Consider the following 55221-nt stretch of genomic DNA (forward strand, 5'->3'; position numbering starts at 1 on the left):
TCGACAACGCCGGCCGGGTGGCCGTCATCCACAACGGCATCATCGAGAACTTCGCCCCACTGCGGCTCGAACTGGAGGAGCGCGGCTGCAAGTTCTCCTCCGAGACCGACACCGAGGTCGCCGCCCACCTGCTCGGCGAGGCGCTCAAGGACAACGGCGACGGCGACCTGGCCGCCGCGATGCGCTCGGTCTGCCGCCGCCTGGAGGGCGCCTTCACCCTGGTCGCGATGTCCGTGGACGACCCCGACCTCGTGGTGGCCGCCCGCCGCAACTCCCCCCTCGTGGTGGGTCGCGGCAACGGCGAGAACTTCCTCGCCAGCGACGTCGCCGCGTTCATCGCGCACACCCGCGACGCCATCGAACTCGGCCAGGACCAGGTCGTGGAGCTGCGCCGCGACTCGGTCTCGGTCACCGACTACGACGGCGCGCCCGCCCCCGTGCGCGAGTACCACGTGGACTGGGACGCCTCCGCCGCGGAGAAGGGCGGCTACGACTACTTCATGCTCAAGGAGATCGTCGAGCAGCCCCGCGCGGTGGCCGACACCCTCCTCGGGCGGGTCGGCGTGGACGGCACCCTGACCCTGGACGAGATGCGGCTGGCCCCCCAGGAGCTGCGCGAGATCTCCAAGATCATCATCATCGCGTGCGGCACCTCGTACCACGCGGGCCTGATCGCCAAGTACGCGATCGAGCACTGGTGCCGCATCCCCTGCGAGGTCGAGGTCGCCAGCGAGTTCCGCTACCGCGACCCGATCCTGGACCGCCAGACCCTGGTCATCGCCATCTCCCAGTCCGGCGAGAGCATGGACACCCTGATGGCGGTGCGCTACGCCCGCGAGCAGCACTCCCGCGTGCTGGCCATCTGCAACGTCAACGGCTCGACGATCCCGCGCGAGGCCGACGGCGTGCTGTACACGCACGCCGGACCCGAGGTCGGCGTGGCCGCCACCAAGACCTTCCTGACCCAGCTGGTCGCCTGCTACCTGGTGGGCCTGTACCTCGCCCAGGTGCGCGGCACGAAGTTCGGCGACGAGATCAACGCGGTCATCGAGCAGCTGTCCCGGATGCCCGAGCAGATCGAGAAGGTCCTGGGCACCGTGCAGCCGGTGCGGGAGCTGGCCCACTCTCTCTCGGACGCCAGGACCGTGCTGTTCCTCGGACGGCACGTGGGCTACCCGGTGGCGATGGAGGGCGCGCTCAAGCTCAAGGAGCTCGCCTACATGCACGCCGAGGCGTTCGCCGCGGGCGAGCTCAAGCACGGCTCCATCGCCCTCATCGAGGACGGCCTGCCGGTGGTCGTCGTGGTCCCCTCCCGCGAGGGCCGCGGCGTGCTGCACGACAAGATCGTCTCCAACATCCAGGAGATCCGGGCCCGGGGCGCGTACACCATCGTGATCGCCGAGGAGGGCGACGAGAGCGTGCGACCGTACTCGGACGTGCTGATCGAGATCCCGGCCGTGCCCACCCTGCTCCAGCCGATCGTTGCCACCGTGCCGATGCAGGTGTTCGCCAGCGAGCTGGCCCTGGCCAAGGGCAACGACGTGGACCAGCCGCGCAACCTCGCCAAGAGCGTGACGGTGGAGTAGGCCTTCTCCGATCGCCTGATGAGGGGGCGCCCTTCCGACCGGAAGGGCGCCCCCTCATCACCGACTGGCGAGTGTCGCGCTGATACCACCGGTCAGCAGGGAGAGGTCCGTGTCGTCCCGGTCCCCATCGTCGAACGAGTGGAAGCCGAGACGTCTCCACCAGCTGCGAGCACGTTCGTTCAGCGCGGTCCCACCGCTCGACAGGCAGCGTGCGAGTCGAGGTTGACGGCGGTCACAAGGACACGTTCGACGAGAACAGTACCGATCCCGAGCCCAGCGGACCGCCGGTCCACCGCGAGGCGTCCCACGAGCATCGCCGGGACCGGGTCGGGCGCGTTCTCCGTCAGCGCGACCGGAGCCCGGCTGTGGTCGATTCCGGTCATCGAAAGCGTCGCACAGCCCGCCACCTGGTTCTCCGCGTTGGCGATCACCCATGTGGCGGCGGTGTTCCCTCGCCGGTTCTGACCCGAGTAGCGATGCGGCCAGTCATCCAGCGCTGGCTCGCCACAACTGAAACCGCCCCGAACATGGATCCTGGGATCCAGGAGAACGGGGCGGCGCAACTCGTCAGTCGAGCCAGTCGGACTTTCCAGGGCGGCGCAGGGCATCGGCGAGGCGGTCGTTCAGCCGGGCGGGACGCTGCGATGCTTCGGCGAACGCCTCCGGCGCGGCAGAGGAAAGCCTGACGAACCGGCGGTCCGCGATCACTTCCTCCGCGCGCGTCCCGACCGACCGGAGTACGAATCCAGAGACGCTGAGGTGATCGGCGCGGGCGGCCTCTTCAAGCATCCGCTTGCCCCCGGCGTCCACACGGATTCGCGGACGCTCTTTCATCAGAGCGCTCATGTACTTCGCAAGGGCATCCCGTCTTTATCGCGTCAGGCCTGTGAGAGCTCCGCTTTGACCACCTCGGCGAGGTGGTCGGCGATCCGCCGGGCCTCTCCCTCGGAGGCGGCCTCGACCATGACCCGGACCATCGGCTCGGTCCCGCTGGGGCGCAGCAGCACCCGGCCCGAACCGCCGAGTTCGGCCTCGGCCGCGGCGACGGCCGCGGCGAGCCCGGCGGACTCCCCGGCCCGGTTCTTGTCCACACCCCGCACGTTCACCAGCACCTGCGGCATCCGGTTCATGACCTTGGCCAGTTCGGCCAGCGCCACGCCCCGACGGCTCACCGCCGCCAGCAGGTGCAGACCGGTCAGCAGACCGTCACCGGTGCTGGCGTGCTCCAGCAGGATGACGTGCCCCGACTGCTCGCCGCCGAGCGAGTACGACCCGGCCCGCATCGCCTCCAGGACGTAGCGGTCGCCCACCGGCGTCTCGACCAGCGCGACCCCGGCCTCCTGCATGGCGAGCCGCAGGCCCAGGTTCGACATCACCGTGACCACGAGGGTGTCGTCGGCGAGCCTGCCCGACTCGTGCAGCTCCAGCGCCAGGACCGCCATGATCTGGTCGCCGTCGACGACGGAGCCGTCCGCGGCCACCGCCAGGCAGCGGTCGGCGTCCCCGTCGTGCGCGATGCCGGCGTCGGCGCCGTGCTCGCGCACGGCCTCGCGCAGCGCGTCCAGGTACGTGGAGCCGCAGCCCTCGTTGATGTTGAGGCCGTCGGGCGCGTCGCCGATCGCGATGACCTGGGCCCCGGCACGGCGCAGCGCCTCGGGCGCGACCCGGGTCGCGGCGCCGTTGGCGCAGTCCACGACCACCTTGAGGCCGTCCAGCCGCTGGGGAAGGGAGCCGACCACGTGCGCGATGTAGCGTTCGGCCCCGTCGGAGGCGTCACTCACCCGGCCCACGTCCGCGCCGGTCGCGCCGACGACGGGGCTGCCCAGGCCCTTCTCGATCTCGTCCTCGACCGCGTCGGGCAGCTTGTGCCCGCCCCGCGCGAAGAACTTGACGCCGTTGTCGGGGGCCGGGTTGTGGCTGGCCGAGAGCATGACACCGAAGTCCGCGTCCAGCTCGCCGGTCAGGAACGCCACCGCCGGGGTGGGCAGCACACCGAGCCGGACCACGTCCACGCCCGCGCTGGCCAGTCCCGCGACGACCGCGGCCTCCAGGAACTCGCCCGACGCCCGCGGGTCCCGGCCGACGACGGCGAGCGGGCGTCCCGCGGAGGAGTCCTTCTTCGCCAGGACCCTGGCCGCCGAGATCGCGAGTTCCAGTGCCAGTCCGGCGGTGAGGTCACGTCCAGCGACCCCGCGGACCCCGTCAGTGCCAAAGAGCCGAGCCACGAGCCAATCGCCCCGTTTCGTCCAGGTAACGGCGCTGTAGCGACGCCATGAGAATAAGTATGGGAGCAGGAAACGCCTGTACCGGTCGCATCCGGAGAACAACTATGGCCCGCACTGGCCACCCGTCCAGGTGAACGAGCGGCCGGCGGGCCATAGGGCAGAACCAAGGGCTGCTTACCGCTTGGAGTACTGCGGAGCCTTGCGGGCCTTCTTGAGACCGGCCTTCTTGCGCTCGACCTCGCGGTCGTCGCGGGTGAGGTAACCGGCCTTCTTCAGCGGCGGGCGGTTGTGCTCCGGGTCCAGACCCGCGAGCGCGCGGGCGAGGCCGTGGCGCAGCGCGCCGGCCTGGCCGCTGGGGCCGCCGCCGTTCAGGCGGGCGAAGACGTCGTACGCCTCTTCGAAGCCAAGCGTGACCAGGGGCTCCTTGATGAGCTGCTGGTGCACCTTGTCCGGGAAGTAGACCTCGAGCGGCTTGCCGTTGACCTTCCACTCGCCCGAACCCGGGGTGATGCGGACACGCGCGATGGCGGTCTTGCGCCGACCGGTGCCGGCGCCGGGGCCCGAAGCCGTCGGAACGTACGCTCCGCCGGCCTCCTCGGTGCTCTCGGTGGTGTACTCGGCCGGGAACTCCTCGGAGTTCTCGTCGAATTCCTGAACGTCTTCGATGCCGGTGGGCTCGACCACGATTCTCCTCGTACTTCCTGTAAGTCTCGCGAACGCCTACGCGGGCTGCTCGATCTTGGTGATTTCGAACGGAACCGGCTGCTGGGCCTGGTGCGGGTGCTCCGGCCCGGCGTACACCTTGAGCTTCTTGGCCATGTCCCGACCAAGGGAGTTCTTCGGCAGCATGCCCTTGATGGCCTTCTCCACGGCTCGCTCGGGGTTCTTCGCCAGCAGCTCACCGTAGGTGACGGAACGCAGACCACCGGGGTAGCCGGAGTGGCGGTAGGCCCGCTTCTGCTCCAGCTTCTTACCGGTCAGCGCCACCTTCTCGGCGTTCACGACGATCACGAAGTCACCGGTGTCGATGTGGGGCGCGAAGTACGGCTTGTGCTTGCCGCGGAGCAGCACGGCGACGTGGCTGGCCAGCCGGCCGAGCACGACATCGGACGCGTCGATGACGTGCCACTGACGCTGGACATCGCTGGGCTTGGGGCTGAATGTGCGCACGATCGTATTGCCTTCTCAGTCGGCGGTATCCATCTCCGCGAACGGAGATGGGGAACTCGTATTACTGGACCGAAGCGCTCCGTTGTTCCAGGAGTTCTTCCGGTGGTTTGAGTGCGCAGACGGTGATGCGTGATCGGCGCCCAACGAAGCGAAGTGGGAACCCACGGCAACTCAACGCACAACGACAGAGAATCGTAACCGGCGAACAGACCACAAGTCAAAACGGCCCATGAACGTACTGCTCGGCGCCATGGGCCAGGCACTTGATCGTGGATCATGTCGCGGTAGGCGATTACTCCAATCTCATTATGCCTTGTTCGGTGAGTGCTTTGGCACCACCACCGGACGCGAGCCGCCGGGAACCGCTCCGCCACCGTACTTCCTTCATACGAGGTCAGGGGTTCGACCGGCGCGGCACGCGGGAACGAGCCGCCGGGCACCCCGGCGCGAAACGCACCCAATAGGATGACCCAGGCGCTATTGTCGCGAAGGCGAGCATAGCGCGCGCCCGCGGCGGAGCGGTCACACCGGAGTGTCCATCGACACCCCCGTGGCCCGGACGGCGCGGTGTTTCCGACAGAGACAACCCACCCAGGCGACCGGTTCCCGGAACCGGGCGCGCACCCGGGCGCTCCCCGCCACCGCTCCACACCGCGGACCCCTCGGGGAACCCTCCCAAGGGTCCGGGCCCTCTTCCGGCCTCTCCCGATCCACGAGTTCGCGAACGGCCCAGGCCGCGCGAGAACACAGAATTCGCGACGCAGCACGCGGCAGGGTGAGGCCTGTGGCAACGGCTTCGACCTCCCCGCCCAAGGACAGCCTCCGGAGTTCTCCCATCGCACCCCATCCGAACGAGCCCTCTGACGGCCGCGACGTCCCCCAGGACCGGCCGCAGTACCCTCCCGCGCCCTTGAACCAGGGCCAGGACGAGACCGCGCAGGCTCCGCGGTCGGCACCCGCTCCAGCTCCCGGCGCCCCCTGGGGCGGCCCCCTCCAACCGGGACAGCACTCCCCGCAGGGGCCGCCGCTCTCGGGACCGCAGCAACCGGTCGCCGGACAGCCCGTCCCCCCGCAGCCGCCCGCGCCCTCGGGGCCTCCGCAGCCGCCCGCCTGGCACGGACAGCAGCCCCTGCCGCCCCAGGGACTGCCTCCCGCGCCGTCAGGCCCCCCCCAGCCTCCGGCGTGGAACTCCCCCACCGGCGCGCAGCCGCCCCACGGCCCGCAGTCCGGACCGCAGCCCCCCGCCTGGCACGGACAGCAGCCCCCCACCGGCCAACCCCGCCCCCCGCAGAGCCTGCCCCCCGGTCCCCCCCAGCCCCCAGGACAACCCCTCCAGGGCCGCATCGTGCCGCCCGGCGGGCCCGCGCCGGGCGCGGACGACGCGACCCAGTTCGTGCCCCCCGTGCCCGACGACGCGGCCACCCAGGCCATCCCGCCGGTGCGCGAGGAGCCCGTGGGTGCCACCCAGGCCATCCCGCCGGTGTACGACGACATGTTCGGCGGGCGGCCGATGTTCCGCGACGAGGTCCCGCCCCAGCGCGCCGACTCGGACAGCACCGCCGAGATCGACCTGTCCGGGTACGACGAATACGACCGCGGCCAGCGCCCCGGCCGCGGTGGAGGCGGGGGGAACCGCAGCGGGGGAAGCCGTGGCCGGGGCGGCCGCGACTCCCGGATCCTGCTCATGGGGGCCGGGTTCGCCGCGCTGCTCGTCCTGGGCGGAGGCGGCGCGTTCCTGCTCGCCACCGGCGGGGGTCCGGACTCGGGCTCGGGCGAGTACGACGTCTCCCTGGTCTCCGACGAGTCGACCGACCCCGACACGCTCAAGACCGGCGAGATCTTCGCGCTCGAGACCATCGAGGCCGGCGGCGAGACCTTCACCCTCCTGCAGACCGACGACACCGAGAAGTGCGAGACCACCGCGCACGGCGACTACGGCCAGGTGCTCACCGAGAACGACTGTCGCCAGGTGGTGCGCGCGACCTACGTGAACGAGGACAAGACGCACGCCGTCACCATCGGCGTGGCGGCCATGGCGGACTCGGTCGGCGCCCAGGCCGCCACGGAGAGCCAGGACCTGGAGAACACGCAGTGGTTCGCCGGACTCCCCGGCCAGGACGGCAGCGGCGCCGAGCGCCTCGGCATCGCAGGCGGACACGCCTCGGGTGCCACCTGGGGCCGGTACATGGTCTTCTCCCTCGCCGCCACCACCGACGGCCGGACCCCCTCGGGCGACCGGCCCGAGCTGGCGGAGATCAGCGAGCTCTTCATCGACGTGGCGCTGGCCCCGCTGGGGGAACGCGCGGAGATCTGATCTCGGCCGCTCCGAACGGACGCCCCCGGAACCTGACAGGTTCCGGGGGCGTCCGCGATTCGACCGCACCGGACGGACCGGTGGGGCTCAGCTGGAGGCGCTCGCCGGCAGGGTGCGGAACCTCCGGGTCGCGGCGGCGCGGGCTGCCATCTCCTCCGCGGGCGGATAGCGGACCTCTTCGAGGGTGAGGCCGTGCGGCGGGACCACGTGCACGGAGGAGTCCCGCACCGCGGCGGCCAGGACCACACCGGGCCAGTCCACTTCCCGGCGGCCGTCCCCGACCGCGAGCAGCGCCCCCACGAGGGCGCGGACCATGTTGTGGCAGAACGCGTCGGCCTGCACGGTGCCCGCGCAGACGTGCCGGTTCTCTCGGACCCACTCCACGCGCTGGAGCTCGCGGATGGTGGAGGCCCCCTCCCGCCTGCGGCAGTAGGCCGCGAAGTCGTGCTCGCCGAGCAACCGCGCAGCGGCCTCGTTCATCCGGTCCACGTCGAGCGGGCGCCGGTGCCACAGGACGTCGCGGCGGCGCAGCGGGTCGACTCCGCCCGGCGCGTCGCTCACCCGGTAGACGTAGCGCCGGAACAGCGGCGAGAAGCGGGCGTCGAAGCCCTCCGGCGCCGGCCCCACCGCGTTCACCCGGACGTCGGGGGGCAGCACGCCCGCCAGGCGGCGCAGCAGCCGCTCGCCCTCGGCCTCCCACAGCTCCGGCGGGACGTCCAGGTGGGCGACCTGCCCTCGGCCGTGGACCCCGGCGTCGGTACGGCCCGCGACCGTCAGCCGGGGCGACTCCAGGCGCAGCACCCGGGCCAGCGCCGACTGGAGCTCGCCCTGCACGGTCCGCCTGGCGGGCTGCTCGGCCCAGCCGGAGAAGTCGGTGCCGTCGTAGGAGATGTCCAGCCGCAGCCGGACCAGGGGCTCTTCGCTCAACTTCTCCTCGTCTCCGTCAGGGCGCGTCGCAAAGGCGCTTCCGGAACACGCCCTATGCCGAGTGCCCGGCCCCTTCTCAGGGACCGGGCACTCGGGTTGAGGAACGCCGTCCTACTTCTCCTCGGCCTGGGCTTCGCCCTCGGCCTGCGAGGTCTCGTCCGCCTGAGCGGTCTGCTCGGAGGTGGCGCCCTCGGCGGGCTGGTCGTCGGCCTCGGCCTCGGGGGCCTCGGTCTTCGCGGCGGCCGGAGCGGTCCGGGCCGCGGGCGCGGCCAGCGCCTCGACGAGTTCGATCACGGCCATGGGCGCGTTGTCGCCCTTGCGCGGACCGACCTTGGTGATGCGGGTGTAGCCACCGGTGCGGTTCTCGAACCTCGGGCCGATCTCGGTGAAGAGCTCGTGCACGACGGCCTTGTCCGCGATCTTGGCCAGGACCTGGCGGCGGGCGTGCAGGTCGCCGCGCTTGCCGAGGGTGATCAGCTTCTCGGCGTACGGACGCAGGCGCTTGGCCTTGGCCTCCGTGGTCTTGATACGACCGTGCTGGAACAGCGAGGTCGCCAGGTTCGCCAGCATGAGCCGCTCATGCGCCGGGCCGGCGCCCAGGCGAGGCCCCTTCGTTGGCGTGGGCATGTGTCGTTCTCCTAGTGTGCGATCGGTTCGGCCTCGACGAGACCCGCCGACCGAGGTCTGTGGGCTAGTACTGCTCGGTCTCGACGTAGGACTGGTCGTCCTCGTCGGAACCGTAGGAGTCGGCCGCGCTGCTGGGGTCGAACCCAGGCGGGGAGTCCTTCAGCGAGAGCCCCATGTCGATCAGCTTCTGCTTGACCTCTTCGATGGACTTCGCGCCGAAGTTCCTTATGTCCAAGAGGTCCTGCTCAGAGCGGGCGACGAGCTCGCCCACGCTGTGGATGCCTTCGCGCTTCAGGCAGTTGTAGGAGCGCACCGTGAGGTTCAGGTCCTCGATCGGCAGTGCCAGGTCCGCGGCCAGCGCCGCGTCCGTCGGCGAGGGGCCCATGTCGATGCCTTCGGCGTCGACGTTGAGCTCCCGGGCCAGACCGAACAGCTCGACCAGTGTCTTGCCCGCGCTCGCCACCGCGTCACGGGGACGGATGGAGGGCTTGGTCTCGACGTCCAGGATGAGCCGGTCGAAGTCGGTCCGCTGCTCGACACGGGTCGCCTCGACCTTGTAGGTCACCCGCAACACCGGGGAGTAGATCGAGTCGATCGGGATCCGGCCGATCTCCTGACCCGGCTGCTTGTTCTGCGTCGCCGAGACGTAACCGCGGCCGCGCTCGACCGTCAGCTCCATCTCGAGCTTGCCCTTGCTGTTCAGGGTGGCGATGTGCAGCTCGGGGTTGTGCACCTCGACACCGGCCGGAGGCGCGATGTCGGCGGCGGTCACCACACCCGGGCCCTGCTTGCGCAGGTACATCAGCACCGGCTCGTCGTGCTCGGAGCTCACGACGAGGCCCTTGAGGTTCAGGATGATCTCGGTGACGTCCTCTTTGACACCGGGCACGGTGGTGAACTCGTGCTCGACGCCCTCGATGCGGATGCTGGTGACAGCGGCACCGGGGATGGACGACAGGAGGGTCCGACGCAGCGAGTTGCCGATCGTGTACCCGAAGCCCGGCTCCAGCGGTTCGACGACGAACTTGGACCGGAACTCGGAGATCGACTCCTCGGTCAGGGTGGGGCGCTGAGCGATCAGCATGGTCCGTTACTTCCTTTCCCACGACCGCCCGCTATATGACGGCCACTGGACGGTCCCGCCGCTTGCGGGACCACAACTGTTGACTGCCCGGTCGGACCGCCCCCGAAGCCTCCCGGCCCGGGGACGGCGCCGACCGGCGCGAAGTCCGGGATCAGACCCGGCGCCGCTTCGGCGGACGGCAGCCGTTGTGCGGAACCGGCGTGACATCCTGGATCGAACCGACCTCCAGGCCGGTGGCCTGGAGCGAGCGGATCGCGGTCTCGCGGCCGGAGCCCGGACCCTTCACGAAGACGTCGACCTTGCGCACACCGTGCTCCTGGGCGCGGCGGGCCGCGGCCTCGGCCGCCATCTGCGCGGCGAACGGCGTGGACTTACGCGAGCCCTTGAAGCCGACCTGCCCGGAGCTGGCCCACGAGATCACCGCACCGGTCGGGTCGGTGATGCTCACGATCGTGTTGTTGAACGTGCTCTTGATGTGAGCGTGTCCGTGGACAACGTTCTTCTTTTCCTTGCGGCGCACCTTACGCGCGGCGCCCTGACGGCCCTTAGGCGGCATTTCTCAAACTCCCAAGATCATCGGTCCGTTGGTGATTCCGGACCCGTGGAGACGGTTGCGTCCGGACGGACTACTTCTTGCCGACCTTCTTCTTGCCGGCCACGGTCTTCTTCTTGCCCTTGCGGGTACGCGCGTTGGTCTGGGTGCGCTGACCGTGGACCGGAAGGTTACGGCGGTGCCGAATACCCTGGTAGCAACCGATCTCGATCTTGCGACGGATGTCGGCCGTGACCTCGCGGCGCAGGTCACCCTCGACCTTGTAGTTGGCGTCGATCCACTCGCGCAGCTTGACGAGGTCTTCCTCGGACAGCGCGTGGACACGGGTGTTCGGGTTCACGCCGGTGTTGGCGAGGGTCTCGATCGCACGGGTGCGGCCGATACCGAAAACGTAGGTGAGAGCGATCTCCACCCGCTTGTCGCGGGGAAGGTCGACACCAGAGATACGTGCCATCTGGGCGAGCTCCTTCATGCTCTGCGGAGGTCTGTCCCGTTCCCTTTGCCCTCTCGTCGCCCAACGGCGAGGCCCCGGCCTCCGACCGGGGGTTCTCCCGGGACGCCTCGCGCCCTGGGATCGGAACGGGATTCTTCACTGTGCGCCGCGGCACGGCGCCGGCCGTGCGCGGCCCGAGTGTTTGTCGAGAAGCGGAACTAGCCCTGACGCTGCTTGTGCCGCGGGTCCGAGCAAATCACCATGATCCGGCCGTTACGGCGGATCACTCGGCACTTCGCGCAGATCTTCTTGACGCTCGGCTTGACCTTCATGGTTGCTCCGGGACTTGAGTCCACCTGCGCCGACCGCGGCAGCGGCGGGCGCGAGCGGAGAAGCTACTTGTAGCGGTAAACGATGCGCCCGCGCGTGAGGTCGTACGGGCTCAGCTCCACGACGACTCGGTCGTCGGGGAGGATACGGATGTAGTGCATCCGCATCTTGCCGCTGATGTGGGCAAGAACCTTGTGCCCGTTGTCGAGCTCCACTCGGAACATAGCGTTGGGTAGGGACTCGATAACGGAGCCCTCAATCTCGATGGCGCCGTCTTTCTTAGCCATATCCTCCACGCTTCTGGGATCATCCCCGTAGACACGGGGCACACGGGGCACGGACTCTCCGAGTGGGATCCGGCGGCCCCGGTTGCGAAAATTGAACACTGAAACTTCAGGTCAACTGCAATAGCATACGCCAGCGCGAACCGCAGACGCGAATAGAGGCAGGCTGACCCAACAACCCGAGTGTGGGCATGGCTAGTTTACCCGCCCAGCGCGCATGCCTTTGACAGCACGGCCGATCCGGGTGTCTCAGTTCGGGTCCTGACCCCGATTCAGCGCCACGACCCCCAGGGTGACGAAGAGCATCACCACTCCCCAGGGACCGAGCACCCAGAGGAACCACGGGTAGCTCGCGCCGTTGGTCAGGTAGACGATCAGCCAGATCAGGAAGCACAGCGTGTTGACGCCGCCCCAGGTCAGCCAGGGAATCACCAGCGCGGGATCCCGGGTGACGCCCCGTGGGCGCTGCCCCGGGGCGCTGGCGACCAGTCCGGGCAGATCCGCGAGGTCCCTCTCGGGAAGATCCTCGGTGACCCGCTCCAGCTCGCCGCGGGTGCGGGCCCGGTAGGCGGTCTCCATCCGCGCGTTGAACTCGTCACCGTCCAACCGGCCCTGCGCGAAGTGCTCCTGGAGCCGCTTCGCCATGCGGTCCCGGTCCGCGTCGGACGCCCTGATCTCGGGACTGGATTCGGACACCGACGCACCGCCTCGCACCTTCGGGGACTCGCACCCATCCTATGAGCTTCCCGCCACCCCTTCGGAACCCGTCGGGCGAAGAGGTGGCGGTGGGATGGGAGCGTCCCCGGGACTCCGCGAGGTCAGAAACCCGGGTCGGGGAAACCGAGGGAGGCGATCTTCTCCCGGTTCTCCTCGCGGGCGGTGAGGACCAGCGGCCCGTCCGCGGTGATGGCCACCGAGTGCTCGAAGTGCGCCGACCGCCGGCCGTCCTGGGTGACCACGGTCCAGCCGTCCGCGAGCTGGCGCACGTGCCGCGTACCGAGGTTCACCATCGGCTCGATCGCCAGGCACATCCCCTCGACCAGGCGGATGCCCCGGGTCGTCTGCGCGTAGTTGAGCACGTGCGGTTCCATGTGCATCTCGGTCCCGATGCCGTGCCCGCCGTACTCCCGGACGTTGCCGTACCGGCCCTTGGAGGCGATGTAGCCGCCGATGGCCTGGCCGATGTCGCCGAGCCGCCCTCCTGGCCGCATCTGGGCGATGCCCTGCCACATGGACTCCTCGCACACCTCCATGGCGGTGCGGTCGGCCTCGTCGACCGATCCCACCGCGACGGTGATCGCGGAGTCGCCGTGCCAGCCGTCGAGGACGGCGCCGCAGTCGATGGAGATGATGTCCCCGTCGGCGAGGACCTTGGTGTCACGGGGGATTCCGTGCACGACCTCCTCGTTGACGGAGGCGCAGATGGAACCGGTGAAGCCGTGGTAGCCCTTGAAGGACGGCACGGCCCCCGCGTCCCGGATGCTGCTCTCGGCGATGGCGTCCAGTTCGAGGGTCGTCATCCCCGGACGCACCGCCGCGCGCAGCGTGTCGAGCGTGCGGGCCACGACCTGGCCCGCGGCCCGCATCCTCGCGATCTCAGCCGGAGACTTCAGCTGGATGTTCGTTCGGCCCTTGCCCGGCATCAGGCCTTGCTCTTCAGTGCCGTGAGCGCCCGCTCGGTGACCTTCTCGATGGCGCCCATGGCGTCCACCGTCACCAGCAGGTCGCGCTCGCCGTAGAAGGAGACCAGCGGAGCGGTCTGCTCCCGGTAGACGACCAGCCGGTGCCGGATGGTCTCCTCGTTGTCGTCGCTGCGGTTGTCGATCCGGGCCCGCTCCGCGAGCCGCCGGATCACCTCCTCCTCGTCGACGACGAGCTCCAGGACCGCGTCGAGCCGGCCTCCCAGCCCGGCGAGCATCGTGTCCAGGGTCTCGGCCTGCGCGACGTTGCGCGGGAAGCCGTCCAGGAGGAAGCCCTCGCGGGCGTCCTCCTGGGCCAACCGGTCCCTGACCATGGCATTGGTGACCTCGTCCGGCACCAGGTCGCCCCGGTCCATGAAGGCCTTCGCCTGCTTACCCAACTCTGTGCCACCGCTGACGTTGGCACGGAAGATGTCACCGGTGGACACCTTCGGAATCGACAATTCGGACGCCAAGATCTGGGCCTGGGTGCCTTTGCCCGCACCAGGAGGTCCCACCAATACGGCACGCATCTATCGCAGAAAACCTTCGTAGTTCCTCTGCTGGAGGTGACTCTCGATCTGCTTCACCGTGTCCAGCCCGACACCGACCATGATCAGGATGCTCACACCGCCGAACGGGAAGTTCGCGGAGGCTCCGGAGCTACCCAGGGCCACCATTGGCAGCAACGCGATCAGACCCAAGTACAGCGCGCCTGGCGTCGTCAGCCGGGTCAGGACGAAGTCCAGGTACTCGGCGGTCGGACGTCCCGGACGGATACTCGGGATGAACCCACCGTACTTCTTCATGTTGTCGGCCACTTCAGTGGGGTTGAAGGTAATGGCCACATAGAAGAAGGCGAATCCGACGATCAGGGCGAAGAAGGTGGTCATGTAGACCGGGTGGGTGCCCATCGGGTCGAAGTAGGTGTTGAGGAACGTCACCACCGGGCTGGTCGACTCGGGCCCCATCAGGCCGACCACGAGGGTCGGGAGGTACAGCAGGGAGGACGCGAAGATGACCGGGATGACACCGGCCTGGTTGACCTTCAGCGGAATGTAGGTGGAGCTGCCCCCGTACATCCTGCGGCCGACCATGCGCTTGGCGTACTGCACCGGGATGCGGCGCTGCGCCTGCTCGATGAAGACCACGCCCGCGATGAGGAACAGGGCCGCCACGCAGATGATGGCGAAGACCCACTGGCTCTGCTCGGTCCAGATGCGCATCATGCCCGACGGGAAGGCCGAGATGATCGTCGTGAAGATCAGCAGCGACATGCCGTTGCCGACGCCGCGCTCGGTGATCAGCTCGCCGAACCACATGATGACGCAGGTTCCGGCGGTCATCACGAAGACCATCGTGACCAGCGTGACGATCCCGTCGTCGGGCAGGTAGGACGAGGGCGGACAGGCCCCCTGGAAGAGCTGCCCCGTCCGGGCCATCGCGATGATGCTGGTGGACTGCAGGACGGCGAGAGCGAGGGTCAGGTAGCGCGTGTACTGCGTGATCTTCGTCTGACCGGCCTGCCCCTCCTTCTTGAGCGTCTCGAGCCGCGGGATGACCACGGTGAGCAGGTTCAGGATGATGCTCGCGGTGATGTATGGCATGATGCCCAGCCCGAAGATCGCGAGCTGCAGCAGCGCCCCACCACTGAACAGGTTGATCAGGGAGTAGACACCCGCGGCGTCACCCGACTGAACGTTCTGGAGGCACTGCTTGATGGCGACGGAGTCGACCCCCGGAGCGGGGATGACCGAGCCGAGCCGGTAGATGGTCAGAATGAACAGCGTGAACAGCAGCTTGTTACGCAGGTCAGGCGTGCGGAACGCACGGACGAACGCACCTAGCACGTCTCCTCCTGCGAGGCTTCGGCGGCGGAACCGAATCGAGACATCGCGGCCGATCCTGGATCGTCGTGGTCTTCAGCCCAGGGCGAGCGCTCTGGGCCCGGAAGTCGGGTCAAGCAGATGGCACCTTAGCAGCCATCCAAAGACTGGTGCGGAGCACCAATCTCACAATAAGAACACACTCGGTGGCTCACCGAGTTCATTGGATCCCCGTAAAACGGACGGGGCGTCCACTGGTCTCCCCCAATCTAATGGGTGTGACCAGCGAACGCCCCATACGAGCACCCGGAATTCGCCCTAGAGCTCGGTGGCGGTGCCACCGGCCGCGACGATCTTCTCCTTGGCGGCGCCGGAGAACGCGTTCACGCTCACCTGCACTGCCACCGAGATCTCGCCGGTGCCGAGCACCTTCACGAGCTGGTTCTTGCGAACCGCGCCCTTCGCGACCAGACCCTCGACGGTGACCTCGCCACCCTCGGGGTACAGCTCGCTCAACTTGTCCAAGTTCACGACCTGGTAGGTGGTCTTGAACTTGGCGTTGCTGAAGCCCTTGAGCTTCGGAATCCGGCGGATGAGGGGCATCTGGCCACCCTCGAAACCGACCGGGACGGTGCTGCGAGCCTTCGTGCCCTTGGTACCGCGACCCGCGGTCTTGCCCTTGGACGCCTCGCCGCGGCCCTTGCGGACCTTCGACTTGTTGGCACCCGGGGCCGGACGCAGGTGGTGGATCTTGAGCAGCTCGTCAGGAGAGTAGTTATCGCTCATCAGCTGACCTCCTCGACAGTGACGAGGTGCGCGACGACGTTGATCTGCCCACGGACCTCGGGGCGGTCGGCGCGGACGACGGACTTGCCGATCCGTCCGAGACCGAGCGAGGTCAGGGTGTCACGCTGCTTCTGCTTGCCGCCGATCTTCGAGCGGACCTGCGTGATCTTCAGCTTCGCCATGACTTAAGCCCCCGCCTTCGCTTCCGCGCGAGCGCGCAGCATGGCGGCCGGAGCGACGTCCTCGATCGGCAGGCCGCGGCGGGCAGCGATCTCCTCCGGACGGTTGAGGCCCTTGAGGGCGGCCACCGTCGCGTGCACGATGTTGATCGGGTTGGACGACCCGAGCGACTTGCTCAGGATGTCGTGAATGCCGGCGCACTCGAGCACGGCGCGCACCGGGCCACCGGCGATAACACCGGTACCGGGGGCGGCCGGGCGGAGCAGGACCACGCCGGCGGCGTCCTCGCCCTGGACCTGGTGCACGATCGTGCCCTGGATCCTGGCGACCTTGAAGAAGTTCTTCTTGGCCTCTTCCACGCCCTTGGCGATCGCCGCGGGCACTTCCTTGGCCTTGCCGTATCCGACGCCGACCATGCCGTTGCCGTCGCCGACGACGACGAGAGCGGTGAAGCTGAACCGCCGGCCGCCCTTGACGACCTTGGCGACCCGGTTGATCTTCACAACGCGCTCGATGTAGGAGACGCCCTTGTCAGCGGAACCGCCGCGGCGATCGTCACGGCCGGAACGCCGCTCGCCACCGGCGCCGCGCCGCGGAGCTGCAGCCATCAGTGGTTCCTCTTCCCGTCGATGAAAATGCGGTTGGCAGGAGTCATCACTAGAACTCCAGCCCGGCCTCGCGCGCACCGTCGGCCAGCGCCGCGATGCGACCGTGGTACCGGTAGCCGCCGCGGTCGAAGACCACCGACGTGACGCCGGCGACCTTCGCGCGCTGGGCGAGCAGCTCGCCCGTCTTCTGCGACTTCTCGGTCTTCTTGCCCTCGTCGCCGCGGATGGAGGCATCCATCGTGGAGGCGGACGCCAGGGTGATGCCCTTGGTGTCGTCCACGATCTGCGCGACGATGTGCTTGGCGGAGCGGGTGACGACCAGGCGCGGACGCTCGGCCGTACCCTGCACCTTCTTGCGGACCCGCAGGTGTCGGCGCGACCGGGAAGCCGAGCGCGTGGACGTGCCCTTGCGGGTAAGCGACGACCTCTTCGTCATGCTTACTTACCAGCCTTTCCGGCCTTGCGGCGGATGTGCTCGCCCTGGTACCGCACGCCCTTGGCCTTGTACGGGTCGGGCTTGCGCAGGCTACGGATGTTCGCCGCCACCTGGCCCACCAGCTGCTTGTCGATTCCCTCGACGTGCAGCAGGGTCGGCTTCTCGACCTTGAACGTGATGCCCTCCGGGGGCTCCACGACCACGGGGTGGCTGTAGCCGAGGGAGAACTCGAGGTTCGAGCCCCTGGCCTGGACGCGGTAACCCACACCGTGGATCTCCAGCGTCTTGGTGTACCCCTTGGAGGTGCCCTCGATCAGGTTGGCGAGCAGCGCACGGGTCAGGCCGTGCAGCGAGCGCGTCTCCGGCTTGTCGTCCGGACGCGCCACCTTGATCTGGCCGTCTTCCTGCTCAACCGTGATAGGCAGGGCAACGGTGTGCTTCAGTTCGCCCTTCGGCCCCTTGACTTTGACGTCTTGCCCGTCAATCGTGACTTCGACGCCCTTGGGGACCGAGACCGGCAGTCGACCGATTCGCGACATGCTGAAATCTCTTCCTCTACCAGACGAAAGCGAGGACTTCGCCGCCCACGCCGTTCTTCTTGGCCTGCTTGTCCGTCATCAGGCCACCGGACGTCGAAATGATGGCAACGCCAAGGCCGCCCAGGACCCGCGGAAGGTTGTCCTTCTTCGCGTAGACCCGGAGACCGGGCTTGGAAACGCGGCGAACGCCGGCGATGGAGCGCTCACGGGTGGGACCGTACTTCAGGTCCACCACGAGGCTCTGCCCCACCTCGGCATCCTCGGCACGCCAGCCCTGGACGTAGCCCTCCTGCTGGAGGATCTCGGCGATGTGCGCCTTGATCTTGGAATACGGCATGGTCACGGTGTCGTGATAAGCCGAATTCGCGTTACGCAGACGCGTGAGCATGTCTGCGATCGGGTCGGTCATCGTCATGGCCGATTGGCCCTTCCTCGCTGCGGTTTCCCCAAGGACGGAACTCTTCCTCTGAGTCCGTTCCCCCGCGCCGCGTATTCGGGCGCCCGGGTTCCTCTAGGACCTGCGGCGTGGTCATGGGCACGTGGGCGAGCGTCGGCTCGGCACAGTGCCCTGTCGGTTGAAAACGTGCTGCTACGGCGGCGGGTCCGCGTGAACCCGCCGCCGGTCCGCCGGCGAGCCGGACCGGCCCCGAGGGCCGGCCCTGCTTCGGGCTCGCTACCAGCTGGACTTGGTGATGCCGGGGAGCTCGCCTCGGTGCGCCATCTCGCGGAAGCAGACACGGCACAGGCCGAACTTCCGGAAGACCGCGCGCGGACGACCGCACCGCGAGCATCGAGTATATGCGCGAACCTCGAACTTCTGCTTCCGGTTCGCCTTGGCGATGAGCGCCTTCTTAGCCATCTCTTCTCCCCTACGCTTCCTTGAAGGGGAAACCGAGCCGCTTGAGCAGGCTGCGCCCCTCGTCATCGTTGGTCGCCGAGGTGACGACCGTGATGTCCATGCCGCGCTGGCGGTCGACCTTGTCGGGGTCCACCTCGTGGAACATGACCTGCTCGGTCAGACCGAAGGTGTAGTTCCCGTTGCCGTCGAACTGCTTCGGGGAGAGCCCGCGGAAGTCACGGATGCGGGGCAGCGCCAGGGAGAGCAGCCGGTCCAGGAACTCCCACATCCGGTCGCCGCGCAGCGTCACGCTGACGCCGATCGGCTGGCCCTCGCGCAGCTTGAACTGCGCGATGGACTTCTTGGCCCGGTTGAGCTTGGGCTTCTGGCCGGTGATCGCCGTGATGTCGGCGATGGCGCCCTGGATGAGCTTGGCGTCGCGCGCGGCGTCGCCCACACCCATGTTGACCACGATCTTGGTGAGACCGGGGACCTGCATGATGTTCTTGATGTCGAACTCTTCACGCAGGCCCGCGATGATCTCCTCGCGGTACTTCTGCTTGAGCCGCGGGAGCGCCGGAGCGGCAATCTCGTTCGTGACCGTCATCAGATGTCCTTACCAGTACGGCGGGAGATCCGAACCTTGGTTCCGTCTTCCTCGAAGCGGTAACCGACCCGGGTGGGCTTGCCGTCCTCGACGAGCGCGACGTTGCTCACGTGGATCGAGGCCTCCAGGGTGACGACCTCACCCTGCTGACCGCCCGCCTGGTTCGCCTTCTTGTGCTTCTTGATGAGGTTGACGCCCTCGACGACGACACGCTGCTCCTTGGGGAGGGCCTTCTTGACCTTCCCCGTGGCGCCCTTGTCCTTGCCGGCGATGACGACGACCTCGTCGTTCTTCTTGATCTTCATCGCCTAGAGCACCTCCGGCGCCAGCGAAATGATGCGCATGAACTTCTTGTCCCGCAGCTCCCGGCCCACCGGGCCGAAGATGCGGGTGCCCCGCGGGTCCCCACCGTCCTTGATGAGCACGGCGGCGTTCTCATCGAAGCGGATGTAGGAGCCGTCGGGCCGGCGGCGCTCCTTGGTGGTGCGCACGACAACGGCCTTGACGACATCGCCCTTCTTAACGCCCGCGCCGGGCAGGGCGTCCTTGACGGTCGCCACGATCGTGTCACCGATGCCCGCGTAGCGCCGACCCGAACCGCCGAGGACACGGATGGTCAAGATCTCCTTGGCCCCCGTGTTGTCGGCGACCTTGAGTCGCGACTCCTGCTGAATCACGTCTGCTCCTGATATATGCGCGCGGGATCACGCCCCGCGCTCGCTAGGTGGTCCACCCCACCGCGGCGGCCGATCTCCACAAATCGGCCGCCGACCAGGGGTCAGAGATCGCTGAGCGATCTCTTACTTAGCCTTCTCCAGGATCTCCACGACGCGCCAGCGCTTGGTCGCGGACAGCGGCCGGGTCTCCATCAGGCGAACCCGGTCACCGACTCCGGCGGAGTTCGCCTCGTCGTGGGCCTTGTACTTCGTGGTCCGGCGGATGACCTTGCCGTAAAGCGGGTGCTTGACGCGGTCCTCCACCTCGACAACGACGGTCTTCTCCATCTTGTCGCTGACGACGTAACCCTCGCGCACCTTGCGGTAGTTGCGCTCCTGGTCCCGCGTCGCCGTGTTCTCGCTCATTCGGCTGCTTCCTTCGTCTTCTCAGCCGACTCCGCGGCAGCAAGCGACACGATGCCCAGCTCGTGCTCCCGCATAACCGTGTAGATCCGAGCGATCTCACGCTTGACGGTGCGCAACCGGCTGTGGTTGTCCAGCTGCCCGGTGGCGGCCTGGAAGCGGAGGTTGAACAGCTCTTCCTTCGCCTCCTTGAGCTTGCCGGCCAGGTCCTCGACGGACTGGTCGCGCAGCTCGGTGGCGGTCAGGGACTTAGCCATTACTACTCCCCCGCCTCTCGCTTCACAAATTTGCACTTCATCGGGAGCTTGTGCATCGCCCGGCGAAGAGCTTCCTTCGCGATGGGCTCGGGCACGCCGGCCAGCTCGAACATCACACGTCCGGGCTTGACCGGAGCGACCCACCACTCCGGGGAGCCCTTACCGGAACCCATGCGGGTCTCGGCGGGCTTCTTGGTCAGCGGGCGGTCCGGGAAGATCGTGATCCAGACCTTGCCGCCACGGCGGATGTGCCGAGTCATCGCGATACGCGCCGACTCGATCTGCCGGTTGGTGACGTAGGCGGACTCCAGGGCCTGGATGCCGTACTCACCGAAGTTGACGCTGGTGCCGCCCTTGGCACGACCCCGAAGACTGGGGTGGTGCTGCTTGCGGTGCTTGACCCTGCGGGGAATGAGCATGGTCAGCTCCCCTCGTTCCCGGAGTTCGCCGGCTTCTCAGCCTGCGGAGCCTCGGCGGCCGGCGCAGCGGCGGGCTTGTCGCCCTGCTGGCCGCCACGACGACGACGCTGCGGCCGCTCGCGGCGCTGACCGCCGCCGCCACCGCCGCCGCCCGGCGCACGCTGCGCGGCCTGGGCGGCCTCGCGCTCGGCGCGGGTGGCGGGCGCGTCGCCCTTGTAGATCCAGACCTTCACACCGATGCGGCCGAAGGTGGTGCGGGCCTCGAAGAAGCCGTAGTCGATGTCGGCGCGCAGCGTGTGCAGCGGCACGCGACCCTCACGGTAGAACTCCGAGCGGGACATCTCGGCACCGCCGAGACGACCACCGCACTGGATGCGGATGCCCTTGGCACCGCTCTTCATCGCACTCTGCATGGCCTTGCGCATCGCACGGCGGAACGCGACTCGGCTGGACAGCTGCTCCGCGACACCCTGGGCGACGAGCTGAGCGTCGATCTCCGGGTTCTTGACCTCGAGGATGTTCAGCTGGACCTGCTTGTTGGTCAGCTTCTCGAGGTTGGCGCGGATGCGGTCGGCCTCCGCACCGCGACGGCCGATGACGATGCCCGGCCGGGCGGTGTGGACGTCGACGCGGACACGCTCACGGGTGCGCTCGATCTCGACCTTGGAGATCCCGGCGCGCTCCATGCCGCGGGTCAGCATCCGGCGGATGGCCACGTCTTCCTTGACGTAGTCCTTGTACAGCTTGTCTGCGAACCACCGGCTCTTGAAGTCGGTGGTCACTCCGAGGCGGAACCCGTGCGGGTTGACCTTCTGTCCCACTATCGGGTCCTTTCCTTCGTCTTTGTCGACGAGGCGCCCGCGGCGTCACGGGACGCGACGACCACGGTGATGTGGCTCGTCCGCTTGGTGACGCGGAACGCGCGACCGAAGCCTCGCGGCCGAATCCGCTTCAGGGTCGGACCCTCGTCCACCCACGCACTGCTGACGACCAGCGTCTCGCGGTCCAACTTGTCGTTGTGCTCGGCGTTGGCGATGGCGCTCGCGAGCACCTTGCCCACCGGTTCACTTGCCGCCTGAGGCGCGAACCGGAGCACCGCCTGTGCCTCGTCAGCGGGCAGCCCGCGAATAAGGTCCACCACTCGGCGGGCCTTTCGGGGCGTAACGCGGACGAACCGCGCTTGTGCCCTCGTTCCCATCGCTTTTCCCTCGCTCACGGAAATCACCCCCACGCACCGTGGGGCTTTGGTTCTTGATCGACCGGCAAACCGTTAACGACGGCTGCGCCGGTCTTCCTTGACGTGGCTGCGGAAAGTGCGCGTGGGAGCGAACTCGCCGAGCTTGTGGCCGATCATCGACTCGGACACGAACACGGGCACGTGCTTGCGCCCGTCGTGCACGGCGATGGTGTGCCCGATCATCTCGGGGATGATCATGGAGCGACGGGACCACGTCTTGATGACGTTCTTGGTGCCCTTTTCGTTCTGGTCCTCCACCTTCTTGATCAGGTGGTGGTCGACGAAGGGACCCTTCTTAAGGCTACGTGGCATCAGACGTGCTCCTTACCGCTTCTTCTTGGAACGCCGACGCACGATGAGCCGGTCGCTGGCCTTGCCCTGCTTGCGGGTGCGGCCCTCGGACTTACCCCACGGGCTGACCGGGTGGCGACCACCGGAGGTCTTGCCCTCACCGCCACCGTGCGGGTGGTCGATCGGGTTCATCGCCACACCGCGGACGGTCGGGCGCTTGCCCTTCCACCGCATGCGGCCGGCCTTGCCCCAGTTGATGTTGGACTGCTCGGCGTTGCCGACCTGTCCGACGGTCGCCCGGCAGGTGACCTCGACCTGGCGCATCTCACCGGAGGGCATACGCAGCGTGGCGTAGGCGCCCTCCTTGGCGAGCAGCTGGATCTGAGACCCGGCGGAACGGCCCAGCTTGGCGCCACCGCCCGGCTTGAGCTCGACCGCGTGCACGAACGTACCCGTGGGGATGTTGCGCAGCGGGAGGCAGTTGCCCGGCTTGATGTCGGCCGTGGGACCGTTCTCGACCCGGTCGCCCTGCTTGAGGCCGGCGGGCGCCAGGATGTAGCGCTTCTCGCCGTCCACGTAGTGCAGCAGCGCGATCCGCGCGGTGCGGTTCGGGTCGTACTCGATGTGCGCGACCTTGGCCGGCACACCGTCCTTGTCGTGGCGACGGAAGTCGATCACGCGGTAGGCGCGCTTGTGACCGCCGCCCTGGTGGCGGGCGGTGATGCGGCCGTGGCCGTTGCGCCCGCCCTTGGAGTGGAGCGGACGGACCAGGGACTTCTCCGGGGTCGAGCGCGTGATCTCGACGAAGTCGCTCACGCTCGACCCGCGGCGACCCGGGGTCGTCGGCTTGTACTTACGAATGCCCATCTTCTTCGCGCATTCCTTTACGTGTTACTCGAAACGAAACAGCAGACGGGTGGATCAGACTCCGAAGATGTCGATCCGGTCGCCGTCCTTGAGGCTCACGATCGCGCGCTTGGTGTCGGGACGCTTACCGAACCCGAACCTGGTGCGCTTGCGCTTGCCCTGCCGGTTGATCGTGTTCACGGAGGTGACCTTCACGTCGAAGATCTTCTCCACCGCGATCTTGATCTGGGTCTTGTTGGCGTCCGGCCGGACGATGAACGTGTACTTGTTCTGGTCCATCAGGCCGTAGCTCTTCTCGGAAATCACCGGTTCGATGATGATGTCCCGAGGGTCGGGGATCCTCACTGGTCGTCCTCCTGAGACGCCGCGGTCTTGGCGCCCTGGGCGTGCGCCAGGAACTCCTCGTAACCGGCCTCGGTGAACACGATGTCGTCCGCGTACAGCACGTCGTACGTGTTGACCTGGTCCGCGTCGAGAATGTGCACCTCGGGCAGGTTCCGGAGCGCGACCCGGTTGTGCTCGTCCTCGTGCGCGAGGACCACCAGCACCTTGTCGGAGTCGGTGATCTGGCGCAGCGCCCGCAGAGCGGCCTGGGTGCGCTTGGTGGTGACGTCCTCGGCGACGAACTCGCTGACGACGTGCACGCGACCGTGGTTGGCCCGGTCCGAGAGGGCACCGCGCAGGGCGGCGGCCTTCATCTTCTTGGGCGTCCGCTGGCTGTAGTCGCGCGGCTTGGGGCCGTGCACCGTGCCACCGCCGACGAACTGCGGAGCGCGGGTGGAGCCCTGCCGGGCGCGACCGGTGCCCTTCTGGCGGTACGGCTTCTTGCCGCCGCCACGGACCTCACCGCGGGTCTTGGTGGAGTGCGTTCCCTGGCGGGCCGCAGCTTCCTGCGCGACGACGACCTGGTGGATCAGCGGAATGTTGACCTGCCGGCCGAAGATCTCACCGGGAAGCTCAACGCTGCCCTTGGCCGTGCCGTCGTGGTTCTTGACCTCGATGGTCGCCATGACTTACTTGTCCCCCTTCGCGGCGGTGCGGACGAGCACCAGGCCGCCGTTGGGGCCGGGAACCGCACCCTTGACCAGAATGAGGCCCTTCTCGGCGTCGACCGAGAACACGGTGAGGTTCTGGATGGTCTTGCGCACGTTGCCCATGCGACCGGCCATCCGCAGGCCCTTGAAAACGCGGCCCGGCGTGGCGCAGCCGCCGATGGATCCGGGCGAGCGGTGCTTGCGCTGGGTACCGTGCGAAGCGCTGAGGCCCTTGAAGCCGTGGCGCTTCATGACACCCGCGAAGCCCTTGCCCTTGCTCTTGCCCGTGACGTCGACCCGCTGGCCGGCCTCGAACGCGTCGGCGGTGATCTCCTGGCCCAGCGCGTACTCGCTGGCGTCGGAGGTCCGCACCTCGACGTAGTGGCGGCGCGGGGTGAGCTCGTGCTTGCGCAGGTAGTCGCCGAGCGGCTTGTTCACCTTGCGCGGGTTGATCTGGCCGTAGCCGAGCTGCACGGCGGAGTAGCCGTCGGTCTCCGGGGTGCGGACGCGAGTCACGACAGACGGACCGGCCTTCAGAACCGTCACCGGCACCATCTTGCCGGCGTCGTCGAAGACCTGGGTCATGCCGAGCTTTTCGCCCAGGACTCCCTTGATCTGCTTGGTCATGTCTTCAGCGTCCCTTAGAGCTTGATCTCGATGTCGACGCCGGCCGGGAGGTCGAGACGCATGAGCGAGTCGACGGTCTTCGGCGTCGGGTCGATGATGTCGATCAGCCGCTTGTGCGTGCGCATCTCGAAGTGCTCGCGCGAGTCCTTGTACTTGTGCGGCGATCGGATGACGCAGTAAACGTTCTTCTCCGTCGGCAACGGCACCGGCCCCGCGACCTGCGCACCGGTCCTCGTCACAGTCTCGACGATCTTGCGCGCCGAGCTGTCGATGACCTCGTGGTCGTAGGCCTTGAGCCGGATGCGGATCTTCTGTCCCGCCATGGTGGCCTTTTCGTCCTTCGCTTAAGTGTCCGTAGAGGCGCGGCGCCGTGGTGGGCCTGTGCGCGCTCCGAGGGACTGCCCTTTTCCCTTGAGGCTCTATTCACCTAAGAAACTGCTACAGGGCTGTCCCCTGAGGTGGCATCACCGCTACAGAGCCCGATGACGTCCTTCATGGTGCGGGCGGTCGAGTCACTGACGGACTCGACCGCCCGACATACGGTCGTGCTACTTGATGATCTTGGTAACGCGGCCCGCGCCCACGGTCCGGCCACCCTCGCGGATGGCGAACTTCAGGCCCTCTTCCATGGCGATCGGCTGGATCAGCGAAACGCTCATCTCGGTGTTGTCACCGGGCATGACCATCTCGGTGCCCTCGGGCAGCGTGACGACGCCGGTGACGTCCGTGGTGCGGAAGTAGAACTGCGGACGGTAGTTGTTGAAGAACGGCGTGTGGCGGCCGCCCTCGTCCTTGGACAGGATGACGACCTGGCCCTCGAACTCGGTGTGCGGGGTGGTCGTGCCCGGCTTGATGACGACCTGGCCGCGCTCGACGTCCTCGCGCTTGATGCCGCGCAGGAGCAGACCGACGTTGTCACCGGCCTGGCCCTGGTCGAGCAGCTTGCGGAACATCTCGACACCGGTGACGGTGGTCGTCTGCTTCTCGTCCTTGATACCGACGATGTCGACGGTCTCGTTGACGTTGACGACACCGCGCTCGATGCGGCCGGTGACGACGGTGCCGCGGCCGGTGATCGAGAAGACGTCCTCGATCGGCATCAGGAACGGCTTCTCGACGTCACGGACCGGCTCGGGGATGTTCGCGTCCACCGCGGCCATGAGCTCGAGGATGCTCTCGCCCCACTTGGCGTCGCCCTCGAGGGCCTTGAGCGCGGAGACGCGGACGACCGGCAGGTCGTCGCCCGGGAACTCGTACTCGCTGAGCAGCTCGCGGACCTCGAGCTCGACGAGCTCGAAGATCTCCTCGTCGTCCACCATGTCGGCCTTGTTCAGGGCGACGACGATGTAGGGGACGCCGACCTGGCGGGCCAGGAGCACGTGCTCCTTGGTCTGCGGCATCGGACCGTCGGTGGCGGCGACGACCAGGATCGCGCCGTCCATCTGAGCGGCACCGGTGATCATGTTCTTCACGTAGTCCGCGTGGCCCGGGCAGTCCACGTGGGCGTAGTGACGGGACTCCGTCTGGTACTCCACGTGCGCGATGGAGATGGTGATACCGCGCTCGCGCTCTTCAGGGGCCTTGTCGATGTCCTCGAAAGGCGTGAAGGGGTTCAGCTCGGGGTGCGCGTCGTGCAGGACCTTGGTGATCGCCGCGGTAAGAGTGGTCTTACCGTGGTCGATGTGACCGATGGTGCCGATGTTTACGTGCGGCTTGGTCCGCTCGAACTTGGCCTTCGCCACTGGATTTCTCCTAGACGTACGGGTTGCTTAGCTGACTGGTTACGTGTGCGGCTATTCGCCGCGGACCTTCGCCACGATCTCTTGGGCGACGTTGGTCGGGACCTCCGCGTAGGAGTCGAACTGCATGCTGTACTGAGCTCGACCCTGAGTACGGCTGCGCAGGTCGCCCACGTAGCCGAACATTTCCGACAGGGGGACCAGGGCCTTGACGATCCGGGCGCCGGAACGCTCGTCCATCGACTGGATCTGGCCCCGCCGGCTGTTCAGGTCGCCGATCACGTCACCCATGTAGTCCTCGGGCGTCGTGACCTCGACCGCCATGACCGGCTCCAGAAGAACCGGGCTGGCCTTGCGCGCCGCTTCCTTGAAAGCCATGGAACCGGCGACCTTGAAGGCGAGTTCCGAGGAGTCGACGTCGTGGTAGGCGCCGTCCTGCAGGGTCACCTTGACGCCGACCAGCGGGTACCCGGCGAGGATGCCGAACTGGGCGGCCTCCTGGCAGCCCGCGTCGACCGACGGGATGTACTCCCGCGGGATGCGGCCACCGGTGACCTTGTTCTCGAACTCGTAGCCCGCGCCGTCGCTGTCCTCGTCGGCCACGAGGGGCTCGAGGTCGATGATGACGCGACCGAACTGGCCGGAGCCACCCGTCTGCTTCTTGTGGGTGTACTCGACCTTCTCGACCTTCTTGCGAATGGTCTCGCGGTAGGCGACCTGCGGCTTGCCGATGTTCGCCTCGACCCGGAACTCCTCGCGCATGCGGTTGACCAGCACCTCGAGGTGCAGCTCACCCATACCCGCGATGATCGTCTGGCCGGTCTCCTCGTCGGTGTTCACCTGGAAGGAGGGGTCCTCCTCGGCGAGGCGCTGGATCGCGACGCCCAGCTTCTCCTGGTCGCTCTTGGTCTTGGGCTCGACCGCGACCCGGATGACCGGGGCGGGGAACGTCATCGACTCCAGAACGATCGGGGAGGCCGGGTCGCACAGGGTCTCACCGGTGGTGGTGTCCTTGAGGCCCATGACGGCGACGATGTCACCGGCGCCGACGGAGGAGATCTCCTCGCGCTTGTTGGCGTGCATCCGGTAGATCTTGCCGATGCGCTCCTTGCGGCCCTTGATGCTGTTCAGCACCTGGGTGCCGGCCTCCAGGCGACCCGAGTAGACGCGCACGTAGGACAGCTTGCCCAGGTGCGGGTCGCTCATGATCTTGAAGACCAGGCCGGAGAGCGGCTCGTCCTCGCTGGGCTTGCGGACCAGGCTCGCCTCTTCGCTCTCGTCCTTGGGGTCGTGGCCGGAGATGGCCTCGATGTCCAGCGGAGAGGGCAGGTAGGCGACGACCGCGTCGAGCAGGGGCTGCACGCCCTTGTTCTTGAACGCGGTTCCGCACAGCACCGGGATGGCGGTGCCCGCGATGGTGGCGCGGCGGATGGCCGGGACGATCTGCTCGATGGTGGGCTCCTGGCCCTCCAGGTAGAGCTCCATGATCTCGTCGTCGGCCTCGGCGAGGATCTCGACCAGCTTGTCGTGGCCCTCGCGGGCGGCCTCGGCGTGCGTGTCCGGGATGTCGATCGTCTCGTACATCTCGCCCTTGGCGGCCTCGTCGCTCCAGACGTAGGCCTTCATCCTGACGAGGTCGATGACGCCCTTGAAGTCGGACTCGGCGCCGATCGGCAGCTGGACGGGCAGCGGGTTGGCGCCCAGCCGGTCGCTGATCATGTCGACGCAGCGCTGGAACTCCGCGCCGATCTTGTCCATCTTGTTGACGAAGCAGATCCGGGGCACGTTGTACCGGTCGGCCTGGCGCCACACAGTCTCGGACTGCGGCTCCACACCCTCCTTGCCGTCGAAGACGGTGACCGCGCCGTCGAGCACACGCAGCGACCGCTCGACCTCGACCGTGAAGTCGACGTGGCCGGGCGTGTCGATGATGTTGATCGTGTGGTCGTCCCAGTGAGTGGTCGTCGCGGCGGACGTGATCGTGATGCCGCGCTCCTGTTCTTCCTTCATCCAGTCCATCGTCGAGGCGCCGTCGTGGGTCTCGCCGAGTTTGTGGTTGACACCGGTGTAGAACAGGATCCGCTCGGTCGTCGTGGTCTTGCCCGCGTCGATGTGCGCCATGATCCCGATGTTGCGGACCTTGGCAAGGTCAAGAGCAGTGGTAGCCATGTGGCTCGTCTTCTCTCGGTCTCTCGTATCGAAAAGCCGCGGGGATTACCAGCGGTAGTGGGCGAAGGCCCGGTTGGACTCCGCCATCTTGTGGGTGTCCTCGCGACGCTTGACAGCGGCGCCCAGACCGTTGCTGGCGTCCACCAGCTCGTTCATGAGGCGCTCGGTCATGGTCTTCTCGCGGCGGGCGCGGCTGTACTGCACGAGCCAGCGCAGGGCGAGCGTGGTGCTGCGCGACGCACGGACCTCGACCGGAACCTGGTAGGTGGCGCCACCGACACGGCGGCTGCGCACCTCGAGGGCGGGCTTCACGTTGTCGAGCGCACGCTTGAGAACCACGAGCGGGTCCTGCCCGGTCTTCTCCCGAGCGCCCTCGAGGGCCTCGTAGACGATGGACTGGGCGATGGAACGCTTGCCGTCCAGCAGCACCTTGTTGATGAGTGCGGTGACCAGCGGCGATCCGTAGACCGGGTCACTGATCAGCTGGCGCTTCGGCGCCGAACCCTTGCGCGGCATTTACTTCTCCTTCTTGGCGCCGTAGCGGCTGCGCGCCTGCTTGCGGTTGCGGACACCCTGGGTGTCGAGCGAACCGCGGACGATGCGGTAGCGAACACCCGGCAGGTCCTTCACACGACCACCGCGCACGAGCACGATCGAGTGCTCCTGCAGGTTGTGGCCGACGCCGGGGATGTAGGCCGTGACCTCGATCTGGCTGCTCAGCCGGACACGGGCCACCTTGCGCAGCGCGGAGTTCGGCTTCTTCGGCGTGGTCGTGTAGACACGCGTGCACACGCCGCGACGCTGGGGGCTGCCCTTGAGCGCCGGGGTCTTGTTCTTCGAAACCTTGGTCTTGCGGCCCTTTCGGACCAGCTGCTGAATCGTGGGCACCGCGTCTCCGTCTTCCCTCTTGACCTACGCCGGTTCTCTAGCCATTCGATGCGCTATGACCTGCTGGATTTCCCGTTCCCCCCGACCCACGCACTCGGGCGTGTCGCGCTCAATTCCACGCATGGCGGCACCGAATACGCCCGACCTGGTGGCCGATTGTCATGGGAGGAGGTGTCACGCGCCGCTCTCCCCCGCCGCCCGCATGAACAGGGACAGACGCAAAAAGCGCACACGTGTGACCCGTAGACTCACGGGCACGAAGTTAGAGAGTACCTAAGCACAGCCACCTGGTCAAAATGACGGTGGCCGTACTCGACGCCCGTTCCCCGCAGCCCAATGCTGCCGTAGGTCCCTTTCAGTGTACGGCCTGTCAAGAGTGGTCACGTTGATTTCCGGGGTGGCGGCGGTCGATACCCCCTTACCACAGGCGAACATCAGGTGAAGTCCGCGCCACGCCGCCCGGAACGTCCGAGGGGCGCGCCCCCCGGAGCGATCCGGGGGGCGCGCCCCTGCGGGCCCGCGGCCGGGGAGACCCCGGAGGCGGTCAGCCCCAGAACAGGAAGTAGCCGACCAGTGTGGCCACGCTCACCACGATTCCGACGTAGGCCAGCACCGTGCCGGCCTTGACCAGCTGCTCGCCTTCGAGGCCGCCCCGCGATTCCCGGATGTTCCTCCTCGCCTTGGGCCCCAGCACCAACGCGACCACCGCGAGGACCAGGCCGAGCCCCGGGATCAGCGAGGCGCCGCCGAGCCAGACGGTGGCGGTGGCCAGCCCCTCGGTCTCGGGCCACACGTCGATGTTGTCGTACCCCGGGTAGTCGGAGTCGGGGTCGCCGCCGAGCGGACCGCTGAAGCCGGGGAACTCCTTGGAGATCTTGTCCATCCTCCGGGACCGGGCCCGGTTGTCCGGAAGCGGCTCCGGGTAGTACCGGTCGTCGACGTCGTCGTCGTAGTCGTCGGAGCCCGCGGGCCGCTCCCGGCCTCGCGCGGCGTCGTCCTCGGCGAAGACCTCGTCGTCGTAGGAGGTGTCGTACGAGGCGGCGCCCGGTCCGTACCCGGGGCGCTCGTCCCCCTGCGACGGAACGGCCAGGGTCTCCTCCCCCGACTCGAACCGGGGCTCGCCGCGGTCCTCGCGGTCGTCCCGGTCCAGATCGTCGTAGGGCTCCCCGCGGACGGGGGGATCGGCGTACCCCGGCTCGTCCGCGAAGCCGACGCCGGTCCGCGGGTCGGGGTCCTCGACGGGGTCGAGGCCGCCGTAGGGGCGCCCGGCCGGACCGCGGTCGTCGTAGCCCAGCTCGTCGTAGCCGGCCCCCGCGTCCGTCCCCGGCCGCTCGTCGCGACCCTGCCCGTCCGCGCCCCGGTCGTACCCGGTGCGGTCGTCGTAGCCCAGCTCGTCGTAAGCGAACCCCGCGTCGCGGTCCGGCCGCGCGGCGCTCGGACCCCGGTCGACCGGGTAGCCGAGCTCGTCGTAGCCCGAGTCGTCCACACGGCCGCCTTCGGCGGTCCGGTCCGGGTACGACGGGGTGCCGAAGTCGTACCCGGGTTCGTCACGGGGCGCCTGCCCGCCCGGGTCGGCTCCGAGGACGGGCATGGCCAGGGTCCCCTCGCCGGCTCCGTCGTACCCGCCGTCCTCACGCCAGTCGTCCGCCCCGTCCTGGGCGGTCTCCTCCTGCGCGCGCGCCTGGGCCTGCTCGTTGGCGATCGCCAGCAGGGGGTCCCCGACGGCCGGCGGAGCGGGCTCGGCCGGGGCCTCGTCCTTCCTCAGCCAGGAGTCGACGTCCTCGGAGCGCTCCGGCGCCCCGGTGTACCCCGAGGCCCCGTCCCAGCGGTCGGCGGGCGCGGCGGGTGTCTCCGCGGCCCACTCCGGCTCTGGGGACGCCCCGCCGAGGAGGGGATCCGAGGAGGCGGTCCGCTCCTCGGCGCGCCGCTGCGTCGCCCGTTCGGCGACTTCGCGCACGCTGTCCGGAAGTCGCGGATCGTCCCGGCTGAACGCCCAGGTGTCACCGCTTCCGGTGCCCAGCGAACCACCGAGTCCGGCGGTCGCGGCGCCCGGCTCCGGTTCGCTCCCGGCCGCGGGCTCGCCGAGGCCGCCGGGGGTGTCGTACCCGGCAGGGGCGGAGCCCGCCTCCTCACGGCCGCCGCCCCACCCCGGGTAGCCGCCGCTGGGCGACAGCTTGTAGGGCGGGACCGACAGGTCCGCGCCGAGCGAGGACGCCGGGTTCCCGCCGCTGGGGATCCGGTAGACGCTCATGGGGTCCTGGCGCCGCGGACCGTCCTCCTCGGTCCCGGTCGCGCCCGCGCCGGTGGACGGCGCGTCGAGGCCGTCCGCCGACGGCGTGTAGGGCTCTCCGAGCCCTGTGGAGGGCTCCGTCCCCCCGGTCTCGGCCGCGGGAGCGCCCGGCCACTCGTAGGAGTCGGCCGACCGCGCTCCCTGGTCCGACGGGCGGTCCGGGGCAGCGGACGACTCGGAGCCGTAGGACAGGGGCGCGTCGAAGTCGTACGCGGCGCTCCCGCCCTCCGCCGGGGCCGTCCACTCCGGCTCGCGGGCGGCCGGGGCGTCGGCCCCGTACCCGGTGGAGGCCTGTGGTCCGGAGTCCGACAGGTGCGGCGACTTGGGCTCGTAGGTCAGAGGCGCGTCGAAGTCGTAGCCCGGCTCGGCGGGCTCCGCCACGGCCGGGGCGTCGACCGCCGGCGGGTCGAGCCGGTAGGTGGCTCCCTGCGCGAAGGACACGCCCGGGTCGTCCGCGGCCGGGGCGTACAGCTCCTCGGGGCGGTAGGAGCCCGAGGACAGGTCGTAGGGGGATCCTGAGAGCCGCTCATCGTCGTCGCCGCCCCCGACCGGGGTCAGCGGGTCGGGCGCGGCGTCTCCGGTCCGCTCCGCGCCGTAGGGGCCGCCGGTGTCGCGCGGCGGCAGGTCGAAGGGATAGCCGTCCGACGCCGGCGCGGACGGCGCGGCCTCGGGCGCGCCGAGGTCTCCCAGCGCCGCCGGGTACGGTTCTGCCATCTCCGGGGCTCCTCCGCGGTACCCGTCGAAGCCCGGGTAGCTGCCGGTGTTCGGGTACGTCGGACTCGACGACAGGCTGTGGTAGTCCCCGGAATCCTCGCGGGTCAGGTCGTCCGTGCCCTCCTGCCGGTCCTCGTACGGATCTCGGTAGTCCGCCTGCGTCCGGTTGCGGTCGCCGCTCGGCTTGAACCAGGAGCCCGCCTCTTCCCGAGAGCGCTCCTGTCCTCCGTACGGCGGCCGGTCCGGCCCTCCCCCGTTTTCGGTCACTGTGTTCGATCTCCCGACCGCGCCTGCGCGCTCAACAGATTCTCCCCCTCACGAGTATGGCAACCGGCAAAGACGAACGGCGGTAGTACCACCCGTTTCGAGGTGGACTACCGCCGTCGCCGGATCAACCAACCAGAATCACCGGTTGTCTTTTCAGGTCACCTGTTGTAGGGCCCGAAATCGTATTCCTCCAGCGGGACGGCCTCGCCCGATCCCTGCCCGAAGGTGTACTCGCTGGGCTCCTCGTAGGAGGAAACCGAGTACATCGAGGCTTTGGCCTCTTCCGTGGGCTCCACCCGGATGTTCCGGTACTGCGGCATGCCGGTACCGGCCGGGATGAGCTTACCGATGATGACGTTCTCCTTGAGACCGAGCAGCGGGTCGCTCTTGCCGTGGATGGCGTTCTCGGTGAGGACCCGGGTGGTCTCCTGGAAGGAGGCGGCGGACAGCCAGGACTCCGTGGCCAGGGAGGCCTTGGTGATGCCGAGCAGAACGGGGCGGGCCGACGCGGGCTGGCCGCCTTCGGCCACCACCTGACGGTTCATCGCCTCGAACTTGGGGCGCTCCACCATTTCGCCCGGCAGCAGCTTGGTGTCGCCGGACTCCAGGATGTTCACGCGCTTGAGCATCTGCCGCACGATGATCTCGATGTGCTTGTCGTGGATCGAGACACCCTGCGACTTGTAGACCTCCTGGACCTCCGACACAAGGTGCTGCTGCACCGCGCGCGGGCCCTGGATCCGCAGGACCTCGTGCGGGTTGATGGCACCCTGGATCAGCTGCTGGCCGACGGCGACGTGGTCGCCCTCGCGCACCAGCAGGCGCGCCCGCATGGGAACCGGGTAGGCGATCTCGTCGGAGCCGTCGTCCGGGATCAGGACGATCTTACGGCTCTTCTCGGTCTCGTCGAGCCGGATCCGGCCCTCGACCTCGCTGATCGGGGCCACACCCTTGGGGATACGGGCCTCGAAGAGCTCCTGGACACGCGGCAGACCGTGGGTGATGTCCTGGCCCGCCGAACCGCCCATGTGGAAGGTCCGCATGGTCAGCTGGGTGCCGGGCTCACCGATGGACTGCGCCGCGATGATGCCGATGGCCTCGCCGACGTCGACCGGCTTGCCGGTGGCCAGGGAACGACCGTAGCACGTGGTGCACACGCCGACCTTGGCCTCGCAGACGAGCGAGCTGCGCACCCGGATCCGGGTGATGCCCGCCGCGACCAGGCTGTCGATGACGACCTCGGTCGTGTCGGCCAGCGCGGGCGCGACGACCTTGCCGTCGACGACGACGTCCTCGGCCAGGGTCCGGCCGAAGCCGGTGTTCTCGACGTTGTGCTTGCGCACGACGCTGCCGTCGGGCCGCGTCTCGCCGATCTCGTGCCACAGGGACCGGTCGGTGCCGCAGTCGATCTCGCGGACGATGACGTCCTGGGCCACGTCCACCAGGCGCCGGGTGAGGTACCCGGAGTCGGCGGTGCGCAGCGCGGTGTCCGCCAGGCCCTTCCGCTGGCCGTGCGTGGAGATGAAGTACTCCAGCACGGACAGGCCCTCGCGGTAGGAGGACTTGATCGGGCGCGGAATCGTCTCGCCCTTGGTGTTGGAGACCAGGCCGCGGATACCGGCGATCTGGCGGACCTGCATGGGGTTACCGCGGGCGCCGGAGTTGACCATCATCCACACCGGGTTCTCGGCGGGGAAGTTGCCCTCCATGTCCGCGGCGACCTCGTTGGTCGCCTTGGTCCAGATCTCGGTCAGCTCCTGACGACGCTCGTCGTTGGTGATCAGACCGCGGTCGTACTCCCGCTGGATCTTGTCCGCCTGCTTCTCGTAGGTGTCCAGGATCCGCTGCTTGTTCGGCGGGGCGACGACGTCGCCGATGCCGATGGTCAGGCCCGAGCGGGTGGCCCAGTGGTACCCGGCGTCCTTGAGGGCGTCCAGCGTGGTGGCGACCTGCACCTTGGGGTACTTCTCCGCGAGCTCGGTCACCAGGACGGACAGCTGCTTCTTGCCCATCTGCTGGTTCACGTACGGGTAGTCCAGCGGGGTGGTCTCGTTGAACAGGTACCGGCCGAGCGTGGTCTCCAGCCGGTACGGCTCGCCCGGCACGTGGCCCTCGGGAGCCACCCAGTCGACGGGCGGCGGGGCGTCGCCCTCGATGCGCAGCCTGATCTTCGACTGGATGTCGAGGTCGCCGAGGTCGTAGGCCATGATCGCCTCCGCGGGCGTGCGGAACGCGCGCCCCTCTCCCCGGCCCCCCTCCTTGAGGGTGGTCAGGTAGTAGAGGCCGATGATCATGTCCTGGGTGGGCATGGTGACCGGCTTGCCGTCGGACGGCTTCAGGATGTTGTTCGTGGCGAGCATGAGGATGCGCGCCTCGGCCTGGGCCTCCGCCGACAGGGGCAGGTGCACGGCCATCTGGTCGCCGTCGAAGTCCGCGTTGAACGCGGTGCACACGAGCGGGTGGATCTGGATGGCCTTGCCCTCGACCAGCTGCGGCTCGAACGCCTGGATGCCCAGGCGGTGCAGGGTCGGAGCGCGGTTGAGCAGCACCGGGTGCTCGGTGATGACCTCTTCGAGGACGTCCCACACCACGGGCCGGGAACGCTCGACCATGCGCTTGGCGCTCTTGATGTTCTGCGCGTGGTTCAGGTCGACCAGGCGCTTCATCACGAACGGCTTGAACAGCTCCAGCGCCATCTGCTTGGGCAGACCGCACTGGTGCAGCTTCAGCTGCGGGCCGACGACGATGACCGAGCGGCCGGAGTAGTCCACGCGCTTGCCGAGCAGGTTCTGGCGGAACCGGCCCTGCTTGCCCTTGAGCATGTCCGACAGCGACTTGAGCGGGCGGTTGCCGGGTCCGGTGACCGGGCGGCCGCGGCGGCCGTTGTCGAACAGCGCGTCGACGGCCTCCTGGAGCATCCGCTTCTCGTTGTTCACGATGATCTCGGGCGCGCCGAGGTCGAGCAGACGCTTGAGCCGGTTGTTCCGGTTGATGACGCGGCGGTACAGGTCGTTCAGGTCCGAGGTGGCGAAGCGGCCACCGTCGAGCTGGACCATCGGACGCAGGTCCGGCGGGATCACCGGGACGCAGTCCAGCACCATGCCGTTGGGGCTGTTGCGGGTGTTCAGGAACGCCGAGACGACCTTGAGGCGCTTGAGGGCGCGGGCCTTCTTCTGGCCCTTGCCGCTGCGGATGGTCTCGCGCAGCTTCTCGGCCTCGGCGTCGAGGTCGAAGTTGGCGAGGCGCTCCTGGATGGCCTGGGCGCCCATGCCGCCGCGGAAGTACTTCCCGAAGCGGTCCCGCATGTCGCGGTAGAGCAGCTCGTCGCCCTCGAGGTCCTGGACCTTGAGGTTCTTGAAGCGGTTCCAGACCTCGTCCAGGCGGTCGATCTCGCGCTGGGCGCGGTCACGGATCTGGCGCATCTCGCGCTCGGCGCCCTCGCGCACCTTGCGGCGGGCGTCGCCCTTGGCGCCCTGCTCCTCGAGCTCGGCCAGGTCGGTCTCGAGCTTGCGGTGACGCTCCTCCACGGTGGAGTCGCGCCGCTGCTCCAGGTGCTGCCGCTCGACCGAGATCCGCGCCTCCAGGGACTGGAGGTCGCGCTCACGGGCTTCGGTGTCCACCCAGGTGACCATGTAGGCCGCGAAGTAGATGATCTTCTCGAGATCCTTCGGGGCCAGGTCGAGCAGGTACCCCAGGCGGCTGGGCACGCCCTTGAAGTACCAGATGTGGGTCACGGGCGCGGCCAGCTCGATGTGGCCCATCCGCTCGCGCCGGACCTTGGCCCGGGTGACCTCGACGCCGCAGCGCTCGCAGATGATGCCCTTGAAGCGGACCCGCTTGTACTTACCGCAGTAGCACTCCCAGTCCCGGGTCGGACCGAAGATCTTCTCGCAGAAGAGCCCGTCCTTTTCCGGCTTGAGGGTCCGGTAGTTGATGGTCTCCGGCTTCTTGACCTCACCGTGCGACCACTGGCGGATGTCGTCAGCGGTGGCGAGGCCAATTCGCAGCTCGTCGAAGAAGTTGACGTCGAGCACTTAGTTCGTCCCCTGCTCTTGGATCGCGGAATCAGACCTCTTCGACACTGCTCGGCTCGCGCCGACCAAGGTCGATACCCAGTTCTTCCGCCGCACGGAAAACATCCTCATCGCTGTCGCGCATCTCGATCGACATACCGTCACTGGAGAGCACCTCCACGTTCAGGCAGAGCGACTGCATCTCCTTGATGAGCACCTTGAAGGACTCGGGGATGCCGGGCTCGGGAATGTTCTCGCCCTTGACGATCGCCTCGTAGACCTTGACCCGGCCGGTGACGTCGTCGGACTTGATGGTGAGCAGTTCCTGGAGGGCGTAGGCGGCGCCGTACGCCTCGAGCGCCCACACCTCCATCTCACCGAAGCGCTGGCCACCGAACTGCGCCTTGCCGCCCAGCGGCTGCTGGGTGATCATCGAGTACGGTCCGGTGGAGCGGGCGTGGATCTTGTCGTCCACCAGGTGGTGCAGCTTCAGGAAGTAGGTGTAGCCGACCGCGATCGGCTCCTTGAAGGGCTCACCGGTGCGGCCGTCGAACAGCCGCGCCTTGCCGTGCTGGTTGACCAGGACGTCGCCGTCGGCGTCGGGCCGGACGGAGGCCAGCAGGCCGCCGATCTCGTCCTCGCGCACACCGTCGAAGACCGGGGTGGCGACCCTGGAGTTCGGCGGGGCCTGGTCCGCTCCGATGGAACGCAGCGACTGCTTCCAGTCGGCGTCGTCTCCCTCGACCTTCCAGCCGTTCTTGGCCAGCCATCCCAGGTGGATCTCCAGGATCTGGCCGACGTTCATGCGGCCGGGCACGCCCAGCGGGTTCAGCACGATGTCGACCGGGGTCCCGTCCTCCAGGAACGGCATGTCCTCCTGCGGGAGGATCTTGGAGATGACGCCCTTGTTGCCGTGGCGGCCGGCGAGCTTGTCGCCGTCGGTGATCTTGCGCTTCTGGGCCACGTACACGCGGACCAGCTCGTTCACGCCGGGGGGAAGCTCGTCGCCCTCCTCGCGGCTGAACACGCGCACGCCGATGACCTTGCCGGACTCGCCGTGCGGCACCTTCAGGGAGGTGTCGCGGACCTCGCGCGCCTTCTCGCCGAAGATCGCGCGGAGCAGGCGCTCCTCGGGGGTCAGCTCGGTCTCGCCCTTGGGCGTGACCTTTCCGACCAGGATGTCGCCGTCGACGACCTCGGCGCCGATCCGGATGATGCCGCGGTCGTCGAGGTCCGCGAGGACCTCCTCGCTGACGTTGGGGATCTCGCGGGTGATCTCCTCGGGTCCCAGCTTGGTGTCGCGGGCGTCGACCTCGTGCTCCTCGATGTGGATCGAGGAGAGGACGTCGTCCTGGACGATGCGCTGGGAGAGGATGATGGCGTCCTCGTAGTTGTGGCCCTCCCACGACATGTAGGCCACGAGGAGGTTCTTGCCCAGCGACATCTCACCGTTGTCGGTGCAGGGGCCGTCGGCCAGGACCTGGCGCTCCTCGACCCGCTGGCCCTCTTCGACGATCGGCCGCTGGTTGAAGCTGGTGCCCTGGTTGGTGCGCTTGAACTTGCCGACCCGGTAGGTCTTGCGGGTCCCGTCGTCGGCCATGACCGTGACGTAGTCGGCGGTGACGTCCTCGACGACACCGGCCTTCTCGGCCAGGATCACGTCGCCGGCGTCGGTGGCCGCGCGGTACTCCATGCCCGTTCCCACGAACGGGGCCTCCGCGCGCAGCAGCGGGACCGACTGGCGCTGCATGTTGGAGCCCATGAGCGCGCGGTTGGCGTCGTCGTGCTCCAGGAACGGGATCATGGCCGTGGCGACCGAGACCATCTGGCGCGGCGAGATGTCCATGTAGTCGACCTCGCTCGCGGCGACCGCCTCGAACTCCTCGCCCTTCCGGCGGACCAGCACGCGCGACTCGGCGAAGGAGCCGTCGGGGGCGACCGGCGTGTTCGCCTGCGCGATGACGTACCGGTCCTCCTCGTCCGCGGTGAGGTAGGAGATCTCGTCGGTCAGCGCGCCGTCGACGATCTTGCGGTAGGGCGTCTCGACGAAGCCGAAGGAGTTGACCCGGCCGTAGGCGGCGAGCGAGCCGATCAGACCGATGTTCGGGCCTTCGGGGGTCTCGATCGGGCACATGCGGCCGTAGTGCGACGGGTGCACGTCGCGCACCTCGAAGCCCGCCCGCTCACGGGACAGACCGCCCGGGCCCAGCGCCGACAGGCGGCGCTTGTGGGTCAGCCCGGCCAGCGGGTTGGTCTGGTCCATGAACTGGGACAGCTGGCTGGTGCCGAAGAACTCCTTGATGGAGGCGACGACCGGCCGGATGTTGATCAGGGTCTGCGGCGTGATCGCCTCGACGTCCTGGGTGGTCATGCGCTCGCGCACGACGCGCTCCATGCGGGCCAGGCCCAGGCGGACCTGGTTCTGGATGAGCTCGCCGACGGTGCGCAGGCGGCGGTTCCCGAAGTGGTCGATGTCGTCGACCTCGATCGGGAACGTGCCGTTGGGGCGCTCCAGCATGTCCTCGCCGGCGTGCAGGCGGACGATGTAGTCCACCGTGGCGACGATGTCCTCTTCGGTCAGCGTGCCCTGCGTGAACTCCGCCTGGAGCCCCAGCTTCTTGTTGATCTTGTAGCGGCCGACCTTGGCGAGGTCGTAGCGCTTGGGGTTGAAGTAGAGGTTCTCCAGCAGCGTCTGCGCGGACTCCTTCGTGGGCGGCTCGCCCGGGCGGAGCTTGCGGTAGATGTCCAGCAGCGCGTCATCGGTACCCGCGGTCGGGTCCTTCTCCAGCGTGTTGCGGATGGACTCGTACTGGCCGAACCGCTCCAGGATCTGGTCGGTGGTCCACCCCAGCGCCTTGAGCAGGACGGTGACGCCCTGCTTGCGCTTGCGGTCGATGCGGACGCCGACGAAGTCGCGCTTGTCGACCTCGAACTCCAGCCAGGCTCCCCGCGACGGGATGACCTTGCAGCCGTAGAGGTCCTTGTCCGAGGTCTTGTCGACCTGGCGGTCGAAGTACACGCCCGGGGAGCGGACAAGCTGGGACACGACGACACGCTCGGTGCCGTTGATGATGAACGTGCCCTTGACGGTCATGAGCGGGAAGTCGCCCATGAACACCGTCTGGCTCTTGATCTCACCAGTGTCGTTGTTGATGAACTCCGCCGTGACGAACATCGGGGCGGAGTAGGTCATGTCCTTGTCCTTGCACTCCTCTTCGGAGTACTTGGGCGGCTCGAAGCGGTGGTCGCGGAACGACAACGACATCGTGCCCGAGAAGTCCTCGATAGGACTGATCTCCTCGAAGATCTCTTCGAGGCCGGACTGCTCCGGAACGTCCTTGCGGCCGGCGTTCCGAGCCGCTTCGACTCGGGCACGCCACTTCTCGTTGCCCAGCAGCCAGTCGAAGGACTCGGTCTGCAGGGCGAGGAGGTTCGGGACCTCGAGTGGTTCCTGAATACGGGCGAAGGAAACGCGGTTCGGACCAAGGGCGTTAGCGGAGGCGATGCGCGAGGCTGCCAACAGGGGTCCTTCCGAAGGCTTGTGGCGGTTGATGCGCGCGCACGCCGGACGATCCAGCAGCCGAGGAACCACCGGACAGGGGTGGGTCGACGGCTTGGGAGAACGTGTGGGTCGGGCCAATCAGTGAAGAAATCGGCGGCCGCGCACGGGCTCCGAATGAGGAAACGTCAAAGGGCAGCGCAAAAGGGCAGTGTAGCCGAATACTACACCGCTGTCCAACAGCATGCCCCGTAATCACTCAAGACACCACGCAGCATCGCCCCAACCGGCGAATCCGTCAACCCCGGAGGAGGGAATCAGGCCGGTTCCGGCACCGTGAGAGGACACACAGGGCCCCACAGGTGTGAGCCAGCCGACATGGGGGAAGAACCGAGGGTTCACGGTACTGACCGTGAACCCTCGTCCTGCGGCACCCGTCACTCAGACCCAGCCCTTGAGAACCTTCGAGATCTCCTCGACCCCGGACAGCTCCCCCGTGCACACCGCGATGACGAAGTCGTAGGCCTGGTCGTCCGTCGGCCCGATCCGCACGCCGTTCTTGCGCAGGAACACCGTCATCACGAGCCAGGCGGTGCGCTTGTTCCCGTCGACCAGGGGATGGTTCACCGCCAGGGACTGGAGGAGGGCCGCCGCCTTCTCGAAGAGGCCGGGGTAGGCCTCCTCGCCGAACATCTGCGCCCGGGGCCGGTGGACCGCGGAATCGACCAGGCCGAGGTCGCGGACCTGGGGCGGCGCCCCGCAGGCGATCGCCGCGATCTGCAGCGCCTGCTCCAACGTGACGTACCGGACGCTCATTCGCCGAGTCTGCGCAGAACCTCGGAGAAGCGCGCGGCTTCCTCCCTGGCCAGCTCCAGCGTGAACTCGTCGTCGCCGTGACGGGCGAGGTACTCCTCGAGGGCGGCTCTGACCACCTGCTGCATGCTGCGCCCTTCGTTCTCGGCCTGCCTGCGCAGAGCCTCGGTCTCGTCGTCGGTCAGCCGCAATGTCATCGCCATACCCCCGACTATAGGAAACGTGGTACCAGATTGATACCACCGAGTTCGGGAGAGCGCACCGGAATTCTCCGGCCTGTGGACGGGAAAGCAGAAGGCGGCCGCTCCCCGAGGGGAGCGGCCGCCTTCGCGCGGTCCGAGAGGACTACTTCAGGGTCACGGTGGCGCCGGCACCCTCGAGGGTGGCCTTGGCCTTCTCCGCGGTCTCCTTGTTGACACCCTCCAGCAGCGGCTTGGGGGCGTTGTCGACCAGGTCCTTGGCTTCCTTCAGGCCCAGGCTCGTGAGGCTGCGGACCTCCTTGATGACCTGGATCTTCTTGTCGCCGGCGGCCTCGAGGACGACGTCGAACTCGTCCTTCTCCTCGGCCTCGGGAGCGGCGGCGGCGCCACCCGGGGCGGCGACGACGGCGGCCGGAGCGGCGGCGGTGACGTCGAACTTGTCCTCGAACAGCTTGACGAACTCGGAGAGCTCGAGCAGGGTCATCTCTTCGAACGCGCCGAGCAGCTCTTCGTTGCTGAGCTTCGCCATGATTGCGATCTCTCTTTCTCTACCGGTGCGCGCGTCCGTTGACGCGGCACCGAGCCTTCAACGCCGACGCGTGCCGCGCCGACCGGGTATTCGTGGTGCAGAGGCTTCGGAGGATCCGACGGCCCGGGGCCGCCGGAGGCTCTAGCTCTGCTCGGACTCCGCTCGCTTGTCCGCCAGGGCCTGGGCAAGGCGCACGGCCTTGGACGGCAGCGCCTGGAACAGGGCAGCGGCCTGACCCTGCTTGCCCTTGAGGGCACCGGCAAGCTTCGAGAGGAGCACCTCGCGGGACTCGAGATCGGCCAGCTTGGTGATCTCCTCGGGGCTCATCGGCTTACCGTCGATGACACCGCCCTTGATCACCAGCGGCGTGTTCGCCTTGGAGAAGTCACGCAGACCCTTGGCGGCCTCGACGACGTCGCCCTTGACGAAGGCGATGGCGGAGGGACCCTCGAACAGGTCGAGGACCTGCTCGTCCAGACCGGCCTCGGTGGCCGCGATCTTGGTCAGCGTGTTCTTCACCACGCGGAAACGCGCGTTCTGGCCGAGGCTGCGGCGCAGTTCGGTGACCTGCGCGACAGTGAGCCCACGGTATTCGGTCAGCACGGCGCCGTTCGAGCTCTGGAATTCTTCCTTGAGCTCGGCGACCGCGGCTGCCTTATCCGGCCTCGCCATGGGACTCCTTCCAACAGTGAACACCGGTTAAGGATCCCTGTCCGGGTGGACGGCGGGGCAAAGGAAAAGCCCCGGCGCAGGCGCACGGGGCAACAGGATCGCGGGCGTGGTGGTACACGCGGGGATCAGCGGCTCACAGCAACCTGCGCAGGTCGCCCAAACGAGTTGGGACCTTGGGTCACCCGACGGGTGACGACCGGCGGTCTTCGGCAGATACCAATGTTAGGCGATGTTTCGCACCACGTCGAACGCGGGGGCCGCGCGAGCCCCGTTCCGGGACGGCGCGGCCCCCGCTGTCACGCGGCCTCGGACTACAGCCCCTCCAGTCCGTCGACCAGTTCGTCGAGGCTGGTGATCTCGCTCGCGTCCGGGTAGTCGATCTCGACGGGCCCGTTGAACTCCAGGAACTCGGTGCTGTTGGACACGCCGCCCATCTCGCTGTCGAGCCGGCGGGGCAGGCCGTCGCCGTCCACCCACAGCGTGAAGGCCACCTCCGAGACACCCATCTCGGCGTACGCCTGCTCGGCGATGGTTCTCTCCTCGCCCTCCAGGTCGGCGAGGACGTCCTCGACGCTGTAGGCGCCCGTGTACTTGGTCGTCTCGACGCCGTTGACCTCCTCGGTCCCCGCCTCCTCGACCTCGGGCGCGGCGATGAGCCGCTCGACCTCGGTCATCGGGTTCGCCGCCTCCTCGAGCCCAGGGCCCTCATCGCCGTCGATGCTCATCCAGCCGCTCGCGGCACTGCCCGTCACCATCTCCGAGCCGCGCATCAGCACCGTGATCTCCTCACCCTCGGAGACCATGACCATCTCGACGGTGGGCTCGGGGGTGCTGACGTAGGCCACCTCGACGTCGGACACCGCTCCGCTCCCGGTGGAGGACACCAGGGCCCGGAAGCTCTCGACGGACTCGGTCTGGTCGACGACGCCCCTGATCCGGTCCAGGGGCCCCGCGCCGCCGTTCTCCGCGGCCTCGGTCTGCTCGACCGCTTCCGGGGCCTCCTCCGCCGGCGCGTCCGCCGATCCGCACCCCGTCAGGGCCAGGGCCAGGGCGCTTCCCACCAGGACGGCAACGCGTTTACGCAGCATCTTCGACTACCTTCTTCTCTTTTTATAAGAAAGGGGACTATAGCCGCATAGTCGACTATCGATCGTGATCATCGCACGGACCGGTGACACCCGCCCGCCCCTCCGGACGCGCCGAGCACGCGAAAGGGCGCTCCCCCGCGTTCGGGGAAGCGCCCTCGGCCGGAGCCGCGTCGCCTAGGCGGCGGCGACCTTCACGACGGTCGGGTCCAGCGGGATGCCGGGGCCCATCGTCGTGGTCAGCGTGGCCTTCTTGATGTAGCGGCCCTTGGCGGCGGACGGCTTGAGCCGCATCACCTCGTCCAGGGCGGCGGAGTAGTTCTCGACGAGCTTGGCCTCGTCGAAGGACACCTTGCCGATGATGAAGTGCAGGTTCCCGTGGCGGTCCACGCGGAACTCGATCTTGCCGCCCTTGATCTCGGTGACGGCCTTCGCGACGTCCGGGGTGACCGTGCCGGTCTTGGGGTTCGGCATGAGACCGCGCGGACCGAGCACCCGGCCCAGGCGGCCGACCTTGCCCATCAGGTCCGGGGTCGCCACGACCGCGTCGAAGTCCAGGAAGCCCTTCTGGATCTCCTCGACGAGGTCGTCGTCGCCGACGTAGTCCGCGCCCGCGGCCCGCGCCTGCTCGGCGCGCTCACCGGTGGCGAAGACCAGGACCCGGGCGGTCTTGCCGGTGCCGTGCGGCAGGTTGACGGTGCCGCGCACCATCTGGTCGGCCTTGCGCGGGTCGACGCCCAGGCGCAGGGCGACCTCGACGGTCGCGTCGAACTTGGCGGCGGTGGTCTCCTTGGCCAGCTTCACGGCCTCGACCGGCGTGTAGAGCCGGTCGCGGTCGATCTGCTCGCCCGCTTTGCGGTAGTTCTTGCTGCGCTTCACGAAAACTCCTGTTGAAAGGCTTGTGGTGTGGGCCAGCGCCTGGCCCTGCCACTGGTCGGGGTGGGAGGAAGGAACGCCGGAGGGCGCTACTTGACCTCGATGCCCATGGAGCGGGCGGTGCCGGCGACGATCTTCTCGGCGGCCTCGACGCTGTCGGTGTTGAGGTCGGGCAGCTTGGTCTGCGCGATCTCGCGCACCTGGTCCCGGCTGATGGAGCCGGCGATGCTGCGGCTCGGGTCCGCGGCGCCCTTGTCCAGGCCCGCGGCCTTGAGGATGAGCTTGGGGGCCGGGGGCGTCTTGGTGACGAAGGTGAAGGAGCGGTCCTCGTAGATGGAGATCTCTACGGGGATGACGTTCCCGCGCTGGGCCTCTGTCGCAGCGTTGTACTGCTTGCAGAAGTCCATGATGTTGACGCCGTGCGGGCCGAGAGCGGTACCGACGGGCGGGGCCGGGGTGGCCTGGCCAGCGGGGAGCTGGACCTTGACCAGGGCGGCCAACTTCTTCTTCGGAGGCATTTCGGGTCCTTTGCCTGTATACGGATTGCGGTGGTCCCGGAGATCCCCGTGCGCGCGGAGAGCACGGCCGTCGCACCTTGGCCGAAGCGGCCGATTCGGGGTCACCCCGCGTGCGCGGGAAGCGCGCGACCGCCGGGACCGGCTTCCGATCGCGCGAAAGCCCCGCCTGAGCGGGGCGCGACGGGCCCGCCCGCAAGGGGCGGACCCGTCAAGTCTAGGCGAACTCTCAGATCTTGGAGACCTGGTTGAACGCGAGCTCCACCGGGGTCTCGCGGCCGAAGATCGACACGAGCACCTTGAGCTTCTGGGTGTCGGGGTTGATCTCGCTGACCGTGGCGGGCAGCGTGGCGAAGGGGCCCTCCATGACGGTGACGGACTCGCCGACCTCGTAGGCCACGTCGGAGCGGGTCTCGGTCTCCTTCTTCTTGGCCTGTTCGGTGTCCTCCTCGGGCTCCGGCGCCAGCAGGTCCGCGACCTCCTGGATGCTCAGCGGGGCCGGGCGGTTGGACAGGCCGACGAAGCCGGTGACTCCGGGCGTGTTGCGGACCGCGGCCCAGGACTCGTCCGTCAGGTCCATGCGGACCAGGACGTAGCCGGGCAGCACCTTCTCGGTGACCAGCTGGCGCTTGCCGCTCTTGACCTCGGTGACCTCCTGCGTGGGCACCTCGACCTGGAAGATGTACTCCTCCATGTTGAGCGACTGGGTGCGGCTCTCGACGTTGGCCTTCACCCGGTTCTCGTAGCCCGCGTAGGTGTGCACGACGTACCAGTCGCCGGGGAGCAGGCGGAGCTCGATCTTGAACTCCTCGACCGGGTCGAGCTTGGGGGCCTCGACCTCGGTGACGCCCTCCTCGACCTCCCCGGTCTCCTCGTCGTTCTCCTCGGCGGTGACCGTGTCGGCAGCCTCGGCAGCTTCCGCCTGCTCGGCGCGCGGACCGGTCTCTTCCGCCGACGACTGATCCCGCTCCTCGGTGGGGAGGTCGTCAGAGGTCAGTGGGGACTCGGACACGGCTGCTCTTTCTCTCGTCGGATAGGCGCTCACAGCTGACCCGGAAAGCACAAGAGGCCAGCACTGCCAGCTTATGGTCTCATCAGAGGCGATGGGACCAGCCGACCGCGCCGACCTCGGAGCGTGTCTTCGGGGGTCCGCCGGGTCAGGCCGCGGGGGACACCAGACCGTAGAGCCAGGTGACGCCCTCGCCGAAACCGAAGTCCAGGAGGGAGACGTAACCGGTCAGGACGAGCACGAAGACGATCACGACGATGGTGTACGTGATGAGCTCACGGCGACTCGGCCAGCGCACCTTGCGGAGTTCGGCGACGACCTCCTTGGTGAACGTCACCGGACCGGTACGACGCTTGCGCTCCTTGTCGGGCTTGGCGTCCGCGTCAGTCTGTGTCACCTGAGGTCCTTAGGGATTCGGGGTGCTCTGCGACCAGAGTGTCTTGCTTGCAGGGCAGGAGGGACTCGAACCCCCAACCGCCGGTTTTGGAGACCGGTGCTCTACCAATTGAGCCACTGCCCTTGGGTCCTGCGTGTTACACGATAGCCGCTCGTCGGGGCGCCCGCACGCAAGGAGTAACGAGCGTCCACGACGCGATCGCGCCATCAGTTGCCAGAGTCTATGCCCAATCCGCTCCCGGAACCAACCCGAAACCGCGGCGGCTCCCCCGCGGGGCGATCGGCGCCGGTCGGGGCCCGTCCCCCGGGTTCCGCGAGTACCGGCCCTTGCGGTACGCGGCCGACCGGTGCATGAAACCATGGCCCCATGACTGACCGACCTCGTATCTCCGCACGCATCGGCGGCATCTCCGAGTCAGCCACCCTGGCGGTGGACGCCAAGGCCAAGGCCATGAAGGCGGCAGGGCGTCCCGTCATCGGGTTCGGGGCCGGAGAGCCCGACTTCCCCACGCCCGACTACATCGTCGAAGCCGCGGCCAAGGCCTGCCACGAACCGCGCTTCCACCGGTACACCCCGGCGGGCGGCCTGCCCGAGCTCAAGGAGGCCGTCGCGGCCAAGACCCTGCGCGACTCCGGCTACCAGGTGGAGCCGGGCCAGGTCCTGATCACCAACGGCGGCAAGCAGGCCATCTACGAGGCGTTCGCCGCCCTGCTCGACCCCGGCGACGAGGTCATCGTGGTCGCGCCGTACTGGACCACCTACCCCGAGTCGATCAAGCTCGCGGGCGGCGTCCCCGTCTACGTGGTCACCGACGAGTCCACCGGCTACATGGCGGGCGTCGAGCAGCTGGAGGCGGCGCGCACCGAGCGCACCAAGGTGCTGGTGTTCGTCTCGCCGTCCAACCCGACCGGCGCCGTGTACCCGCCCGAGCAGGTCCGCGCGATCGGCCGCTGGGCCGCCGACAGCGGCCTGTGGGTGCTCACCGACGAGATCTACGAGCACCTCGTCTACGGCGACACCCGCTTCTCCTCGCTGCCCGTCGAGGTTCCCGAGCTCGCCGACCGCACCGTGGTCGTGAACGGCGTCGCCAAGACCTACGCCATGACCGGTTGGCGGGTCGGGTGGATCATCGGCCCCAAGGACGTGGTGAAGGCCGCCGGGAACCTCCAGTCGCACGCCACCTCCAACGTCGCGAACGTCTCACAGGCCGCGGCGCTGGCCGCCGTCTCCGGCGACCTCGCTGCCGTGGACGAGATGAAGACGGCCTTCGACCGCCGCAGGCGGACCATCGTGCGCATGCTGAACGAGATCCCCGGCGTGCTGTGCCCCGAACCCCAGGGCGCGTTCTACGCGTACCCCTCGGTCAAGGACGTGCTCGGCAGGGAGATCCGGGGGCAGCGCCCGCAGACCTCCGGCGAGCTGGCCGCGCTGATCCTGGAGCACGCCGAGGTCGCCGTCGTCCCGGGTGAGGCGTTCGGCACGCCGGGCTACGTGCGGCTGTCCTACGCGCTCAGCGACGCGGACCTCGCCGAGGGCGTGGGCCGCATCGCCACGCTGCTGGGCGAGGCCGGCTGACGGCCCCGTTCCGGAGGAGATCGCCCGGCGCCGCGCGGCGCCGGGCGATCTTTTTCGGTGTAGAGGACGACGAGAGGGCGACTTTACGGCACCCTTGTGTCATGAGACGCCCGATCACCCAACTCCCGAAGGCGCACCTGCACCTGCACTTCACCGGTTCGATGCGGCATCCCACGCTCGTGGAGACGGCCGCCGCCCGCGGGGTCCACCTGCCGCAGGCCCTCGTGGACGAGTGGCCGCCGAAGCTGCGGGCGACGGACGAGCGCGGCTGGTTCCGGTTCCAGCGTCTCTACGACATCGCCCGGTCCGTGCTCGGGGAGCCCGACGACCTGTACCGGCTGCTGCTGGAGGCCGCCGAGGACGAGCGCTCGGCCGGGTCGAGGTGGCTGGAGATCCAGGTGGACCCCAGCGGCTACGCGGCGCGGTTCGGCGGGTTGACGGCGACCCTGGAGCTGGTGCTGGACGCCGCCCGGGTCGCCGAGGAGACGACGGGGGTGGGCATCGGACTGGTCGTGGCCGCCAACCGGACCAGGCACCCCCTGGACGCCAAGGCGCTGGCCCGGCTGGCCGTCCAGTACGCGGGGCGCGGGGTCGTGGGGTTCGGGTTGAACAACGACGAGCGGCGGGGCCGGGCGCTGGAGTTCGAGGGGGCGTTCCGGATCGCGCGCCGCGCCGGGCTGCTGTCGGTGCCGCACGGCGGGGAGCTGGCCGGCCCGCGCAGCGTCCACGAGTGCCTGGACATGCTGGAGGCCCACCGGATCGGGCACGGGGTGCGCGCGGTCGAGGACCCGTACCTGGTGGAGCGCCTGGCGACCCAGGAGGTGACCCTGGAGGTCTGCCCGAGCTCCAACGTGGGGCTGGGCGTGGTCGAGGACGTCTCCCGGGTTCCCCTGCGCCACCTCTTCGACGCGGGCGTCCCCGTGGCGCTGGGCACCGACGACCCCCTCCTGTTCGGCCCCCGCCTGGCCGAGCAGTACCAGATCGCCCGCGACGTCTTCGCCTTCTCCGACCACGAGCTGGCCGAGTTGGCCCGCATGTCCATCCGCGCCTCGGCGGCTCCCGAAAGCCTGAAGAAGGAGATGCTCGTCGGGGTGGACGCCTGGCTGGCGGCCCCCGAGCCGGCCGGTTAGACCGGCCCGGGAGGCGCTCAGAACAGCAGCATGGCCAGGCCCTGCCAGGCCATCGCGATGCCCGCGATGAAGAACAGGGCGGCGGCGCCGATCTGGATGGCGCGTTCGGGGAGCTTCTTGCCCAGGACCGCGCCGAGGACGATGGCCAGGCCGTCGGCCAGGACCATGCCGACGGTGGAGCCGATCCACACGGCGATCCAGGCCAGCGGCGCGTCCGCGTAGTTCGTGCCGACGGTGACGGTGGCGAGCATGGTCTTGTCGCCGAGTTCGGCGACGAAGAAGATCATGGCCACGGTCAGGAAGGCCGACCGTCGGCGCCGGGTCGCCGCGCGCTCCTCGTCCTGGGCGGTGAGCTCGTCGCCGCGCAGCGTCCAGAAGCCGAAGAAGACGAACGCCAGGCCCGCGGCGAGGGTGACCCAGTCGGTGGGGATCGCCAGGCCCAGGAGCTCGGCCAGAAGGACGCTCACGCCGTGCACGGCGACGGTGGCCGCGGTGATGCCCAGCAGCACCGTCCGCGCGCGGTAGCGGGTCGCCAGCGACATCGCCACCAGCTGGGTCTTGTCGCCCATTTCCGCGAGGAAAATGGCCGCGCCGCTCACTCCGAGCGCGGTGAGGAAAACCATCGAGTTCTCTGCCCTTCACGTCGATGCCGGGCAGAAGCAGAAAAGGCGAACGCCGCGCTTCGGCCCGGAAATGGCCACCGGACCGAAGGTCTCGTCCGCCTGAAGCGTGTTGAGGCTCGTGCGACCGGGCCTCCGAACAGCGCGGGGGCCAGTCTGTCGACCACACGAATTGAGGACTACTCCCCTTCGACGAATTCAACCATAGGGAAGGGAAACTTGATTCGCAATTCCTGGGCCGTCCGATCTGAAACCGGAAACCCGGCGAATAAAAAAGTTCGGCAGGCCTAATTCTTTTCTTCGGCGCGGTTCCGCGGCGGCCCGTCCGGCGGAGGGGCCCGGGCCCGGGGGCTCCCGGGACGGTGTTCGGACACCGGAGGTCCGGGGCGGACCGCGGCCCGGGGCTCCCTACAGCTCCACGCCGACCATCACGGGCTCGTTCACGAGGGTGATCCCGAAGGCCTCGGCGACTCCGGCGCGCACCTCGCGGGCCAGGGCCAGCAGGTCGGCGGTCGTGGCGCCGCCCGGGTTGGTCAGGGCCAGGGTGTGCTTGGTGGAGATGCGCGCGGGACCCCTGGTGTACCCCTTGGCGAAGCCCGCGTGCTGGATCAGCCAGGCCGCCGAGGTCTTCACCCGGCCGTCGGTGTCGGGGTAGGCGGGTGGTTCCGTGTCGGGGCCCAGCAGCGCGGCGGCGCGCTTCCCGAACTCGGTGAACTCGGACGCGGACAGGATCGGGTTGGTGAAGAACGACCCGGCGCTGCGGCTGTCGGGGTCGGCCGGGTCCAGGACCATGCCCTTGCCCCGGCGCAGCTCCAGGACGGCCTCGCGCGCGTCGGCCAGCGGAACCCGTCCGCCGACCTCCGTACCCAGCGCGCGGGCGAGTTCCGCGTACCGGACCGGCCGGCTCAACGGTGACCGGGCCAGCTCGAACACGACCTCGCAGACCACGTAGCGGGTGTGGCCCTTGAAGACGCTGTCGCGGTAGGCGAAGCCGCACTCGGCGCCGCTCAGGACGCGGTTGCGGCCCTGCTCCCTGTCGTAGACCAGGACCTCGGCGACGGTCTGGCCGACGTCCTGGCCATACGCTCCGACGTTCTGGATCGGGGTGGAGCCGACCCGGCCGGGGATGCCGGAAAGGCATTCGATCCCGGACAGGCCGTCGGCCACGCACCGCGCGACGAACGGATCCCACTCCACCCCGGCGTCCGCGCGGACCCGCACGGTGCCGCCGTCGCCGCCGGTGCTCGACACCCCCGAGGAGTCCACGTAGACGACCGTTCCCGTGAAGCCCTCGTCCGCCACGACCAGGTTGCTTCCGCCGCCCAGGACCAGCAGCTCCGCGCCCTCCGCGGCGTCCACCGCGCGCACCGCGTCGACCAGCTCGGCTGTGCTGGTCACCGGCTGGAAGGTCTCGGCGGGGCCGCCGAGCCCGAGCGTCGTGTACTCGGCGAGCGGCACGTTGCGGACGGGGGCAGTGGGCACGGTGGACACCTCTGGTCGGGCTGCGGTGGAACGGTCGTCTCGGTTTCGGGGTCAGGCCAGGCGCACCACGGCGGTGGAGCGCGCCAGCACCTTGGCCCCGGCGGAGCGGGCGGTGATGGCGACCACGACCAGGTTGTCGTCGCGCTTCCGGGTGACGACGCCGCTGACCACGAGCTCGGCTCCCGTGTCGTCGTCGGGGACCACGACGGGGTTGGAGAAGCGGACCCCGTACTCCACGACCGCGCCGGGGTCGCCGGTCCAGTCGGTGATCAGGCGTCCGGCCTGGGCCATGGTGAACATGCCGTGCGCGATCACGTCGGGCAGGCCGACCTCGCGGGCGAACCGCTCGTTCCAGTGGATCGGGTTGAAGTCGCCGGAGGCCCCCGCGTACCGGACGAGGTCGGGGCGGCGGACGGGGAAGACCCACTCGGGCAGCTCGGTTCCCACTTCGACGTCTGCGTAACGGACGGAGGCGGTCATCTGCGCGGCTCCCCTACTTCTTCTCGGCCGGTTCGGCACCGGCGCGCACGACGAGCATGTTGACGGCGGTGACGACGTGTTCGCCGTCGACGGTGGCGATCTCGCTCTCCAGCGTGATCATCTCGGTGCGGCCCAGCGCCTTGATGTCGCTGACCGTGGTGCGGCAGGTCACCACGTCCCCGGCCTGCAGGGGACGGCTGTAGCGGAAGTCCTGAGCCCCGTGCACCACCATGGAGAAGTCCAGGCGCAGCCCAGGGTCCGCGACGGCCTGGCCGACGCCCTCCATGTCGAGGATGATGGGGAAGGTCGGCGGGGCGACGACGTCGGTGTACCCGGCGGCCTTCGCGCTGTCCCGGTCGCGGTAGACCGGGTTCGGGTCCGAGATCGCGTCGGCGAACTCGCGGATCTTGCCCCGCGTCACTTCGTAGGGCTCGGGGGCCTCGTACACCCGCCCCAGGTAGTCGCGGTTAATCGCCATCGACGTCCTCTCAGTGTGTGTTCTCGCCGCGCCGGACCGCGCCAGCCGGGACGGAGCCCGCGCCACAACACTAGTAGCCCGGTGAGCTCTGGGAGCTCACCGGGCTACTGGGGAAGTCCAGACCGTTTCCGGCTCGAACCTGAAGAATCCGCCGCGACCGCAGGGCCGCTCCGCTCGCCTCTTCTCTCACGAGAGGGCGGGACACCGGCTAGCGGGTCTCCTTGTGCGCCTGGTGCGTACGGCAGTTCCGGCAGTACTTCTTCAGCTCAAGACGGTCGGGGGTGTTCCGACGGTTCTTGCGCGTGATGTAGTTACGGTGCTTGCACTCCTGGCAGGCCAGGGTGATCTTCGGCCTCACGTCGGTGGCAGCCACTTTGGAGTGCCTTTCTCGCTGAACAACATACGAACACTGAAAAAAACCCACGGGAACCCCTGATTTGATCAGGGGTCTCGCAGGCAGTAGCGGAGGCCGGACTTGAACCGACGACACAGCGATTATGAGCCGCTTGCTCTACCGACTGAGCTACTCCGCCTAGACCGGGATTCCGAACTTACCCTCACGAGGGTACCGGAGCCCAGACTGACCGGCGATCGATATTTCGCCGACCACCCACCTGAGTGGATCGGATCTCAATCAAGTGGTGGAGCCCCTTTACGGAATCGAACCGTAGACCTTCTCCTTACCATGGAGACGCTCTGCCGACTGAGCTAAAGGGGCGCGCTTCCGTGGCTTCCCCCCTGCGGGGTTCCGCCCTTCGCGATGTCTTGAATATACATGGGTTGCGGGGTGCTCTGCCAACTCGGACGCCGCGCGCCCCCCTGCGGGGGTCGAAGGGGGTCGTCCCCCTGGGCGGAACCGCATGGGTTGCGGGGTGCTCCGCAGACCCGGACGCCGCGCGCCCCGCGGGTTCCTACTCCGCGACCCAGACGTTGGACATGGCGTCGCGCTGGATGGTGCGGATGGAGGCGGGAAGACCGAGTCTGCGCAGGGCGTCGACCAGGCGGGTGTCGTGCGTGAAGACGACGATCTGGCGGTGCCGCCCGACCTCGGCGAGCACCGCCGAGAGCCCTTCCACGGTCTCGGTGTCCATCGCCTGGACGGGGTCGTCCAGCAGCAGGAATCCGAAGGGGTTTCCGGGCACGAGGGTGCGCGGCAGGCAGATGGACAGCGCGAGGGCCTGGAACTCACCCTGGCTGAGCAGCCCGGGAGCGTTGTCCGCCCCCTCGGTGCCGTCCACGCTGACGTCGACCGCGACCCGCCGCTGGGCTCCCCTTCCGACCAGGCGCAGCGCCTCGAGGTCGATGTGCCGCTCCTGGCGCAGCCGCCCCCAGACCTTCTCGGACTGGGCGGCCAGGGGCCGCAGGCGCTCGGCCCGCAGTTCGCGGGCCAGGGCGGTGAACCAGTCGAGGGCGCGTACGGCGGGCTCCAGTGTCTCGCGGGCTTTGACGGCCTCGCGGGCGTCCTCCAGCCACGCCCCCAGCTGCTCGGCGACCTCGGCCCAGCCGTCGGTGGGGTCGCTGAGCCGCTCCGTGGCGGCCTTGCGCGCGGCGATCGCGGCCGAGCGCAGCCGCCGGCCGGTGGTGTCGATGTGCGCGGCCAGTTCGCCGAGGTCGGTGATCTCCGCTCCGGCCGCCCAGTCGGCCCAGATCAGGCCCAGTTCGCTGTCGGGAGGAAGCCAGGAGGGCGGCGGGGCCATCAGGAAGCGCGCCTGGTCCCGGGCGTCCTCGGCGCGCTGGTGGGCGGCCGCGGTGCTCGCCGCGACGGGCTCCAGCTTGGCGATCTCGGCCCGGGCGCGGTACACCCAGGCGGTGCCGAGCGCGTCGGTGGATCCGCACGTGGGGCAGTCGGTCTCGGCCGGGTGGCGTTCGTGGTACTCCAGAGCCTGGCGCAGCAGCTCGACGACGCCGCGCGCGCGGTCGCCCTTGGTGCCCGCGGCCATGGCGGTCTCCATGGCCGCGCCGCGCAGCTCGCTGACCACATCGGTCATGAGCGCGCGCTCGGGCACCGCCAGACGGCGCAGGCGGCGCAGCACGACCTGCTGGGCGGGGTCGCTGGGGCCGTTGTCGGCGGCGATGGCGGCGAGCCGGCCGAGGTCGGTGGAGGGCGCGGTCAGGATCTCGACGGCCCTGCGCGCCCTGGGGTCCGTGGAGGCGCGCAGTTGCTCCAGGAGGTAGGACAGGTCGCGGGCGGGCCTGTCCACGGCCTTGGCCAGCTTGTCGCAGGCCTTGGCGAGGCGGCGCTCGGTCTCGGTGAGCTCGGTCAGGCCCAGCAGCGCGGTGAGCGTGTCGTACAGCTCGGCGGAGCGGCCGGTGACGGTGCGGCCGAGCTCGTCGTAGGAGAGGAAGGGCCGGTAGCGGGAGAGGTCGTCGCCCCAGCCGAGGCTGGCCAGCGATCCGGTCTCGCCGTTGGGCAGGACGACCTCGCCGCGCGCGGACCGGACGCTCTCGCCGGCCCAGGAGCGGGTGACCCGGGTGGCGGCGTGCTCCCCGGAGCGCTGGAGCTCGACGGTGATCTCGGTGGTGTCGTCGAAGTGCAGGTTGCGCCAGCCGTCCCGCCACGCGGCGGGCATGCCGTCCCAGCGGACGTTCCGGCCGGTGAGAGCGGCTTCGACGGCTTCGGCGAAGCTGGACTTGCCCGAGCCGTTGCGGCCCACGATCACGGTCAGGCCGGGACCGGGCGGGAACTCGAGGGTGGCGGCGCGTCCGATGCCGCGGAACCCCTGGACCCGGACGCGGTTGAGGTAGCAGCGGCGGGCGTGCTGCACCGGCTGCACGGGCTCGGCGGGGAGCGGCAGGTCGAAGGTCTCGCCGCGGGCGCAGGCGGCGAGGGCGTCCTCGCCGTGGGCGGCCGCGGCCACCCACTGCCGGGCGGCGGGGTCGAGGGGGGACCGGGAGAGCCGGTCCCACAGGGAACCGGTCGGGGCGGACGCCGCTCTCC

Annotated in this window: 64 protein-coding genes and 3 tRNA genes (2 of these 67 running past the window's edge); 5 read left to right on the forward strand and 62 right to left on the reverse strand. The window is 68.6% G+C overall.

Features of this window, described 5'->3' with window-relative positions; all coding sequences use genetic code 11:
- Window positions 1–1586: the 3' portion of a glutamine--fructose-6-phosphate transaminase (isomerizing) gene (gene glmS, locus EV190_RS14605; protein ID WP_133742111.1), read on the forward strand. It extends 268 nt beyond the left edge of the window; the window shows 1586 of its 1854 coding nt (coding positions 269–1854); its start codon lies off the left edge, out of view; it ends in the stop codon at window positions 1584–1586.
- A gap of 179 nt (window positions 1587–1765) precedes the next feature.
- Here glmS and EV190_RS24540 read toward each other — a convergent pair whose 3' ends face one another.
- The 5 genes from EV190_RS24540 to rplM form a co-directional block, all read right to left on the reverse strand.
- The gene (locus tag EV190_RS24540) at window positions 1766–2194 is read right to left on the reverse strand and encodes a GNAT family N-acetyltransferase (RefSeq protein WP_394345531.1); all 429 of its coding nucleotides are present in this window, start codon (window positions 2192–2194) and stop codon (window positions 1766–1768) included.
- On the reverse strand, window positions 2154–2432 hold the full coding sequence (locus EV190_RS14615; protein ID WP_133742112.1) for a type II toxin-antitoxin system TacA family antitoxin: 279 nt from the start codon (window positions 2430–2432) through the stop codon (window positions 2154–2156). Before EV190_RS14615 ends, EV190_RS24540 begins: the two co-directional genes overlap by 41 nt.
- Before the next feature lie 32 nt (window positions 2433–2464).
- Window positions 2465–3811, reverse strand: coding sequence for a phosphoglucosamine mutase (gene glmM / locus EV190_RS14620; RefSeq protein WP_133742113.1), 1347 nt, complete (start codon window positions 3809–3811; stop codon window positions 2465–2467).
- 174 nt (window positions 3812–3985) lie between these two features.
- Window positions 3986–4495, reverse strand: a complete 510-nt coding sequence (rpsI, locus tag EV190_RS14625) for a 30S ribosomal protein S9 (protein ID WP_133742114.1) — start codon at window positions 4493–4495, stop codon at window positions 3986–3988.
- A gap of 36 nt (window positions 4496–4531) precedes the next feature.
- The gene (gene rplM, locus EV190_RS14630; protein ID WP_133742115.1) at window positions 4532–4981 is read right to left on the reverse strand and encodes a 50S ribosomal protein L13; all 450 of its coding nucleotides are present in this window, start codon (window positions 4979–4981) and stop codon (window positions 4532–4534) included.
- 1345 nt (window positions 4982–6326) lie between these two features.
- Between rplM and EV190_RS14635 the strand changes: the two genes are divergently transcribed.
- Window positions 6327–7295 (forward strand): hypothetical protein, encoded by a 969-nt coding sequence (locus EV190_RS14635; protein WP_133742116.1) that lies wholly within the window; start codon window positions 6327–6329, stop codon window positions 7293–7295.
- A gap of 87 nt (window positions 7296–7382) precedes the next feature.
- On the opposite strand, the gene truA is transcribed toward EV190_RS14635, so the two are convergent.
- From truA to EV190_RS14880, 49 genes are all read right to left on the reverse strand, one after another.
- Window positions 7383–8222, reverse strand: coding sequence for a tRNA pseudouridine(38-40) synthase TruA (gene truA / locus EV190_RS14640; RefSeq protein ID WP_243742585.1), 840 nt, complete (start codon window positions 8220–8222; stop codon window positions 7383–7385).
- Between the two features lie 111 nt (window positions 8223–8333).
- Window positions 8334–8849, reverse strand: a complete 516-nt coding sequence (gene rplQ, locus EV190_RS14645; RefSeq protein ID WP_133742117.1) for a 50S ribosomal protein L17 — start codon at window positions 8847–8849, stop codon at window positions 8334–8336.
- Between the two features lie 64 nt (window positions 8850–8913).
- Window positions 8914–9933, reverse strand: a complete 1020-nt coding sequence (locus EV190_RS14650) for a DNA-directed RNA polymerase subunit alpha (RefSeq protein WP_133742118.1) — start codon at window positions 9931–9933, stop codon at window positions 8914–8916.
- 151 nt (window positions 9934–10084) lie between these two features.
- On the reverse strand, window positions 10085–10489 hold the full coding sequence (gene rpsK / locus EV190_RS14655; protein WP_119268191.1) for a 30S ribosomal protein S11: 405 nt from the start codon (window positions 10487–10489) through the stop codon (window positions 10085–10087).
- Between the two features lie 70 nt (window positions 10490–10559).
- Window positions 10560–10940 carry a 30S ribosomal protein S13 gene (gene rpsM, locus EV190_RS14660; protein ID WP_133742119.1) on the reverse strand — a complete coding sequence of 127 codons (381 nt, stop codon included), beginning with the start codon at window positions 10938–10940 and terminating at the stop codon, window positions 10560–10562.
- A gap of 197 nt (window positions 10941–11137) precedes the next feature.
- Entirely contained in the window at window positions 11138–11251 is a 114-nt protein-coding gene (gene rpmJ / locus EV190_RS14665; protein WP_013156136.1) for a 50S ribosomal protein L36, read from the reverse strand.
- 63 nt (window positions 11252–11314) lie between these two features.
- The gene (infA, locus tag EV190_RS14670) at window positions 11315–11536 is read right to left on the reverse strand and encodes a translation initiation factor IF-1 (protein ID WP_017593374.1); all 222 of its coding nucleotides are present in this window, start codon (window positions 11534–11536) and stop codon (window positions 11315–11317) included.
- 246 nt (window positions 11537–11782) lie between these two features.
- On the reverse strand, window positions 11783–12229 hold the full coding sequence (locus tag EV190_RS14675) for a DUF1707 SHOCT-like domain-containing protein (RefSeq protein WP_133742120.1): 447 nt from the start codon (window positions 12227–12229) through the stop codon (window positions 11783–11785).
- Between the two features lie 122 nt (window positions 12230–12351).
- Complete coding sequence (gene map, locus EV190_RS14680; RefSeq protein ID WP_133742121.1) at window positions 12352–13176, reverse strand: type I methionyl aminopeptidase; 825 nt, start codon at window positions 13174–13176, stop codon at window positions 12352–12354.
- Window positions 13176–13745 carry an adenylate kinase gene (locus EV190_RS14685; RefSeq protein ID WP_133742122.1) on the reverse strand — a complete coding sequence of 190 codons (570 nt, stop codon included), beginning with the start codon at window positions 13743–13745 and terminating at the stop codon, window positions 13176–13178. Before EV190_RS14685 ends, map begins: the two co-directional genes overlap by 1 nt.
- On the reverse strand, window positions 13746–15062 hold the full coding sequence (secY, locus tag EV190_RS14690) for a preprotein translocase subunit SecY (protein ID WP_133742123.1): 1317 nt from the start codon (window positions 15060–15062) through the stop codon (window positions 13746–13748). It lies immediately after the preceding gene.
- Between the two features lie 294 nt (window positions 15063–15356).
- Window positions 15357–15824, reverse strand: a complete 468-nt coding sequence (gene rplO, locus EV190_RS14695; protein ID WP_133742124.1) for a 50S ribosomal protein L15 — start codon at window positions 15822–15824, stop codon at window positions 15357–15359.
- Window positions 15824–16006 (reverse strand): 50S ribosomal protein L30, encoded by a 183-nt coding sequence (rpmD, locus tag EV190_RS14700; RefSeq protein ID WP_133742125.1) that lies wholly within the window; start codon window positions 16004–16006, stop codon window positions 15824–15826. The genes rplO and rpmD overlap by 1 nt, the downstream gene beginning before the upstream one ends.
- Before the next feature lie 3 nt (window positions 16007–16009).
- Window positions 16010–16612: a 30S ribosomal protein S5 gene (gene rpsE, locus EV190_RS14705; protein ID WP_133742126.1), complete on the reverse strand. Its 603-nt coding sequence runs from the start codon at window positions 16610–16612 to the stop codon at window positions 16010–16012.
- 49 nt (window positions 16613–16661) lie between these two features.
- Window positions 16662–17048 carry a 50S ribosomal protein L18 gene (gene rplR, locus EV190_RS14710; protein WP_133742127.1) on the reverse strand — a complete coding sequence of 129 codons (387 nt, stop codon included), beginning with the start codon at window positions 17046–17048 and terminating at the stop codon, window positions 16662–16664.
- Window positions 17049–17050: 2 nt separating this feature from the next.
- Complete coding sequence (gene rplF, locus EV190_RS14715) at window positions 17051–17587, reverse strand: 50S ribosomal protein L6 (RefSeq protein ID WP_133742128.1); 537 nt, start codon at window positions 17585–17587, stop codon at window positions 17051–17053.
- Window positions 17588–17603: 16 nt separating this feature from the next.
- A complete protein-coding gene (rpsH, locus tag EV190_RS14720) occupies window positions 17604–18002 on the reverse strand; it encodes a 30S ribosomal protein S8 (protein WP_133742129.1) in 399 nt (132 codons plus the stop codon).
- Window positions 18003–18260: 258 nt separating this feature from the next.
- Complete coding sequence (locus tag EV190_RS14725) at window positions 18261–18446, reverse strand: type Z 30S ribosomal protein S14 (RefSeq protein ID WP_133742130.1); 186 nt, start codon at window positions 18444–18446, stop codon at window positions 18261–18263.
- A 10-nt stretch (window positions 18447–18456) separates the two neighbouring features.
- Window positions 18457–19032, reverse strand: coding sequence for a 50S ribosomal protein L5 (gene rplE, locus EV190_RS14730; RefSeq protein ID WP_133742131.1), 576 nt, complete (start codon window positions 19030–19032; stop codon window positions 18457–18459).
- Entirely contained in the window at window positions 19032–19337 is a 306-nt protein-coding gene (gene rplX, locus EV190_RS14735; protein WP_133742132.1) for a 50S ribosomal protein L24, read from the reverse strand. Before rplX ends, rplE begins: the two co-directional genes overlap by 1 nt.
- A gap of 3 nt (window positions 19338–19340) precedes the next feature.
- The gene (gene rplN / locus EV190_RS14740; protein ID WP_017593360.1) at window positions 19341–19709 is read right to left on the reverse strand and encodes a 50S ribosomal protein L14; all 369 of its coding nucleotides are present in this window, start codon (window positions 19707–19709) and stop codon (window positions 19341–19343) included.
- Between the two features lie 123 nt (window positions 19710–19832).
- Entirely contained in the window at window positions 19833–20114 is a 282-nt protein-coding gene (gene rpsQ, locus EV190_RS14745) for a 30S ribosomal protein S17 (RefSeq protein ID WP_133742133.1), read from the reverse strand.
- Window positions 20111–20368 (reverse strand): 50S ribosomal protein L29, encoded by a 258-nt coding sequence (rpmC, locus tag EV190_RS14750; RefSeq protein WP_133742134.1) that lies wholly within the window; start codon window positions 20366–20368, stop codon window positions 20111–20113. The genes rpsQ and rpmC overlap by 4 nt, the downstream gene beginning before the upstream one ends.
- Before the next feature lie 2 nt (window positions 20369–20370).
- The gene (rplP, locus tag EV190_RS14755) at window positions 20371–20787 is read right to left on the reverse strand and encodes a 50S ribosomal protein L16 (protein ID WP_133742135.1); all 417 of its coding nucleotides are present in this window, start codon (window positions 20785–20787) and stop codon (window positions 20371–20373) included.
- A 2-nt stretch (window positions 20788–20789) separates the two neighbouring features.
- Window positions 20790–21608: a 30S ribosomal protein S3 gene (gene rpsC / locus EV190_RS14760; protein WP_133742136.1), complete on the reverse strand. Its 819-nt coding sequence runs from the start codon at window positions 21606–21608 to the stop codon at window positions 20790–20792.
- On the reverse strand, window positions 21608–21985 hold the full coding sequence (gene rplV, locus EV190_RS14765) for a 50S ribosomal protein L22 (RefSeq protein ID WP_133742182.1): 378 nt from the start codon (window positions 21983–21985) through the stop codon (window positions 21608–21610). The genes rpsC and rplV overlap by 1 nt, the downstream gene beginning before the upstream one ends.
- Window positions 21986–22057: 72 nt before the next feature.
- Window positions 22058–22336 (reverse strand): 30S ribosomal protein S19, encoded by a 279-nt coding sequence (rpsS, locus tag EV190_RS14770; protein ID WP_133742137.1) that lies wholly within the window; start codon window positions 22334–22336, stop codon window positions 22058–22060.
- Between the two features lie 12 nt (window positions 22337–22348).
- On the reverse strand, window positions 22349–23182 hold the full coding sequence (gene rplB, locus EV190_RS14775) for a 50S ribosomal protein L2 (protein WP_133742138.1): 834 nt from the start codon (window positions 23180–23182) through the stop codon (window positions 22349–22351).
- A 54-nt stretch (window positions 23183–23236) separates the two neighbouring features.
- Window positions 23237–23527, reverse strand: a complete 291-nt coding sequence (gene rplW / locus EV190_RS14780) for a 50S ribosomal protein L23 (RefSeq protein ID WP_133742139.1) — start codon at window positions 23525–23527, stop codon at window positions 23237–23239.
- Complete coding sequence (rplD, locus tag EV190_RS14785; RefSeq protein ID WP_133742140.1) at window positions 23524–24192, reverse strand: 50S ribosomal protein L4; 669 nt, start codon at window positions 24190–24192, stop codon at window positions 23524–23526. The genes rplW and rplD overlap by 4 nt, the downstream gene beginning before the upstream one ends.
- Window positions 24193–24195: 3 nt before the next feature.
- Window positions 24196–24843: a 50S ribosomal protein L3 gene (gene rplC, locus EV190_RS14790; RefSeq protein ID WP_133742141.1), complete on the reverse strand. Its 648-nt coding sequence runs from the start codon at window positions 24841–24843 to the stop codon at window positions 24196–24198.
- Window positions 24844–24857: 14 nt separating this feature from the next.
- Complete coding sequence (gene rpsJ / locus EV190_RS14795; protein WP_013156110.1) at window positions 24858–25166, reverse strand: 30S ribosomal protein S10; 309 nt, start codon at window positions 25164–25166, stop codon at window positions 24858–24860.
- Between the two features lie 225 nt (window positions 25167–25391).
- Complete coding sequence (gene tuf / locus EV190_RS14800; protein ID WP_133742142.1) at window positions 25392–26585, reverse strand: elongation factor Tu; 1194 nt, start codon at window positions 26583–26585, stop codon at window positions 25392–25394.
- Window positions 26586–26636: 51 nt separating this feature from the next.
- On the reverse strand, window positions 26637–28751 hold the full coding sequence (gene fusA, locus EV190_RS14805; protein WP_133742143.1) for an elongation factor G: 2115 nt from the start codon (window positions 28749–28751) through the stop codon (window positions 26637–26639).
- A 45-nt stretch (window positions 28752–28796) separates the two neighbouring features.
- Complete coding sequence (gene rpsG / locus EV190_RS14810) at window positions 28797–29267, reverse strand: 30S ribosomal protein S7 (protein WP_133742144.1); 471 nt, start codon at window positions 29265–29267, stop codon at window positions 28797–28799.
- Window positions 29268–29639 carry a 30S ribosomal protein S12 gene (gene rpsL, locus EV190_RS14815; RefSeq protein WP_133742145.1) on the reverse strand — a complete coding sequence of 124 codons (372 nt, stop codon included), beginning with the start codon at window positions 29637–29639 and terminating at the stop codon, window positions 29268–29270. It abuts the gene before it with no gap.
- Window positions 29640–30183: 544 nt separating this feature from the next.
- On the reverse strand, window positions 30184–32910 hold the full coding sequence (locus tag EV190_RS14820; protein ID WP_133742146.1) for a hypothetical protein: 2727 nt from the start codon (window positions 32908–32910) through the stop codon (window positions 30184–30186).
- 158 nt (window positions 32911–33068) lie between these two features.
- Complete coding sequence (locus tag EV190_RS14825) at window positions 33069–36944, reverse strand: DNA-directed RNA polymerase subunit beta' (protein WP_133742147.1); 3876 nt, start codon at window positions 36942–36944, stop codon at window positions 33069–33071.
- A 31-nt stretch (window positions 36945–36975) separates the two neighbouring features.
- A complete protein-coding gene (gene rpoB / locus EV190_RS14830) occupies window positions 36976–40443 on the reverse strand; it encodes a DNA-directed RNA polymerase subunit beta (protein ID WP_133742148.1) in 3468 nt (1155 codons plus the stop codon).
- Window positions 40444–40863: 420 nt separating this feature from the next.
- Window positions 40864–41238: a type II toxin-antitoxin system death-on-curing family toxin gene (locus EV190_RS14835; RefSeq protein ID WP_133742149.1), complete on the reverse strand. Its 375-nt coding sequence runs from the start codon at window positions 41236–41238 to the stop codon at window positions 40864–40866.
- Window positions 41235–41438: a DUF6290 family protein gene (locus EV190_RS14840; protein WP_208113178.1), complete on the reverse strand. Its 204-nt coding sequence runs from the start codon at window positions 41436–41438 to the stop codon at window positions 41235–41237. Before EV190_RS14840 ends, EV190_RS14835 begins: the two co-directional genes overlap by 4 nt.
- Window positions 41439–41580: 142 nt before the next feature.
- Window positions 41581–41964, reverse strand: coding sequence for a 50S ribosomal protein L7/L12 (gene rplL, locus EV190_RS14845; protein ID WP_133742150.1), 384 nt, complete (start codon window positions 41962–41964; stop codon window positions 41581–41583).
- Window positions 41965–42105: 141 nt separating this feature from the next.
- Window positions 42106–42636, reverse strand: a complete 531-nt coding sequence (rplJ, locus tag EV190_RS14850) for a 50S ribosomal protein L10 (RefSeq protein WP_133742151.1) — start codon at window positions 42634–42636, stop codon at window positions 42106–42108.
- A gap of 311 nt (window positions 42637–42947) precedes the next feature.
- Window positions 42948–43724: a hypothetical protein gene (locus tag EV190_RS14855; protein ID WP_133742152.1), complete on the reverse strand. Its 777-nt coding sequence runs from the start codon at window positions 43722–43724 to the stop codon at window positions 42948–42950.
- A gap of 174 nt (window positions 43725–43898) precedes the next feature.
- Window positions 43899–44600, reverse strand: a complete 702-nt coding sequence (rplA, locus tag EV190_RS14860) for a 50S ribosomal protein L1 (protein WP_133742153.1) — start codon at window positions 44598–44600, stop codon at window positions 43899–43901.
- A gap of 86 nt (window positions 44601–44686) precedes the next feature.
- Window positions 44687–45115, reverse strand: coding sequence for a 50S ribosomal protein L11 (gene rplK / locus EV190_RS14865; protein WP_133742154.1), 429 nt, complete (start codon window positions 45113–45115; stop codon window positions 44687–44689).
- 226 nt (window positions 45116–45341) lie between these two features.
- Complete coding sequence (nusG, locus tag EV190_RS14870) at window positions 45342–46124, reverse strand: transcription termination/antitermination protein NusG (protein WP_133742155.1); 783 nt, start codon at window positions 46122–46124, stop codon at window positions 45342–45344.
- Between the two features lie 145 nt (window positions 46125–46269).
- The gene (secE, locus tag EV190_RS14875) at window positions 46270–46518 is read right to left on the reverse strand and encodes a preprotein translocase subunit SecE (protein ID WP_133742156.1); all 249 of its coding nucleotides are present in this window, start codon (window positions 46516–46518) and stop codon (window positions 46270–46272) included.
- A gap of 50 nt (window positions 46519–46568) precedes the next feature.
- Window positions 46569–46641 (reverse strand) — tRNA-Trp (locus EV190_RS14880).
- A gap of 243 nt (window positions 46642–46884) precedes the next feature.
- On the opposite strand from EV190_RS14880, the gene EV190_RS14885 reads away from it, so the two are divergent.
- Window positions 46885–48093, forward strand: a complete 1209-nt coding sequence (locus EV190_RS14885; RefSeq protein ID WP_133742157.1) for a pyridoxal phosphate-dependent aminotransferase — start codon at window positions 46885–46887, stop codon at window positions 48091–48093.
- Between the two features lie 101 nt (window positions 48094–48194).
- Window positions 48195–49223, forward strand: a complete 1029-nt coding sequence (locus EV190_RS14890) for an adenosine deaminase (protein WP_133742158.1) — start codon at window positions 48195–48197, stop codon at window positions 49221–49223.
- A gap of 17 nt (window positions 49224–49240) precedes the next feature.
- Here EV190_RS14890 and EV190_RS14895 read toward each other — a convergent pair whose 3' ends face one another.
- On the reverse strand, window positions 49241–49846 hold the full coding sequence (locus EV190_RS14895; RefSeq protein ID WP_133742159.1) for a TMEM165/GDT1 family protein: 606 nt from the start codon (window positions 49844–49846) through the stop codon (window positions 49241–49243).
- Here EV190_RS14895 and EV190_RS23425 point away from each other — a divergent pair.
- Entirely contained in the window at window positions 49806–49949 is a 144-nt protein-coding gene (locus EV190_RS23425) for a hypothetical protein (protein ID WP_166655462.1), read from the forward strand. The two genes, EV190_RS14895 and EV190_RS23425, sit on opposite strands and share 41 nt — an antisense overlap.
- Before the next feature lie 302 nt (window positions 49950–50251).
- Here the strand turns inward: EV190_RS23425 and EV190_RS14900 are convergent, their stop codons facing one another.
- From EV190_RS14900 to EV190_RS14930, 7 genes are all read right to left on the reverse strand, one after another.
- Window positions 50252–51325 (reverse strand): UDP-N-acetylmuramate dehydrogenase, encoded by a 1074-nt coding sequence (locus EV190_RS14900; RefSeq protein WP_133742160.1) that lies wholly within the window; start codon window positions 51323–51325, stop codon window positions 50252–50254.
- A 51-nt stretch (window positions 51326–51376) separates the two neighbouring features.
- Entirely contained in the window at window positions 51377–51805 is a 429-nt protein-coding gene (locus tag EV190_RS14905; RefSeq protein WP_133742161.1) for a MaoC family dehydratase, read from the reverse strand.
- A gap of 13 nt (window positions 51806–51818) precedes the next feature.
- On the reverse strand, window positions 51819–52283 hold the full coding sequence (locus tag EV190_RS14910) for a MaoC family dehydratase N-terminal domain-containing protein (protein ID WP_133742162.1): 465 nt from the start codon (window positions 52281–52283) through the stop codon (window positions 51819–51821).
- 208 nt (window positions 52284–52491) lie between these two features.
- Window positions 52492–52656 (reverse strand): 50S ribosomal protein L33, encoded by a 165-nt coding sequence (rpmG, locus tag EV190_RS14915; protein WP_133742163.1) that lies wholly within the window; start codon window positions 52654–52656, stop codon window positions 52492–52494.
- Window positions 52657–52743: 87 nt separating this feature from the next.
- Window positions 52744–52816, reverse strand: a tRNA-Met gene (locus EV190_RS14920).
- A gap of 109 nt (window positions 52817–52925) precedes the next feature.
- Window positions 52926–53001 (reverse strand) — tRNA-Thr (locus EV190_RS14925).
- A gap of 193 nt (window positions 53002–53194) precedes the next feature.
- Window positions 53195–55221: the 3' portion of an AAA family ATPase gene (locus tag EV190_RS14930; RefSeq protein WP_208113180.1), read on the reverse strand. 46 nt of this gene lie beyond the right edge of the window; 2027 of the gene's 2073 nt are visible here — the last part of the coding sequence; its start codon lies beyond the right edge, outside the window — the gene reads right to left on this strand; it ends in the stop codon at window positions 53195–53197.

The sequence above is a fragment of the Actinorugispora endophytica genome (assembly GCF_004363075.1).
GTDB lineage: Bacteria > Actinomycetota > Actinomycetes > Streptosporangiales > Streptosporangiaceae > Actinorugispora > Actinorugispora endophytica.

Coding starts and splice junctions, on each gene's coding strand:
- EV190_RS24540 (WP_394345531.1), bottom strand. CDS start 2,194: ATGCCCTGCGCCGCCCTGGAAAGTCCGACTGGCTCGACTGACGAGTTG.
- EV190_RS14615 (WP_133742112.1), bottom strand. CDS start 2,432: ATGAGCGCTCTGATGAAAGAGCGTCCGCGAATCCGTGTGGACGCCGGG.
- rplQ (WP_133742117.1), bottom strand. CDS start 8,849: ATGCCCACGCCAACGAAGGGGCCTCGCCTGGGCGCCGGCCCGGCGCAT.
- EV190_RS14650 (WP_133742118.1), bottom strand. CDS start 9,933: ATGCTGATCGCTCAGCGCCCCACCCTGACCGAGGAGTCGATCTCCGAG.
- rpsK (WP_119268191.1), bottom strand. CDS start 10,489: ATGCCGCCTAAGGGCCGTCAGGGCGCCGCGCGTAAGGTGCGCCGCAAG.
- rpsM (WP_133742119.1), bottom strand. CDS start 10,940: ATGGCACGTATCTCTGGTGTCGACCTTCCCCGCGACAAGCGGGTGGAG.
- rpmJ (WP_013156136.1), bottom strand. CDS start 11,251: ATGAAGGTCAAGCCGAGCGTCAAGAAGATCTGCGCGAAGTGCCGAGTG.
- infA (WP_017593374.1), bottom strand. CDS start 11,536: ATGGCTAAGAAAGACGGCGCCATCGAGATTGAGGGCTCCGTTATCGAG.
- map (WP_133742121.1), bottom strand. CDS start 13,176: ATGCCGGGCAAGGGCCGAACGAACATCCAGCTGAAGTCTCCGGCTGAG.
- EV190_RS14685 (WP_133742122.1), bottom strand. CDS start 13,745: ATGCGTGCCGTATTGGTGGGACCTCCTGGTGCGGGCAAAGGCACCCAG.
- rplO (WP_133742124.1), bottom strand. CDS start 15,824: ATGAGCGATAACTACTCTCCTGACGAGCTGCTCAAGATCCACCACCTG.
- rpmD (WP_133742125.1), bottom strand. CDS start 16,006: ATGGCGAAGCTGAAGATCACGCAGGTCCGCTCGAAGATCGGCGGCAAG.
- rpsE (WP_133742126.1), bottom strand. CDS start 16,612: ATGGCTGCAGCTCCGCGGCGCGGCGCCGGTGGCGAGCGGCGTTCCGGC.
- rplR (WP_133742127.1), bottom strand. CDS start 17,048: ATGACGAAGAGGTCGTCGCTTACCCGCAAGGGCACGTCCACGCGCTCG.
- rplF (WP_133742128.1), bottom strand. CDS start 17,587: ATGTCGCGAATCGGTCGACTGCCGGTCTCGGTCCCCAAGGGCGTCGAA.
- rpsH (WP_133742129.1), bottom strand. CDS start 18,002: ATGACGATGACCGACCCGATCGCAGACATGCTCACGCGTCTGCGTAAC.
- EV190_RS14725 (WP_133742130.1), bottom strand. CDS start 18,446: ATGGCTAAGAAGGCGCTCATCGCCAAGGCGAACCGGAAGCAGAAGTTC.
- rplE (WP_133742131.1), bottom strand. CDS start 19,032: ATGACGGTCACGAACGAGATTGCCGCTCCGGCGCTCCCGCGGCTCAAG.
- rplX (WP_133742132.1), bottom strand. CDS start 19,337: ATGAAGATCAAGAAGAACGACGAGGTCGTCGTCATCGCCGGCAAGGAC.
- rpsQ (WP_133742133.1), bottom strand. CDS start 20,114: ATGAGCGAGAACACGGCGACGCGGGACCAGGAGCGCAACTACCGCAAG.
- rpmC (WP_133742134.1), bottom strand. CDS start 20,368: ATGGCTAAGTCCCTGACCGCCACCGAGCTGCGCGACCAGTCCGTCGAG.
- rplP (WP_133742135.1), bottom strand. CDS start 20,787: ATGCTCATTCCCCGCAGGGTCAAGCACCGCAAGCAGCACCACCCCAGT.
- rplV (WP_133742182.1), bottom strand. CDS start 21,985: ATGGGAACGAGGGCACAAGCGCGGTTCGTCCGCGTTACGCCCCGAAAG.
- rpsS (WP_133742137.1), bottom strand. CDS start 22,336: ATGCCACGTAGCCTTAAGAAGGGTCCCTTCGTCGACCACCACCTGATC.
- rplB (WP_133742138.1), bottom strand. CDS start 23,182: ATGGGCATTCGTAAGTACAAGCCGACGACCCCGGGTCGCCGCGGGTCG.
- rplD (WP_133742140.1), bottom strand. CDS start 24,192: ATGGCGACCATCGAGGTCAAGAACCACGACGGCACGGCCAAGGGCAGC.
- rplC (WP_133742141.1), bottom strand. CDS start 24,843: ATGACCAAGCAGATCAAGGGAGTCCTGGGCGAAAAGCTCGGCATGACC.
- rpsJ (WP_013156110.1), bottom strand. CDS start 25,166: ATGGCGGGACAGAAGATCCGCATCCGGCTCAAGGCCTACGACCACGAG.
- fusA (WP_133742143.1), bottom strand. CDS start 28,751: ATGGCTACCACTGCTCTTGACCTTGCCAAGGTCCGCAACATCGGGATC.
- rpsG (WP_133742144.1), bottom strand. CDS start 29,267: ATGCCGCGCAAGGGTTCGGCGCCGAAGCGCCAGCTGATCAGTGACCCG.
- EV190_RS14835 (WP_133742149.1), bottom strand. CDS start 41,238: ATGAGCGTCCGGTACGTCACGTTGGAGCAGGCGCTGCAGATCGCGGCG.
- EV190_RS14840 (WP_208113178.1), bottom strand. CDS start 41,438: ATGGCGATGACATTGCGGCTGACCGACGACGAGACCGAGGCTCTGCGC.
- rplL (WP_133742150.1), bottom strand. CDS start 41,964: ATGGCGAAGCTCAGCAACGAAGAGCTGCTCGGCGCGTTCGAAGAGATG.
- rplJ (WP_133742151.1), bottom strand. CDS start 42,636: ATGGCGAGGCCGGATAAGGCAGCCGCGGTCGCCGAGCTCAAGGAAGAA.
- EV190_RS14855 (WP_133742152.1), bottom strand. CDS start 43,724: ATGCTGCGTAAACGCGTTGCCGTCCTGGTGGGAAGCGCCCTGGCCCTG.
- rplK (WP_133742154.1), bottom strand. CDS start 45,115: ATGCCTCCGAAGAAGAAGTTGGCCGCCCTGGTCAAGGTCCAGCTCCCC.
- EV190_RS14885 (WP_133742157.1), top strand. CDS start 46,885: ATGACTGACCGACCTCGTATCTCCGCACGCATCGGCGGCATCTCCGAG.
- EV190_RS14890 (WP_133742158.1), top strand. CDS start 48,195: ATGAGACGCCCGATCACCCAACTCCCGAAGGCGCACCTGCACCTGCAC.
- EV190_RS23425 (WP_166655462.1), top strand. CDS start 49,806: ATGGCCGCGCCGCTCACTCCGAGCGCGGTGAGGAAAACCATCGAGTTC.
- EV190_RS14895 (WP_133742159.1), bottom strand. CDS start 49,846: ATGGTTTTCCTCACCGCGCTCGGAGTGAGCGGCGCGGCCATTTTCCTC.
- EV190_RS14905 (WP_133742161.1), bottom strand. CDS start 51,805: ATGACCGCCTCCGTCCGTTACGCAGACGTCGAAGTGGGAACCGAGCTG.
- EV190_RS14910 (WP_133742162.1), bottom strand. CDS start 52,283: ATGGCGATTAACCGCGACTACCTGGGGCGGGTGTACGAGGCCCCCGAG.